The organism is Exiguobacterium sp. SH31, from assembly GCF_001816105.1.
Classification (GTDB): domain Bacteria; phylum Bacillota; class Bacilli; order Exiguobacteriales; family Exiguobacteriaceae; genus Exiguobacterium; species Exiguobacterium aurantiacum_A.
In genome coordinates this window covers 1-57,671 of record NZ_LYTG01000091.1, presented here as the reverse complement: position 1 = coordinate 57,671, position 57,671 = coordinate 1, and the positions used below count along the sequence as shown (strand labels likewise).

The 57,671-nt window shown below is 52.2% G+C and carries 59 protein-coding genes (1 of these 59 running past the window's edge); 16 read left to right on the top strand and 43 right to left on the bottom strand.

The annotated features are described in order from the left end of the window. A protein-coding gene (locus tag A6395_RS12665; protein ID WP_071399298.1) for a hypothetical protein crosses the window boundary here: on the bottom strand, positions 1-630 show its 5' portion. 144 nt of this gene lie to the left of the window's left edge; 630 of the gene's 774 nt are visible here — the first part of the coding sequence; the start codon lies at positions 628-630; the stop codon falls past the left edge of the window. Positions 631-642: 12 nt separating this feature from the next. Further along, positions 643-2,340 carry a ribosomal protection-like ABC-F family protein gene (abc-f, locus tag A6395_RS12660; RefSeq protein ID WP_071399297.1) on the bottom strand — a complete coding sequence of 566 codons (1,698 nt, stop codon included), beginning with the start codon at positions 2,338-2,340 and terminating at the stop codon, positions 643-645. A gap of 365 nt (positions 2,341-2,705) precedes the next feature. On the opposite strand from abc-f, the gene A6395_RS12655 reads away from it, so the two are divergent. The 4 genes from A6395_RS12655 to A6395_RS12640 all read left to right on the top strand — a co-directional run bounded on the left by A6395_RS12655 (position 2,706) and on the right by A6395_RS12640 (position 5,435). Beyond that, positions 2,706-3,617 carry an MBL fold metallo-hydrolase gene (locus tag A6395_RS12655; protein WP_071399296.1) on the top strand — a complete coding sequence of 304 codons (912 nt, stop codon included), beginning with the start codon at positions 2,706-2,708 and terminating at the stop codon, positions 3,615-3,617. Positions 3,618-3,680: 63 nt separating this feature from the next. Then, a complete protein-coding gene (locus A6395_RS12650) occupies positions 3,681-4,514 on the top strand; it encodes an aldo/keto reductase (RefSeq protein ID WP_071399295.1) in 834 nt (277 codons plus the stop codon). A 13-nt stretch (positions 4,515-4,527) separates the two neighbouring features. Then, entirely contained in the window at positions 4,528-5,142 is a 615-nt protein-coding gene (locus A6395_RS12645; protein ID WP_071399294.1) for a PH domain-containing protein, read from the top strand. Positions 5,143-5,156: 14 nt separating this feature from the next. Next, a complete protein-coding gene (locus A6395_RS12640; RefSeq protein ID WP_071399293.1) occupies positions 5,157-5,435 on the top strand; it encodes a hypothetical protein in 279 nt (92 codons plus the stop codon). 42 nt (positions 5,436-5,477) lie between these two features. Here A6395_RS12640 and A6395_RS12635 read toward each other — a convergent pair whose 3' ends face one another. Continuing rightward, entirely contained in the window at positions 5,478-6,002 is a 525-nt protein-coding gene (locus A6395_RS12635; RefSeq protein ID WP_071399292.1) for a DUF1836 domain-containing protein, read from the bottom strand. A 125-nt stretch (positions 6,003-6,127) separates the two neighbouring features. Here A6395_RS12635 and trhA point away from each other — a divergent pair, with 125 nt between their 5' ends. Further along, complete coding sequence (gene trhA, locus A6395_RS12630) at positions 6,128-6,772, top strand: PAQR family membrane homeostasis protein TrhA (protein WP_070327786.1); 645 nt, start codon at positions 6,128-6,130, stop codon at positions 6,770-6,772. An 86-nt stretch (positions 6,773-6,858) separates the two neighbouring features. Then, positions 6,859-7,554 carry a DsbA family oxidoreductase gene (locus A6395_RS12625; protein ID WP_071399291.1) on the top strand — a complete coding sequence of 232 codons (696 nt, stop codon included), beginning with the start codon at positions 6,859-6,861 and terminating at the stop codon, positions 7,552-7,554. A 62-nt stretch (positions 7,555-7,616) separates the two neighbouring features. On the opposite strand, the gene relB is transcribed toward A6395_RS12625, so the two are convergent. Beyond that, positions 7,617-7,838: a type II toxin-antitoxin system RelB family antitoxin gene (gene relB, locus A6395_RS12620; protein ID WP_071399290.1), complete on the bottom strand. Its 222-nt coding sequence runs from the start codon at positions 7,836-7,838 to the stop codon at positions 7,617-7,619. A gap of 172 nt (positions 7,839-8,010) precedes the next feature. Between relB and A6395_RS12615 the strand changes: the two genes are divergently transcribed. Continuing rightward, positions 8,011-9,228 (top strand): MFS transporter, encoded by a 1,218-nt coding sequence (locus tag A6395_RS12615; protein WP_071399289.1) that lies wholly within the window; start codon positions 8,011-8,013, stop codon positions 9,226-9,228. Positions 9,229-9,253: 25 nt separating this feature from the next. Here A6395_RS12615 and A6395_RS12610 read toward each other — a convergent pair whose 3' ends face one another. The 4 genes from A6395_RS12610 to A6395_RS12595 form a co-directional block, all read right to left on the bottom strand. After that, a complete protein-coding gene (locus A6395_RS12610) occupies positions 9,254-10,348 on the bottom strand; it encodes an MBL fold metallo-hydrolase (protein ID WP_233589618.1) in 1,095 nt (364 codons plus the stop codon). Positions 10,349-10,438: 90 nt separating this feature from the next. Next, positions 10,439-11,026 (bottom strand): SCO family protein, encoded by a 588-nt coding sequence (locus A6395_RS12605; RefSeq protein ID WP_071399288.1) that lies wholly within the window; start codon positions 11,024-11,026, stop codon positions 10,439-10,441. 4 nt (positions 11,027-11,030) lie between these two features. After that, the gene (locus A6395_RS12600; protein ID WP_071399287.1) at positions 11,031-11,450 is read right to left on the bottom strand and encodes a disulfide oxidoreductase; all 420 of its coding nucleotides are present in this window, start codon (positions 11,448-11,450) and stop codon (positions 11,031-11,033) included. Continuing rightward, positions 11,447-12,118: a DsbA family protein gene (locus A6395_RS12595; RefSeq protein WP_071399286.1), complete on the bottom strand. Its 672-nt coding sequence runs from the start codon at positions 12,116-12,118 to the stop codon at positions 11,447-11,449. Before A6395_RS12595 ends, A6395_RS12600 begins: the two co-directional genes overlap by 4 nt. Before the next feature lie 153 nt (positions 12,119-12,271). Between A6395_RS12595 and A6395_RS12590 the strand changes: the two genes are divergently transcribed. Beyond that, complete coding sequence (locus tag A6395_RS12590) at positions 12,272-13,867, top strand: sensor domain-containing diguanylate cyclase (protein ID WP_071399285.1); 1,596 nt, start codon at positions 12,272-12,274, stop codon at positions 13,865-13,867. 36 nt (positions 13,868-13,903) lie between these two features. On the opposite strand, the gene odhB is transcribed toward A6395_RS12590, so the two are convergent. Together odhB and A6395_RS12580 are read right to left on the bottom strand one after the other, a co-directional pair. After that, positions 13,904-15,175, bottom strand: a complete 1,272-nt coding sequence (odhB, locus tag A6395_RS12585; protein ID WP_071399284.1) for a 2-oxoglutarate dehydrogenase complex dihydrolipoyllysine-residue succinyltransferase — start codon at positions 15,173-15,175, stop codon at positions 13,904-13,906. A gap of 18 nt (positions 15,176-15,193) precedes the next feature. Beyond that, positions 15,194-18,040 carry a 2-oxoglutarate dehydrogenase E1 component gene (locus A6395_RS12580; protein ID WP_071399283.1) on the bottom strand — a complete coding sequence of 949 codons (2,847 nt, stop codon included), beginning with the start codon at positions 18,038-18,040 and terminating at the stop codon, positions 15,194-15,196. Positions 18,041-18,374: 334 nt separating this feature from the next. Between A6395_RS12580 and A6395_RS12575 the strand changes: the two genes are divergently transcribed. The 4 genes from A6395_RS12575 (at position 18,375) to A6395_RS12560 (ending at position 21,358) form a co-directional block, all read left to right on the top strand. Beyond that, positions 18,375-19,307, top strand: coding sequence for an ABC transporter ATP-binding protein (locus tag A6395_RS12575; RefSeq protein ID WP_071399282.1), 933 nt, complete (start codon positions 18,375-18,377; stop codon positions 19,305-19,307). Continuing rightward, on the top strand, positions 19,285-20,022 hold the full coding sequence (locus A6395_RS12570; RefSeq protein ID WP_070327797.1) for an ABC transporter permease: 738 nt from the start codon (positions 19,285-19,287) through the stop codon (positions 20,020-20,022). Before A6395_RS12575 ends, A6395_RS12570 begins: the two co-directional genes overlap by 23 nt. Positions 20,023-20,153: 131 nt before the next feature. After that, complete coding sequence (locus A6395_RS12565) at positions 20,154-20,351, top strand: hypothetical protein (protein ID WP_071399281.1); 198 nt, start codon at positions 20,154-20,156, stop codon at positions 20,349-20,351. A 104-nt stretch (positions 20,352-20,455) separates the two neighbouring features. Continuing rightward, positions 20,456-21,358 carry an arsenic resistance protein gene (locus A6395_RS12560; RefSeq protein ID WP_084813073.1) on the top strand — a complete coding sequence of 301 codons (903 nt, stop codon included), beginning with the start codon at positions 20,456-20,458 and terminating at the stop codon, positions 21,356-21,358. Here the strand turns inward: A6395_RS12560 and A6395_RS12555 are convergent. The 7 genes from A6395_RS12555 to A6395_RS12525 all read right to left on the bottom strand — a co-directional run bounded on the left by A6395_RS12555 (position 21,355) and on the right by A6395_RS12525 (position 28,951). Further along, positions 21,355-22,605, bottom strand: a complete 1,251-nt coding sequence (locus A6395_RS12555) for an MFS transporter (protein WP_071399279.1) — start codon at positions 22,603-22,605, stop codon at positions 21,355-21,357. The genes A6395_RS12560 and A6395_RS12555 overlap by 4 nt on opposite strands. A gap of 57 nt (positions 22,606-22,662) precedes the next feature. Then, entirely contained in the window at positions 22,663-23,277 is a 615-nt protein-coding gene (locus A6395_RS12550) for a class I SAM-dependent methyltransferase (RefSeq protein ID WP_071399278.1), read from the bottom strand. A gap of 57 nt (positions 23,278-23,334) precedes the next feature. Then, on the bottom strand, positions 23,335-23,748 hold the full coding sequence (locus A6395_RS12545; RefSeq protein WP_070327803.1) for a universal stress protein: 414 nt from the start codon (positions 23,746-23,748) through the stop codon (positions 23,335-23,337). 15 nt (positions 23,749-23,763) lie between these two features. Then, complete coding sequence (locus tag A6395_RS12540) at positions 23,764-25,245, bottom strand: SulP family inorganic anion transporter (RefSeq protein ID WP_149038982.1); 1,482 nt, start codon at positions 25,243-25,245, stop codon at positions 23,764-23,766. A gap of 400 nt (positions 25,246-25,645) precedes the next feature. Further along, on the bottom strand, positions 25,646-27,553 hold the full coding sequence (locus tag A6395_RS12535) for an LTA synthase family protein (protein WP_071399277.1): 1,908 nt from the start codon (positions 27,551-27,553) through the stop codon (positions 25,646-25,648). A 205-nt stretch (positions 27,554-27,758) separates the two neighbouring features. Next, positions 27,759-28,538 (bottom strand): sulfite exporter TauE/SafE family protein, encoded by a 780-nt coding sequence (locus A6395_RS12530; protein WP_071399276.1) that lies wholly within the window; start codon positions 28,536-28,538, stop codon positions 27,759-27,761. Positions 28,539-28,579: 41 nt separating this feature from the next. Next, on the bottom strand, positions 28,580-28,951 hold the full coding sequence (locus tag A6395_RS12525) for a rhodanese-like domain-containing protein (protein ID WP_236637610.1): 372 nt from the start codon (positions 28,949-28,951) through the stop codon (positions 28,580-28,582). Positions 28,952-29,065: 114 nt separating this feature from the next. Here A6395_RS12525 and A6395_RS12520 point away from each other — a divergent pair, with 114 nt between their 5' ends. The 3 genes from A6395_RS12520 (at position 29,066) to A6395_RS12510 (ending at position 32,018) form a co-directional block, all read left to right on the top strand. Next, complete coding sequence (locus tag A6395_RS12520) at positions 29,066-29,362, top strand: rhodanese-like domain-containing protein (protein ID WP_071399275.1); 297 nt, start codon at positions 29,066-29,068, stop codon at positions 29,360-29,362. Positions 29,363-29,429: 67 nt separating this feature from the next. After that, complete coding sequence (locus tag A6395_RS12515; protein ID WP_071399274.1) at positions 29,430-30,830, top strand: MBL fold metallo-hydrolase; 1,401 nt, start codon at positions 29,430-29,432, stop codon at positions 30,828-30,830. 63 nt (positions 30,831-30,893) lie between these two features. Then, positions 30,894-32,018 (top strand): TlpA family protein disulfide reductase, encoded by a 1,125-nt coding sequence (locus A6395_RS12510; protein ID WP_071399273.1) that lies wholly within the window; start codon positions 30,894-30,896, stop codon positions 32,016-32,018. Positions 32,019-32,116: 98 nt separating this feature from the next. On the opposite strand, the gene A6395_RS16260 is transcribed toward A6395_RS12510, so the two are convergent. From A6395_RS16260 to A6395_RS12425, 16 genes are all read right to left on the bottom strand, one after another. Continuing rightward, positions 32,117-32,527, bottom strand: a complete 411-nt coding sequence (locus A6395_RS16260; protein WP_159429461.1) for a YrvL family regulatory protein — start codon at positions 32,525-32,527, stop codon at positions 32,117-32,119. Positions 32,528-32,629: 102 nt separating this feature from the next. After that, positions 32,630-33,379 carry an oxygen-insensitive NADPH nitroreductase gene (gene nfsA / locus A6395_RS12500; protein WP_071399271.1) on the bottom strand — a complete coding sequence of 250 codons (750 nt, stop codon included), beginning with the start codon at positions 33,377-33,379 and terminating at the stop codon, positions 32,630-32,632. 143 nt (positions 33,380-33,522) lie between these two features. Continuing rightward, positions 33,523-34,992 carry a catalase gene (locus A6395_RS12495; protein WP_071399270.1) on the bottom strand — a complete coding sequence of 490 codons (1,470 nt, stop codon included), beginning with the start codon at positions 34,990-34,992 and terminating at the stop codon, positions 33,523-33,525. A gap of 113 nt (positions 34,993-35,105) precedes the next feature. After that, positions 35,106-35,693 carry a DUF2238 domain-containing protein gene (locus A6395_RS12490; protein WP_071399269.1) on the bottom strand — a complete coding sequence of 196 codons (588 nt, stop codon included), beginning with the start codon at positions 35,691-35,693 and terminating at the stop codon, positions 35,106-35,108. Between the two features lie 152 nt (positions 35,694-35,845). Beyond that, positions 35,846-37,416, bottom strand: a protein-coding gene (locus A6395_RS15790; protein ID WP_131466594.1) for an IS3 family transposase whose coding sequence is annotated in 2 segments (ribosomal slippage) — positions 35,846-36,777 and positions 36,777-37,416 — 1,572 coding nt in all. Because the reading frame shifts where the segments join, the coding sequence is not laid out codon by codon here. Positions 37,417-37,505: 89 nt separating this feature from the next. After that, positions 37,506-38,231, bottom strand: coding sequence for a class I SAM-dependent DNA methyltransferase (locus tag A6395_RS12475; protein ID WP_071399268.1), 726 nt, complete (start codon positions 38,229-38,231; stop codon positions 37,506-37,508). Further along, positions 38,231-38,578 (bottom strand): ribosome silencing factor, encoded by a 348-nt coding sequence (gene rsfS / locus A6395_RS12470; RefSeq protein ID WP_070327814.1) that lies wholly within the window; start codon positions 38,576-38,578, stop codon positions 38,231-38,233. Before rsfS ends, A6395_RS12475 begins: the two co-directional genes overlap by 1 nt. 10 nt (positions 38,579-38,588) lie before the next feature. Beyond that, positions 38,589-39,146, bottom strand: coding sequence for a bis(5'-nucleosyl)-tetraphosphatase (symmetrical) YqeK (gene yqeK, locus A6395_RS12465; protein WP_071399267.1), 558 nt, complete (start codon positions 39,144-39,146; stop codon positions 38,589-38,591). Further along, positions 39,136-39,705, bottom strand: a complete 570-nt coding sequence (locus A6395_RS12460; protein ID WP_071399266.1) for a nicotinate-nucleotide adenylyltransferase — start codon at positions 39,703-39,705, stop codon at positions 39,136-39,138. Before A6395_RS12460 ends, yqeK begins: the two co-directional genes overlap by 11 nt. Beyond that, positions 39,702-39,998, bottom strand: a complete 297-nt coding sequence (gene yhbY / locus A6395_RS12455; RefSeq protein ID WP_016508126.1) for a ribosome assembly RNA-binding protein YhbY — start codon at positions 39,996-39,998, stop codon at positions 39,702-39,704. The genes A6395_RS12460 and yhbY overlap by 4 nt, the downstream gene beginning before the upstream one ends. Before the next feature lie 5 nt (positions 39,999-40,003). Beyond that, positions 40,004-40,789 (bottom strand): shikimate dehydrogenase, encoded by a 786-nt coding sequence (gene aroE, locus A6395_RS12450; protein WP_071399265.1) that lies wholly within the window; start codon positions 40,787-40,789, stop codon positions 40,004-40,006. Next, positions 40,786-41,898: a ribosome biogenesis GTPase YqeH gene (gene yqeH / locus A6395_RS12445; RefSeq protein ID WP_016508207.1), complete on the bottom strand. Its 1,113-nt coding sequence runs from the start codon at positions 41,896-41,898 to the stop codon at positions 40,786-40,788. Before yqeH ends, aroE begins: the two co-directional genes overlap by 4 nt. 133 nt (positions 41,899-42,031) lie before the next feature. Further along, positions 42,032-42,658 carry a YqeG family HAD IIIA-type phosphatase gene (locus A6395_RS12440; RefSeq protein ID WP_070327818.1) on the bottom strand — a complete coding sequence of 209 codons (627 nt, stop codon included), beginning with the start codon at positions 42,656-42,658 and terminating at the stop codon, positions 42,032-42,034. 139 nt (positions 42,659-42,797) lie between these two features. After that, entirely contained in the window at positions 42,798-43,583 is a 786-nt protein-coding gene (locus tag A6395_RS12435) for a phosphatidylserine decarboxylase (RefSeq protein WP_083273994.1), read from the bottom strand. Then, positions 43,580-43,999, bottom strand: coding sequence for a thioredoxin family protein (locus A6395_RS12430; RefSeq protein WP_071399264.1), 420 nt, complete (start codon positions 43,997-43,999; stop codon positions 43,580-43,582). The genes A6395_RS12435 and A6395_RS12430 overlap by 4 nt, the downstream gene beginning before the upstream one ends. A gap of 68 nt (positions 44,000-44,067) precedes the next feature. Then, positions 44,068-44,262 carry a YjzD family protein gene (locus A6395_RS12425; RefSeq protein WP_070327820.1) on the bottom strand — a complete coding sequence of 65 codons (195 nt, stop codon included), beginning with the start codon at positions 44,260-44,262 and terminating at the stop codon, positions 44,068-44,070. 164 nt (positions 44,263-44,426) lie between these two features. On the opposite strand from A6395_RS12425, the gene A6395_RS12420 reads away from it, so the two are divergent. Continuing rightward, complete coding sequence (locus tag A6395_RS12420; RefSeq protein WP_070327821.1) at positions 44,427-45,239, top strand: Cof-type HAD-IIB family hydrolase; 813 nt, start codon at positions 44,427-44,429, stop codon at positions 45,237-45,239. Positions 45,240-45,290: 51 nt separating this feature from the next. Here A6395_RS12420 and A6395_RS12415 read toward each other — a convergent pair whose 3' ends face one another. The 10 genes from A6395_RS12415 to A6395_RS12370 form a co-directional block, all read right to left on the bottom strand. After that, a complete protein-coding gene (locus tag A6395_RS12415) occupies positions 45,291-46,139 on the bottom strand; it encodes a YitT family protein (protein WP_071399263.1) in 849 nt (282 codons plus the stop codon). 145 nt (positions 46,140-46,284) lie between these two features. Further along, on the bottom strand, positions 46,285-48,582 hold the full coding sequence (locus A6395_RS12410) for a glycoside hydrolase family 65 protein (protein ID WP_071399262.1): 2,298 nt from the start codon (positions 48,580-48,582) through the stop codon (positions 46,285-46,287). A 225-nt stretch (positions 48,583-48,807) separates the two neighbouring features. Continuing rightward, a complete protein-coding gene (locus A6395_RS12405; protein ID WP_252100540.1) occupies positions 48,808-49,215 on the bottom strand; it encodes a general stress protein in 408 nt (135 codons plus the stop codon). Beyond that, positions 49,215-50,024 (bottom strand): YsnF/AvaK domain-containing protein, encoded by an 810-nt coding sequence (locus tag A6395_RS12400; RefSeq protein WP_071399260.1) that lies wholly within the window; start codon positions 50,022-50,024, stop codon positions 49,215-49,217. Before A6395_RS12400 ends, A6395_RS12405 begins: the two co-directional genes overlap by 1 nt. 89 nt (positions 50,025-50,113) lie before the next feature. Next, positions 50,114-51,091, bottom strand: coding sequence for a YsnF/AvaK domain-containing protein (locus A6395_RS12395; RefSeq protein WP_071399259.1), 978 nt, complete (start codon positions 51,089-51,091; stop codon positions 50,114-50,116). Between the two features lie 234 nt (positions 51,092-51,325). Then, positions 51,326-52,369, bottom strand: coding sequence for a LacI family DNA-binding transcriptional regulator (locus tag A6395_RS12390; RefSeq protein ID WP_071399258.1), 1,044 nt, complete (start codon positions 52,367-52,369; stop codon positions 51,326-51,328). A 49-nt stretch (positions 52,370-52,418) separates the two neighbouring features. After that, complete coding sequence (locus tag A6395_RS12385) at positions 52,419-53,930, bottom strand: alpha-amylase family glycosyl hydrolase (RefSeq protein ID WP_071399257.1); 1,512 nt, start codon at positions 53,928-53,930, stop codon at positions 52,419-52,421. Between the two features lie 22 nt (positions 53,931-53,952). Beyond that, positions 53,953-54,786, bottom strand: a complete 834-nt coding sequence (locus A6395_RS12380) for a sugar ABC transporter permease (protein WP_071399256.1) — start codon at positions 54,784-54,786, stop codon at positions 53,953-53,955. 1 nt (position 54,787) lies between these two features. Then, the gene (locus A6395_RS12375) at positions 54,788-56,140 is read right to left on the bottom strand and encodes a carbohydrate ABC transporter permease (protein ID WP_071399255.1); all 1,353 of its coding nucleotides are present in this window, start codon (positions 56,138-56,140) and stop codon (positions 54,788-54,790) included. Between the two features lie 105 nt (positions 56,141-56,245). Beyond that, complete coding sequence (locus A6395_RS12370; protein ID WP_084813065.1) at positions 56,246-57,511, bottom strand: extracellular solute-binding protein; 1,266 nt, start codon at positions 57,509-57,511, stop codon at positions 56,246-56,248. Positions 57,512-57,671 lie beyond the last annotated feature (160 nt).

Below are 57,671 nucleotides of genomic sequence, written 5' to 3'. Positions count from 1 at the left end.
GATTGCTTTCACTCGTTGGTCACGCACCATTAAAAAGAAACCATTGTAGAAGTGGTACTCGTTCACTTGGTCGCGCTGGACAGACGCCGGTGCCCCGAGTGTCGACCGGACCGTCGCCACGTCCTGACCGAGCCAGTCCAAGGCAGACGCTGAAGCCGTCGGCACGACCGTTTGCCAAGCCTGTTCCACTTCATCGTCCGAGACGCTAGTCGCTTCCTCGGCCACACGCTCTTCCGTCACCCATCCGGTCGTCCGCTCGTTCAACTGAAGTTTGACGAATCCACTGACGGCTTCGAGCCGTTCGAACCGATCTCCAAGATCCGCTTCATATAGAACGGTCACACGATCATCAGCATACACTTTCGTGTACGGCGTCGCGATGTAGACGACGTTCTCACTCGGCTCTTCTTCAGTCGCTTCCTCTTCAGGTTCCGCCTCTGTCCCGCTATCGACTTCTTCTGTCGAGATGTTGTCCGACTCAGGCAGTGCCGTCTGCTTTTGCGAATCGATGTACGCTGCGAACGCGATGACACCGATCAATGAAGCGATCAACAAGACCGCCGTCGCTAACCGTAACAACCGTTTTCGTTTCCTTGACGCGGCCCGTGATGACCGAACTTCTTCCTTCATTATTCTCCACTCCTACTCGTTTCGTCTCATCTGTTCCGATTCGTCAAACGGCTTCACGTTTCCTGCCTCGTCGACAAATTTTTGTTCGTCATTCGTCAGCGCCTCGAGCGTCTGAATCGTCGCTTCGACGTCGATGGGAGGCGTGTCTTGTCCGGCTTCTAAAATCCGCACCGTCTCGCCGAGCTCGATCGTCCGGTCCGTCAGCTGATGGAACGTCCGGTCGTGCGAGATGAGGATGAGACCGCCCCGGTAGATCGATAAGGCCGCCTCGATCTGTTCGCGTGTCGCAACGTCTAAATAGTTCGTCGGTTCATCGAGCGCGAGCATGTCTGCATCCGAGAAGTAAAGGATGAGGAATGCGATCCGACACTTCTCGCCCATGCTCGCCTCATGCATCGGTTTATAGACGTCGTCACGACGGAACAAAAAGTGGGCCAGGAGCGTCCGCGCTTCCGTCTCCGGAATGTCGCTCGCGGATAATAGTGCGTCGAGCAGCGTCCCATCCTCGGGCAACCGTTCGAGCGTCTGTGAGAAGTAGCCGATTTTCAGTTTCGGATGGCGATGCACAGCACCCTCGTTTGGCTCAAGCTGCCCTAAAAGCAGCTTCAACAGCGTCGTCTTGCCGCTCCCGTTCGGTCCGACGATCGACAGACGATCTCCTCGATTGAACGTGAACGAAAGATGCTCGAACAACGGCTCGTCATATCCGAACGCGACATTCTCGACAGTGATCCACGTCTTCGCCTCAAGCGGTTCCGCTTCGAAGCGGACCGAAACGCGCCCCGAGTCTTTCGGTTTGTTGGGACGCCCTTGTTCGAGCTGATCGAGTTTTCGTTCCCTTGCTTTCATCTTGACGGCAAGGTTCGCCGCCCCTTTCTGAGCACCAGGACTGCGGACGCTCGCCGTCGCTTTCGCCTTCAAGTGCCAGCCTTTGTACTGGGCGATCATATCGAGCAGTTCCGACTTGCGCGCCACATAGCGCGCGTGGGCCCGCTCGTCACGCACCCGTTCCTCGGCTTTTTGCTGCTTATAGGCGCTATAGTTGCCCGGATAGCGGACGACCTCGCCGCCACTCAGTTCAAGGATGACCGTTGCGACGTCATCGATGAACTGGCGGTCGTGGGAGATGGCGAGCACCGTGCCCGGAAACTCACGCACCCAGCGCGTCAGCCAGTCGATCGAGTCGACGTCGAGATGATTCGTCGGCTCGTCGAGCAATACGACGTCGACGTGACGCATCATGAGCCGGGCCAATTGTGCCCGCGTCTGTTCGCCGCCGCTCAAGTCAGAAAGCCGTCTTAATCCCATTCCGTCCATGCCGATCCGTTTCAACGCCTGGTTCGCCTCGGCCTCGAGTCCGAAAGCGTCACACGCCATCGCCTCGTCATACACCGCGAGCACGCGCTCAGTGTCGCCCGATGTGACTTCTTCGTACAAACGGAACCGTTCGTCGTCACCTTTCATGACGTACGCGAGCGTCGTCCCCTCCCCAACAAAAACGGTCTGTTCGACGACACCGACTTTCCCTGCTACTTCGATTCGACCGGCCTGAGGGCTCAGTTCACCGACGAGCAATTTGAACAACGTCGTCTTCCCTGACCCGTTTTGGCCGAACAAGACGGCCCGTTCGTCTGTTGCCACATCGAACGAGACGCTGTCGAATAGCGGTTGCTGGTCGAAGTCGAACCGAACTTGATTTACTGATAACATAGTTGTCTCACCTCGCTTGTTTGTCCGATACGCGATGAAACAAAAAACACCATTCGCTACAAAGCGATGGTGTGAAGATCTCCGGTCAAGCGGAAAAAAGGGTCACCCCGCAGCTTGAGATTGGACACACTTCACCCTTGACTGTTCGTGCGAACAGTGATGATTCGTTTCATCAGTTGAGTGAGCGTGACTTTTTCATGGCGCGATGTACCTTCCTTTCCTAATCTACTGCCACCTTACCAAATTGTAAGCGGATTCGCAACCAGCAAACCCACAATCTCCCATCGTTTCTACGCCTATGGGCGGATGCATGTCTTAGTCGTCAGCGTTAAGATGAAACTATTCTATATATCGAGGTGACTCACATGAAATTACGCAACTTACTCGTCCCGAGCGCTGTCTTGGCAAGCGTCGGCACGTTCTTTTATACACGACTGAAACAGCGGTTACCGCGTCCAGACTTTAAAGAGGCGTCGATCAAACCTGACTTGTCCGTCTTCGACGAGACGAGCGTGAGCGCGACATGGATCGGCCACTCGACCGTGCTCATCCATTGGTACGGCCTCAAAATTTTGACCGACCCGGTATTCTCAAAACGGATCGGTGTCCACGTCGGTCCCGTCACGTTCGGCATGAAACGGCATACCGCCCCTGCCCTCACGATCGAAGAAATCGGCCACGTCGACGTCATCTTGCTCAGCCACGCCCATATGGACCACTTCGACCATAAAAGTTTGAAGCGGCTCATCACCCGCGACACGGTCGTCATCTCGGCACCGGGAACGAGCAAACTGTTGCGTCACTATCCGAGCCTACAGACGCTCGAGATGCATCCCCACGACAAGTTGACACTCGCGAACGGGCTCGATGTCCGTGCCATTCCTGTCAAGCATTGGGGCAACCGCTTCCCGTGGGACAAGCACATGGGCTTTAACGGTTACGTCTTGAAATATAAAGGCGTCCGTATGCTGTTCGCCGGCGACACGGCGTACACCGAAGCGTTCAACGGGCTCGCGAACAAAGAACCGATCGACCTCGCCTTCTTCCCGATCGGTGCGTATCAACCGGACTCGTTCCAAGAAGCGCACTGCACCCCGGAACAGGCGTGGACGATGTTCAAACAGAGCGGTGCGAAACGGTTCTTCCCGATGCACTGGGACACGTTCGTCTTATCGTACGAGCCGGTCGAAGAGCCGTATGACCGCCTCGTCGCCGCGGCCAAGCTCGAACGCGACCAAATCGTGATCAAAGCGCACGGAGAAAGCATTCGGCTGTAGGTTTCGCTTTCACTTTGTCGTGATTTTCGGTAACGTTAGAGGTGAGAGGGAGGGAATCAAATTATGGAATGGACAACACTCAATAATGATGTGAAGCTGCCGATGCTCGGGCTCGGTGTGTACAAAGTTGAAGACGGGACGGTCACGGTCGACACGGTCAAGGCGGCACTCGACGCCGGCTACCGGTTGATCGACACGGCCGCTATCTATCAGAACGAAGAGAGCGTCGGACAGGCGATCCGTGAGTCGAGCGTCCCGCGCGAAGATATCTTCGTGACGACGAAACTGTGGAACGAATTTCACGGCTACGACGAGGCGCTCCAGGCGTTTCAAGACAGCCTCGACCGACTTGGCCTCGACTATGTCGACTTGTTCTTGATCCATTGGCCGATGCCGCGCTTCGGTAAGTTCGTCGAGACGTACAAAGCGCTCGAGCAGTTGTATGAGGAAGGCAAAGTACGGGCCATCGGTGTCTCGAACTTCGAGATTCAACACCTCGAACAGATCATCCAATCGTGCGCGATCGTACCCGCGGTGAATCAAGTTGAGATCCACCCATACTTGTCCCAAAAAGAATTGATCGCGTTCTGCAAGCGTTATGACATCCAGATCCAAGCGTGGAGTCCGCTCATGAAAGGTCGTGAGGCGCTCGAGGATGCGACGATCGTCGACATCGCGAGCAAGTACGGCAAGTCCCCGGCCCAAGTCATCTTGCGCTGGCATCTTCAAAACGGTGTCGCCGTCATCCCGAAATCGGTCACACCGAGTCGGATTCGTGAAAATATACAGGTATTTGACTTCACGTTGACGAAAGAAGACATGGCAGCGATCGACGGACTCAACCGGAACGAACGGACCGGGTCCGACCCGGTCGAGATGCACAAAATCCACTACTGAGGAGAGACTGTACATGTTCAAAAAACTAGCTTCTGATTTGACAGGCTTTAGCGATATCGGTGAAGTCATCGACCCGAAAGACTTCGACAAGGCCGATGCCGACGATTACGTCTTACATGAGGACAACGAGAAGATTTACTTCTTGATCAAGTCGAAATCGGACGAGTACTGCTTCACGAACCTCGCGATGATCCATCTCGACGGCGCGAGCGCCATCAGTTCGAAGCGCGTCTTGTATCGTTATCCGTACGCGCAGCATCCGCTTCAACACGTCATGTTCGAGACGGCTGGCACGGTCGACTTAGACGTCGAGATCAAGTTCACGATCGGTGACAAGCCATACTCGATCGACGTGAACAAGAAGCAAATCGAGCACGTCAAAGACTTGTACAAATCACTCCTCGCCATCGCCGAGAAACAACGCGAAGGCCGGAAGATGCTTGAATTTGCCAACACGTCGCTCACGCATTCCGTGTCGGTAATGAGCGGCCTCCGTCAAGGCGACATGAACGTCGCGACGACGTTTAAAGACTTGTCGCAACAATCGTTCGACTGGCTCCAAGGCCACTATCACGAATGGAACCGGAAAGATTTCGGTGACGTGTTCGAGAAGTACATCAATAATTAACTTGGTGGTGACGTATGGACTATATGTGGTTGTTGATTGCGTTTTTCTTGTTCATGCTCGTGATTTTGACTGTATTCATCAGTAGTGTGCTCAACGCCTTGCTCAGGAACCTCCACCCGTTAGTTCATATCACCGTCATTTTGTTTTTGTCGTTCACGTATGAGCGTCTAATGTTAGATTATAATCTCTTATGGACGCTTTTCATTCTTGTGACCATCAGTTATTTAGCACCACTTCTCGTCGTTAAAATATACAACAAAGGTGAGCGCTTCGAACGCGAACATCTAAAATGACACAATGTCCCCTAGACTACAAACGGAGTCTAGGGGACATTTTTATTTACCTTCGTCGATCAACCTTTCGGCGAGCCGTTGGTACAAGTGGCTCATATGCACCGCGGAGGCGATTGCGAGTGACTGTTGGATTTCACTCGCTTCAGTCGCTTTCACGTTCTCGAGCAACGTCTCGGCTTGCGTCTCGAACGCCTGCAAGTTCTGTTCTTTCTGAGCTTGATAGGCGTCATAAAAGTCTTCGAGCGAGAACGCCTCGTCCGATTCGTTCAACGGACGGAGTGTCTCCTTGATGTCGTTGATCGACAACAGCCCCTTCATCTCATAGATCAACCCGAGGAGCATCAAATGCTCGTTCGTGTACTTCTTGTTTTTGACGGGATGGAACAACTTCCCTTTGGCGTAGTTGTTGATCATCGTCTTCGTCAAGATCGTCTCGTCTTCATTACGCTTCATCTTGCCGTAATGTTGCTCGAACAGTTGGATGACTTGGTCCATATATAAGTCGATCGTCGGCAATACCGCTTTCGGGAGCGTGCCTTCCGTCCGTACAATCTCGTTCGGTTTCATCGAATCACCTCACTTTCAGTATACGGACAATCGTCGTTTGTCGAAACAAAAACCTTGTTCTTCTTGCCCATACCGCTTATCATGTAGTTATGGATACTACATGACGTCATAAGGAGTGTTTTTGCATGAATTCGATTTTTCGGGAACCAATTAACGCGCTGACCCATCTCGCCGGGGCGGTACTCGCCTTCATCGCCTTGATCGCGATGACGGTGAAAGCGTCACTGCTCGGCTCACCGCTCGCCATCATGGCGGCGATCTTGTTCGGGATCAGTCTCGTCTTTCTTTACTTATCGTCTGGTCTCTACCACAGCATCATCGCCTCGCCGAAAGTCATCGCGTTCTTCCGACGAATCGATCATGCGATGATTTACGCCTTGATCGCCGGGACATACGCCCCGCTCACACTGCTCGCGCTCGAAAGTCCGATGCGTTGGGTGCTGTTCGGTATCGTCCACGTCCTTGCCTTGTTCGGCATCATCTTCAAACTTGTCTGGTTCCACGCCCCACGCTTCTTGTCGACGGCACTCTATATCGGCATGGGCTGGCTGTCGGTGTTCTTCATCGGACCGCTCCATAGCGTGATCGGCAACGGCGGCATCTTCTGGCTCCTACTCGGGGGCTTCATGTACACGGTCGGCGGTCTCATCTACGGCTTTAAGCCGAAGTTCGTCAACTGGCGCGGTTGGGGCTTTCATGAGGTGTTCCACTTGTTCATCTTGTTTGGAAGCTTCGCCCACTTCGTCTGCGTGTTCTGGTACGTCTTTTAAGTCCTCATCGTGAGGGCTTTTTTTGTGAGCACATTCATTTACTTCAAATTCAAGACATTCTACACTGACTGTAGGAGGGATTCACTATGAAAATTGAAGTTTGGTCAGATTACGTCTGTCCGTTCTGTTATATCGGTAAGCGCCGTCTAGAAGAAGCACTCGAACAGTTCCAACACGCGGACAAGGTCGAAGTGGAGTTCAAGAGCTTCGAACTCGACCCGAACGCGCCGACGAACGACTCACGTTCGATTTATGAAGTGCTCGCGAAAAAATACAGCATGCCGCTCGAGCAGGCGAAAACGACGACGGCCCAAGTCGCCGCTCAAGCTCAATCAGTCGGACTCGACTATGACTTTGACAACATGGTCGTCACCGGCACGCTCGACTCGCACCGGTTGACGCACTATGCGAAGACGGTCGGGAAAGAGAAAGAACTGTCGGAAGCGCTCCTCAAAGCGTACTTCGTCGAGGCGAAACATATCGGTGACCACGACGTCCTCGTTGAGATCGCGACAAGTGTCGGGCTCGATGCTGACGCCGTGAAAAACGTACTCGCTTCAGACGTATACACGGAAGACGTCCGCGCTGAAGAAAGACGCGCGAGCGATCTCGGCATCACCGGCGTCCCGTTCTTCGTCTTCGACGGCAAGTATGGCGTCTCAGGCGCCCAACCGACCGAGGCGTTCACACAAGTACTCGAGAAGACGTGGGCCGAATCGGCACCGACACTTCAAGTGCTCTCGGGCGGTGCGACGTGCACGGACGATAACTGCGATATTTGACTTCAAAAGAACGACAGAGAAGCATTCGTCTGAATACGGACGAATGCTTTTTTAGGTTTAATCTAAGTTTGCAAATCCTTTAGCATGGCCTCGAATGAAATTGCTTCAGAATGTTCTTGATGTGCACTCATTGCTTCATGATAAAGCACTATGTCTAATTCATCTTCTATTCGTTCTAGGACAGCTTCCCGAACAAGCATAGAGAGGGTAAGATTTTTTGTTTTCGCATACTCTCTAATGAGAAGTTCGTCTTCCTCATTGAGTCGCACAGATATCGTTCCCATACAATCACCTTCCTTCATACACATTGTATTACGAAATCAGAGTGTTTATATAATCAGTTCGCATGAATTAATGAATGGGAGAAGAAGTCGAATCTCGGCTTCTTTTTTGTGGCTTAATGAATCATTCTCGAGCATAATTATTATTAACTGATAAGAATCGAGGACTTAACATATGTGGAAAAATCGGAACGTCTGGATCATCTTGACCGGGGAGTTCGTCGCCGGTCTCGGGCTTTGGCTCGGTATCATCGGCAATTTGGAGTTCATGCAGGAGAAAGTGCCGTCCGACTTCATCAAGGCGCTCATCCTCGCCGGGGGGCTGCTCGCAGGCGTCGCCATCGGACCGCTCGCCGGTCGTCTCACCGATCAGGGCTCCAAAAAGAAAATCATGCTCATCTCGAGCATCGTCCGGGCGCTGAGCGTTCTCTTCATGTTCGTCGCCATCGAGACGGGAAGCGTGCTTTGGATGGTCGTCTTCCTCGTCTTCTTGCAAGGGTCGGCCGCGTTTTACTTCCCGGCGCTCCAAGCAGCCATCCCGCTCATCGTCAAAGAACGCGAGCTGCTCGCCTTGAACGGGGTCCATATGAACGTGTCGACATTATCACGCGTCATCGGAACGGCGATCGCCGGGATTCTGCTCACGCTCATCTCACTTCGGGACGTCTATGCGCTCTCGCTCGTCGCCTATTTGTTGCTCGCCGTCGCGACGTGGTTCTTGAACATCGACGAGACGACGACACCGTCCGCCCGAAAAGTCGATACGAAGTCGTCAGGCGGATTCAAGGACGTCTTCCCGATCATCAAGTCGATCCCGGTCATCTTCATGACGCTCGTCATGACGCTCATCCCGCTCCTCTTCATCGGCGGGTTCAACTTGCTCGTCATCAACATTAGCGAGCTGCAAGATTCGACCGCGATCAAAGGCTGGATTTATACGGCGGAAGGGATCGCCTTCATGGTCGGCGCGTTCGTCATCAAACGGATCGGTGAGAAGTTCTCCGTATTCTCAATCTTGTTCACGTTCTCGTTTTTGATCGGGATCGCTCAGCTCATGCTGTACTTCGCCGACATCCCAGTCGTCTCGATCGCGGCGTTCGTCTTGTTCGGCTTCTCGGTCGGTTGTTTCTTCCCGACCGCGGTGACGATTTTCCAGACGCGGATGCCGAAAGACTATCACGGGCGCTTCTTCTCATTCCGGAACATGCTCGACCGCATCGTCTTCCAAGTCGTGTTGCTCGTCACCGGCTTCTTCCTCGACTTGATCGGTCTGCAGCTCATGGTCGTCTTGTTCGGGGTAAGTTCGATCGCGATGACCGCTTCCTTCCTCGTCTATACGCGGAAACACAAGCTTTATATCGAAACGGACGAGACCGAACGGATCTCGTCCTAACAAAACAAGCGCTGACCGAATTCGGTCAGCGCTTGTTCATGTCCTCGATGTCACGCCACCACGTGTTTGTATCGTTGCGTCCGTCGAGCGTGATCCGTTCCCCGATCATCGGAGTAAGTACGTGTTCTTGCGGCAACAACTGCGTCATCTGTTCGGCCGGGTCGTACCAGGCGTGGAACGATAGCGTGAACGCGCCCCAATGGATCGGCAACATCTTATCGGCCCGCACGTCGCGGAACGCCTGAGCCGTCTCTCGTGGCTGCATGTGCACATCCGGCCAACGCTCATCGTATTGCCCGCATTCGAGTGCCGCGAAATCGAACGGTCCGTACTCGTCCCCGATGTCTTTAAAGTGAGGACCGTAACCGCCGTCGCCGCTAAAGAACAAGCGGTCCGTCTCACCGATGACGACCCATGACGCCCAAAGCGTCGCATTGCGGTCGGTGAGCGATCGACCGGAGAAGTGACGGGCCGGTGTACAGACGAACGTCCACGTCCCGAACTGATACGTATCGCCCCAATCGCGTTCGATAATGCGTTCGGACCCGACGCCCCAACGTTTCAAATGGCTGCCGACGCCGAGCGGGACGATGAACATGGCGACTTTGCCTTTGATCGCTTGAATCGTCGCATAGTCCAAATGGTCGTAATGGTCATGCGTCAGCAAGACGACGTCGATTGACGGCAAATCGTCGAGCTCGAACGGCAAGTCCTCGCTGAACCGTTCATTCTTCGCGAACGGGAGCGGTGACGGGCTTCGGCCGAACATCGGGTCGACGAGCATCGTCTTGCCGTCCATTTGGACGAGCATCGCTGAATGGCCGAGCCAATAGATGCGGGTGAAGCTCGAGCCAAGTGTCTCGGTTAAGTCGATCGGGACGACCGGCAACCGAACGCTCGGCTTCCGGAGCGAGTCCGGATGCAAAAATTCTTTCGACATCGAGATCATATCATCGCTTGAAAACCGCATCGGTGTCTCAAGCTGATTGCGGAACTTGCCGTTGACAAGATTCGGCGACTGGAGCGCTTTTGGCTTGCGTCCGAGCGGTTTATATTGTGTGAGTGCTGTACCCGTCACAGCAGCCAAACCCATCAATGAAACGAGTAATGATTTTTTCAAAAGTATCCTCTCCTCTACTGCTTATTATACGGCAACATGCCGGATTCCCCTGTTTTTGAATACGCAAAAAAGGACGACAACGCGTCGCCCTCAAGATTTTTGCAAAATTTTAATGTCGTTGACGATTTCCTCGATCGGTACGTCTTGGAACCCTTGGTACGCCTTGATGATTTTCCCGTCTTGGTCGACGAGATAGAACCATGTCGCGTGATCGACTTGCGTGCCTTCGTCGGGCTTGCGGACGAGCGCCTTGAAGTTCTGTTGAGCGAACGCCTCGATCTCGTCTTGCGAATAGCCGGTCAAGAACTGCCAGTCGGCTTCTGCCAAATCGTATCCGGACATGAACTGTTTGATCTTATCCGGTGTGTCGACGGTCGGGTCGACACTGAACGACACGAACTGGACGTCCTCGACACCTTCTTCAACGAGCGCTTCATTTAGCTTCGTCATGTTGTATGTCATCGGCGGACAGACGGTCTCACAGTTCGTGAACACGAAGTCGGCCATCCATACTTTCCCTTTCAAGTCGTCGAGACTGACCATCTCTTCATCCTGATTCATATAATCGAACGATTCGATCTCCCAGTTGAGCGGGTCTTCAATCTCATTGCCGCAAGCGGTGAGCACAATGAGTAAACTGACTAGCCCGATCAGCATCCATTTTTTCAAACGTTCCATCCCCTTACTTGTCCGTTTTTATGTTGAGCATTAATAGCGTGATGAATGTGAACGCCGTGAGCGCGAGGAACGGGATCGTCACGAAGCCGAACCAGTTGATGTACTGCACGTTACACGGCACACCTTCGACACACGGTTTGATGTCGGCAAAACCGGGTACTTTTTGCACTAGATAATGGTAAAGTGAAATCATACCGCCGACGATTGCTAGCGACAATACATATTTCTTCACTTGACGATCGTTCGTGAATACAGCTATACCGAGCACAAGGACGAGTGGGTACATGAAGATACGTTGGATCCAGCACAGTTCGCACGGGACGAATTCGCGGATCTCACTGAAATATAAACTGCCGAGCGTCGCCGTGAGCGCGACGAGCCAAGCGAGATACAAGCCGTAGCGGCTCAGGAACGACTGCTTCATGGTGCCCCTTGTTCAATCAACCGTTCGATCGCCTCATAGTCGAACGGATCTTCTAGCATGACGCCGTTGATCATGATCGACGGCGTGAACTGGACCTCGTATTCTTTGACGAGTCCGTCATCTAGACTCACCTGTTCGAGCACGCTCGAGTTTTCATTCAAGTCGTCTTCGAACTTCGCCATGTCGACCGACGTCGTCTCGCCTGCGATCTGCTTCAACCGCTCGACAGTGACCCACGCCTCGTCGTGCTGCTGGCTCGCCGGTTGCGCGTCATAGAGTGCCTTATGGAAGTCCCAGAACGCATCCGGGTCTTGCTTATAGACCGATTCTGAAGCGAGTGACGCCAAAATCGACTCTTGTCCGTGGAACAAGACGTTGATATAGCTGAAGCTCGCGTCGCCCGTATCGATATAGTCCGCCTTTAGTTGCGGATAGATCGTCTCGCCCCATTGTTTACAAGACGGACATTTGTAGTCCCCGAACTCGACAATCGAGACCGGTGCGTCCGCTTCCCCGAGCGTCGGTTGCCCGTCCGTCGGCACGTGCTCGTTCGTAGCCGGCGCCGCCGTCTCTGCCTGCTCGGCCGGTCGGTTCAAGAGAACGACCACGACCGCGATGAGTGCGACCGCGATGAGCGTCCCGACGACCAATGTTTGATTTTGTTTCATTCGTCTCACCTCTATTTTTATCGATTCGTCTTTCATTATAGCGAAAGCGCTATCCGATTCCACGAAATCGACTTGTTTAATACTGACTTTGCTTTAAGTCGTCCACATTTTGACGATGAATAAAGTGGATGTCTATTGTAGGAGGAATACTTCATGAAATCGTTTTCGATGCGCCTCGGGTTAATCTTGGGGCTCAGCATTGCCAGTCTCGTCTTTATTCTAACACTCGCTTTAACGTATACGATCAGCGAGCGGTCGGCCGCGTCGCTTGAACGAGAAATCGGGGAACGTCTATCGACGACATCGCATCAGCTCGTCGATAAACTCGACTTTTATATGTGGTCGCGCTATCAGGAAGTCCAATTGCTTCAAGGACTCGACGCCTTGACCGAACCGCGCGAAAGAAGGGTCCTTCTCGATGAAGTCCAAACGAACATCCCTGCTTTCTCGTGGATAGGTGTGACCGATGCGTCTGGGACTGTCACCGCCTCGACGGACGGGATTTTAGAAGGGATGTCGATCGCCGAACGTCCCGTCTTCTCGGAAGCGCAACAACAACCGTTCATCGGGGACGTCCACGAGGCCGTTCTCCTCGCTGAAAAGCTCCCAAATCCGAGTGGAGAACCTCTCCAATTCGTCGACATCAGCGTCCCGATCATGCGCGACGGTGAGTTTAAAGGCGTCTTGGCGACCCACCTGAGCTGGGAATGGGGAGATGAGATGCTCCAACACTTTAACCGCACGTTGCATCATCACTCGGACTATACCGACATGTTCGTCGTCAGCGGACGTGACAACACCGTGTTGCTCGGTCCCGATCATCTCGTCGGGACACCGCTGCCGACGACGTTCAATGACGGTTGGCACGTCGAGACGTGGGAAGATGGAAAGTCATACTTGACCGGTGTCGCTATCGGGGAAGGTTACGACGACTACGCTGGCCTCGGCTGGAGTGTCGTCGTCCGGCAACCGGTCGACGTGGCGTTCGCCCCCGTCACGTCGCTGCAAAACAACATCTTATGGATCGGTCTCGTCGCTTCGATCGTGACCGCCCTGCTCGGTTGGCTGCTCGCCTTGTTTGTGACGCGGCCATTGCAAAAAATCACCGAGACAGCGACGCTCATGAAGCAAGGGAAAGTGAAAACGTTCCCTCATCAGTCCGGTATCCGTGAGATCGAATCGCTCGCGTTCGCCCTTGAGTCACTCGTCACGTCGCTGACCAATTCAGAGACAGAACGGATCCGCTTCGAATCACTCGCCAACCACGATGTATTGACCGGTCTCGCCAACCGGACGGCGCTCCGTCAGTACTTGAATGACGCACAACTGACAACGAACGACTACGTCTGTTTCTATATCGACCTTGACGGCTTTAAAGCAGTCAACGATACGTACGGGCACGCGTCGGGCGACGAAGTGTTGGTCGAGATTGCCGACCGGCTGAAGCAACTGCCTCTCGAAGGGCTGTACCCGGTCCGATTGAGCGGAGATGAGTTCTTCCTTCTGTTCGAACGAAACAACCGAAGTGACCGCGACGTCCAGCAGATCGGGGAAGATGTCATCGCCGCGTTGTCCGCGCCCGTATCGTTTGACGGCGGGACGGCTGCTGTCGGTGTGAGTATCGGCGCTGCGCTCTGGCGTTCGAACACGCCGCCTCATCTTGCCATCGAACGGGCCGACCAAGCGCTCTACCGCTCGAAAGCGAGCGGCAAGAACCAGATCACGCTCGATGAATCGCTGATCGCATAAGAAAGGTCCATGTCACTTGCGACATGGACCTGTTTTTTACGCTTCGAACAACAACTGTTCTGGGTCTTCGATCATATCTTTGATGTGTTTGAGGAACGTCACGGCCTCACGGCCATCGACGATGCGGTGGTCGTATGAGAGCGCCACGTACATCATCGGACGGTTCTCAATCGTCTCAGCATCGATCGCGATCGGACGAAGTTGGATCGTGTGCATCCCGAGGATGGCGACTTGCGGTCCGTTCAAGATCGGTGTCGATAAGAGTGAACCGAACACGCCGCCGTTCGTGATCGTGAACGTGCCGCCAGTCAGGTCGCTAAGCCCGAGCTTATTGTTGCGGGCCTTGTCGGCAAGATGGATGATATCCTTCTCGATCTCGCCAAAGTTTTTACGGTCCGCTTCCCGGACGACCGGGACGACGAGTCCGTCCGGTGCCGATACGGCGATGCCGATGTCGTAATATTTTTTCAAGACGATCTCGTTGCCTTGAATTTCAGCGTTCAAATATGGCATCCGTTTCAGAGCCGCGACGGCCGCTTTCGTGAAGAACGACATGAAGCCCAGTTTGACATCGTTATCTTTAATGAATTTCTCTTGGCGACGTTTCCGGAGCGCCATGACCGCCGTCATATCGATCTCGTTGAACGTCGTGAGCATCGCCGCCGTCTGTTGGACTTCGACGAGACGGCTTGCGATCGTTTGACGACGACGCGTCATCTTGATGCGCTCTTCGTCTTTGCCGCTCGCGACCGATTGTGGTGCCGCAGCCGGTGCTTTCGGTGCTTCTGGCTTTGGAGCCGGTGTTGCGTTGTGGTTCGACACGTCATGGACGTTGATGCGGCCGATCGGGTCGTTCGTCTGAACGGCCGAGAGGTCGATGCCTTTCTCTCGAGCGAGCTTGCGTGCCGCCGGTGTAGCGATCGGGCCTTTACCTGGGCTTGCCACGTGCTCTTCACGCCGCTCGACTTTTTTCGCTTCGCCGACTTCTTCTGTTTTCGTCTCGGCTGGAGCCGGAGCAGCTTCTGTCGCCGCTTCTGTCTTCGTCTTCGTCGCGACGGCCGTGCCGCCGGCTGAACCTGAACTTAAGCGGGCGATGACTTGACCGACTTGGACCGTATCGCCTTCCCCGGCGAGTTGTTCTTCCAACGTTCCTGACTCATCGGCCGGTACTTCGATATTGACTTTGTCTGTCTCGAGCTCGACGATGGCCTCCCCTTTTTCAACGTGGTCGCCTGGCTGCTTGAGCCAAGACGCGACCGTTCCTTCCGTAATGGACTCTGCTAATTCCGGTACTTTAATTTCGATCACAATGAGTTCCCCCTTAACTTATTTACGATCTTTTTGGTATATGCTCGCTCCAGCCGCACTTGAGACGGCGTCACGGGATAAGGCTTCACGAATGATGCGTGCTTGTTCTTGTTTGTGTGCTGTCGGATTTCCTTCAGCCGGGCTTGACCGGCGACGGCGACCGATGTAACGGACGTTCAGACGGTTCGATGTCACCGCTTCAAGACGCGGCTCGATGTATGTCCAAGCTCCCATGTTTTTCGGTTCTTCTTGTACCCAGACGATTTCTTTGGCGTTCGGGTAGCGACTGATGACGTCGCGAATCTCACGGACCGGGAACGGATAGATTTCTTCGACGCGGATGATGTGGAGGAAGTCGAGTGACTCCTCTGACTTCATCGTCGCTTCTTGCAGATCGATCGCCATCTTCCCTGAACAGAAGACGAGCCGTTCGACTTTGTCCGGCTGTTCGCCAAGACCTGTTTGTTCGACGATCGGACAGAAACTTCCATCTGACAACTCTTCGACCGTTGAGGCTGCGAGCGGATGACGAAGCAGGCTCTTCGGTGTCATGATGATCATCGGACGGATTTTTTCAGTACCGAGCATCTTCGCCTGACGACGCAAGATGTGGAAGTATTGGGCAGCCGTCGACAAATTAGCGACCGTCCAGTTCTTTTCACCGGCGAGCGTCAAATAACGTTCCATCCGCGCGCTCGAGTGCTCCGGACCTTGTCCTTCATAACCGTGCGGCAACAACATGACGAGACCCGACTTTTGACCCCATTTCGCACGACCGGCCGAGATGAACTGGTCGAACATGACTTGGGCCGAGTTGGCGAAGTCACCGTACTGCGCTTCCCACAACACGAGCGTATCTTGTGCGAACACGTTATAGCCGTATTCAAAACCGAGGACCGAGCCTTCCGAGAGCGGGCTGTTATGCACCGTAAACGAGGCTTTCGCCGTCGACAACTCGTGGAGCGGCGAGAATTTCTTGCCGGTCTCGACATCGTTCAACATGATGTTACGCTGCGCGAACGTCCCGCGCTCTGAATCTTGACCGCTCAACCGGATCGGTGTCCCGTCCGAGATGATCGAGGCGTAGGCGAGCGTCTCGGCATGGCCCCAGTCGATCTTCCCGTTGTCCCCGAACGCGTCACGACGACGGTCGAGTACTTTTTGAAGCTTATGGAACACGCCGAACCCCTCAGGCCATACGAGAAGCTCATCGTTCAACTGCTGTAACAAGTCGCGTTCGACTGCCGTATCGACGTACGGGAATCCTTTATGGACCGCTTCCGGCAAGACGATGTCGGCATCTTCTTCCTCAGCCGGGACGAGGTCGCGCGCTGACTTCAAGCGATCTTCAATCGATTGCTCGATCTTCGCTTTGTCTTCTTTCGTCATGACACCTTCAGCTTCGAGAAGATCAGCATAGACGTGACGGACCGATTGATGTTCTTTGATCGCTTTATACAGAACCGGGTTCGTGTTCATCGGCTCATCCATCTCGTTGTGCCCATAGCGGCGGTAGCCGACCAAGTCGACAAGGATATCTTTATGGAACTTGGCACGATATTCGCTACACAATTTCGCGACGGCGACACACGCTTCCGGGTCGTCGGCGTTGACGTGGAAGACCGGGATTTCGTAGCCTTTGGCGATATCACTCGCATAACGTGTCGAGCGCGAGTCGCTCGGGTCCGTCGTGAAACCAATCGTATTGTTGGCGATGACGTGGACGGTCCCGGCTGTGCGGTAGCCCGTCAAGTTCGTCATGTTGAGCGTCTCGGCGACGATGCCTTGGCCTGGGAACGCTGCGTCCCCGTGGATCAAGATCGAAGCAGCCTTGTCATCGTGTTGGACCGCCATCCCTTTTGCAGAGCGGTCGTCTTGGGCGGCACGCGTGTAACCTTCGACGATCGAGCCGACGAATTCAAGGTGGCTCGGGTTGTTGGCGAGGTTCAAGCGGACTTCTTTCTTCTCATCTAATACGCGGCGGTCGAGTCCAAGATGGTATTTCACGTCGCCCGACCAGCCGAAGTTGATGCCGATCGAACCTTCTGACGGAATGAGTTCTTTGTTTGGTGCGTGCTGGAACTCGGCAAAGATCATTTCGTACGGTTTACCGAGCACATGGGCGAGGACGTTCAAACGTCCACGGTGTGCCATCCCGATGTTGATATGTTCCGAACCGCTCGAGATGAGCCGTCCGACCATCGCGTCAAGGAGTGGGACCATGCTGTCGAGTCCTTCGATCGAGAAACGTTTTTGTCCGACGTACGTCTTATGAAGGAACGATTCAAACAGTTCCGTCTCGGCTAAACGCTCGAACAATTCGAGTCTCTCTTCTTTTGAATACGCGGCTTTCAATGCACCTTGCTCGATGCGGCGGCGAATCCAGCGCTTCTCTTCCATATCATCCAAGTGGCGCAACTCGATGGCGACCGTCCCTGTATAGACGTCAAGTAAATGACGGACGAGTTCAAGTGCGTTCGCGCCGGGCTTCGGCACGTCTTCTGACAGCAAGTGTGCCGGGATCTGCTCGAGGTCTGACTCGTTCAACCCGTAACGGTCGAACGAAAACAACCCGTGCTCACGCGGATGGTCTTTGAGCGGATAAATATCAGCCGCTTTATGACCGAGCGCCCGGATGTCGTTGACGAGCCGTGTCGCTGCCACGACTTTTTCCAAATCAAATGAAGCGACCGGTGCGACCGGTACCGCTTGATCGGGTGAACCGTTCTCATCAAAGTAACGACGCGTCTCCGCATCGACCGATTCTCTGTCTTCCAAATATTGCTCGTACAATTCAACGATGTAGCCTAAGTTTGGACCATAAAATGTTTGCGATTGCTCGCGACCGTTCGACGACTCTCCCATTGAATAAATCCCCCTGTCCGTTCCTATGCGCCCAATGTGTGAACGCTTTCATTTTTTAAGGCCGCGCGAATCAGTTCATCCAGCTGATTCAGGCCGTGAAAAGAGCCAAATCTTGCCTCTTACTCTCTTCTTCATACTACACCTTTCCAGGTCGAAAGACCCTTTCAAATTCACAATTCGTCCATACTAATTCAATAAGTTTTACTTATCGACTAATTGTGAAACTTGTCGTTTGATTCAATTGTTTCAAAAAAAGGTGAAACCTTCTTTCAGTCTTGTCGTATACAATGTTAGCAAGATTGGAAATAAATCTCAACGAAAGCAAGGTGACAACATGTTATCCGTCCAAAATGTCCACAAAAAACTGGGCCAGACGAACGTTCTGACCAACGTCAGCTTCGAAGTCACACCCGGCGAAATCTTTGGCTTCCTCGGTCCGAACGGTGCCGGAAAGACGACGACAATCCGTATCATCACCGGTCTAATGCCGGCAACGCACGGCTCCGTTACCGTCGACGGGTTCGACGTATCGACCGACCGCCAAGAGGCGCTCAGTCGCATCGGCGCCATCGTCGAAAACCCTGCGTTCTACCCTTACTTGACCGGTCGAGAAAATTTGATCCACGCCAAGAACTTGATCCCCAATTTGAAAAAAGTCGACTTGAACGCCCTCGGGGCACTCGTCGGGCTCGAATCGAAGCTCGACATGAAAGTCAAACAGTACTCGCTCGGGATGAAGCAGCGGCTCGGGATCGCCCGTGCGCTCCTCCACAATCCGAAAGTGCTCATTCTCGATGAGCCGACGAACGGGCTCGACCCGGCCGGCATCGCCGACCTGCGCAACTACTTACGGCACCTCGCCGAGCACCGCGGCATCGCCATCTTGATCTCGAGCCACTTACTTAGTGAGATGGAACTGATCACGGACCGGTTCGCGATCATCGACCACGGTCAAATCAAGTCGGTCCAAGACGGGACGACGCGTGAAGAAGGCGTCATTCTTTGTAAAGTGTCACGCGAGCAGATGAACGAGGCGCTCGACGTGGCCGCCATGCTGTTTGACGATGTGAAAATCGTTCAGCAATCGGCTGAGACGTTCCTCGTCCCCCGCCCTGAGACGGATATCCCGGTTCTGTTGAAACGACTCATCAATCAAGACATCAACGTCTTCCAAATTGGGATGAAGTACGAGACGCTCGAGGATCAATTCCTCAAAGTGACGAAGAAAGAAGGAGGAACGAACAATGCGTTCATTACTAGCCAATGAGTTTATGAAATGGCGGCGCACGATCAAGCCGCTGATCGCCCTCGGCATGTATACCGGGATTATCATTTTAACGTACGTCATCGTCACGAGTGGAAACGAGTCGGGAGATGCGACAACGTTCGTCAACTATGCCACGATGGCCGCGATGACATTCCTCGGTATCTTCACGATCGTGTTCACCGCTGAGATGATCGGGAATGAACTGAAGTTCGACACGTTGAAACACTTGCTTATGAGTCCGTACTCCCGTGACCGGATCTTGCTGTCGAAACTCGTTGCCGCAATCCTGATCATGCTCGCTCAGTTCGTGTTCATCCTCGCCGTGACGTACGGCTTCGCTTTGACGCTTGACGGGAACTTGACGTTCGAGCAGTTCCGTAACGTCCTACTCAGCGTATCGAGCGGCGTGTTCGTCATCTTCTTGACGCTCATGTTCTCGGTCGTCTTCAAATCGGTCGGTGTCGTCATTGGGTTCACCGTGCTCGCGAACTTCGTCTCGACGATGATCGGCGGCCTCCTCATCGCATGGAAGCCGGCCATTGCTAAATGGATCGTCTTTTTGCACACGGACTTGTCTATCTATTACCAAAGCCCTGGCTTCATGGAGACGATGGACGTGACAATTTGGTTCTCAGCGTTTTACGTATTGATCCATATTATCGCCTTCTATATCATCACGGCGTTCATGTTCCGCAGCAAGACGTTTGCGGAATAAATCCGCACCTACCCCTCTAGAAATGTGATAAAAGCCTCTGATTGTTGGACACACAATCCCAACATTTCAGAGGCTTTTTGTATCGGATTTCGGCTATGCTAAAGATATGAAGAAATGATGAAGGAAGTGACATGATGTATCTCACAATCGGATTATCACTAGTCGTCTGTTTGATCGCCCTCGTCTTCACGATCATGGTCGGTCTCGGAAAAGACAAATCAGATTATAGCCAAAAGAAAAGCTGGTCGCTGGTGTCTTGGACGTATATCGTCCTATTCCCGGTCGCATTCGTGGCGCTCGGACTGCTATACTATTTCATCACTCGATGACTCGTTCATCGAGTTTTTTTGTGGTACGTTTTTATTAATGGAAAAGAGGTGGCCCTTTGAGTCGATTCGAGAAATTATACCCCGTATTCATACTTCTATCTGTTGTGACTGGTCTCGCGTTCGGGACGATCGAGGCGCTGCGTCGAGTCGCGGACAGTGCGATCGTTCCATTGCTCATGGCGATGCTATTCTTTACGTTCATTCAAATCCCGTTCGCCCAAATCCGGCATTCGTTTTCAAACCGGACGTTCACGATCACGAGTCTCGTCCTCAACTTCGTCTGGACACCCGTATTTGCGTTTGCACTCGCGAGCGTCTTCTTATCCGACCATCCGGCGCTTTGGATCGGATTCATCATGCTCATGGTCACGCCATGCACCGATTGGTATATCGTCTTCACCGGTCTCGCGAAAGGCGATGTCGTCGCTTCACTCAGCATCTTGCCGCTCAACCTTATACTTCAACTCGCGCTGTTACCGGTCTATCTTTATGTTTTGACAGGGACGTCGAGCGTGATCTCAGTTTCGGTGTTCCTACATAGTCTATCCATTTTAGCGATCCCGCTCGGCTCAGCGATTGGACTGAGGTACTTTCTCGCCAAGTCGAACCAGTTGCGGCTGCTCGAACGGGTCAGTTTATGGCCAATTTTCCTGTTAAGTCTCGCCGTCATGTCGATCTTTGCCTCACAAGGGCGGCTCTTGATCGAGCACGTCTCGATTCTCGGATTGTTAATTGTACCGTTGCTGTTATTTTTCATCGTCAATTTTGCCATAAGCCGCCGTGTCGGCAAGAAACTGTTGCGTGAAGACGCGGCCGTGACGAGTCTACAAATGACGACGCTCGCGCGGAATTCACCGATCGCGCTCGCCATTGCGACGACCGCATTCCCGAACGAGCCGCTCATCGCCCTCGTCTTGGTCATCGGGCCGTTGATCGAATTGCCGGTGCTCGTCGCCGCTTCCTTCATGATCCGGCGACTAAATCGAGCCGAACGTCGACTCGGTTAGCGCACGAGCGTCGGTTTGACGGCGAACGAGGCGGCGAGGATGCCGATGACCGGGAAGACGAGCGAATACCATATGATCGACTCGTAGTTGCCGAATAGATCGTAGGCGATCCCGAACGGCAACGGTCCGACCGCCGAGCCAAGTACCATGACCGACGTCGCCAGGCCGCTGATGCTGCCGAGCGCAGCCCGACCGAAGTAGTACGGCCAAACATAGTTTAAGGCGATACGCTCAAAGCCGTTACTGATGCCCCAGATCACCCCGAACAGCATCGCGATTGAGAACGTTGACGTATATTGCAGGATGATCATAAAGATGATCTCGGTCACGAAGATGCCAATCAATACATAATTGATTTTCACGACATCGATGATCCGTCCCGCGATGAACGTCACCGGGAAGCCGAGGATCGCCATCAAGCTCAAAACGATCGCGGCCGTCACCGGTGGTAGGCTCTGCTCTTCAAAAATTGAGATCAAGTGGAACGTGATCGCTGTGTTGACGAGCGCCGGGATGCCGATGCACGACAAGATCAGCCAAAAAGCACGTGTCTTGAGCGCTTCTTGGAACGTGAAATCGACATCGATATGAATCGGTGTCGTCGTCGATTTATTGCTCGGATGAGGATTCGTCCCTCCGTCCGGCAACAGTCCGATGTCTTCTGGGCGGTTGCGGACGAAACGATAAGCGAGCGGTGTGAACAAGACGAGCACGAGCAGTCCCCATACTTGCCACGTCATTTGCCAACCGATCAAACCAACGAGCCAGACGTTGAGCGGCGGAAAGACGGCCGAGCTCAAGAACCCTCCGATTGCCATATAGCTGAGCGCCTGGCCACGTTTCGTGATGAACCACTGCGGGACGAGCGTGTTCGGGATGAGCGTCATCGACCCTTGCCCGAACAGGCGGAGCATCCAGATCCCGAAGAAGAGCATCGTCAAGTTCGTGACGTAACTGTTGAACAGACAAGCGACCGCCAGCAATATCGAGGCGATGACCATCATCGCCCGTTGCCCGAAGCGGTCGATCAATCGACCGACGAAAAATAAACAGGCGGCCGAGGCGAGCGTCGCGGCCGAATAAACGCTTGATACTTCAGAGCGCGACCAGCCAAAGTCGGTTATGTATTGGTCGATAAAAACTGAGATAAAGTACGTCTGACCGGGACCCGAGAAAAATACACCGAGGCCCGCGATCATGACCATATACCATCCGTAGTAGGATGGTTTTCGAAGTCTTCGCATCATCTTGCTCCTTTCCCTCTGTTATGTAAGACGATTTTATTTCCATCGCCTTTTCAATTATTATTTTGTAGCGACAGCGATCCCAATCGGATAATGACGCTCAGGTCGTTTCGGTTCGACGAGCACGCCCCGTTGGTAATAGAACTCGGTCGAGGCGAACCGATCGAACAACGCTGTAAACTCTTGTTCTGTAAATTGATGGACGTGAAACGGCTCGTTCGTCGGTTTACCGACTCCTTGACCGAACGGCGTCGACAAGACGAGCGTACCACCCGGTTTAAGCAACTCCCAAACGTTCGCCATGAACGTTTCAAAATCGTCCACATGCTCGATTGTCTCAAAACTGACGATACAGTCGAACGTGCCAAGTTGTTCGGGTAAGGTTCGATCGAGCACATCCCCGACGACATAGATCACGTTCGGATGATAATATCGGCCTCGTGCATAACGTGTCGTCTCTTCTGATAAATCGAGGGCGACGACCTCATCGACTTGCCCTTTCAAATTTTTCGCAATCAACTGACTGCCATATCCGACACCGCTCGCAAAGTCGAGCACGCGTCCGTCCATGTACAACAATGAAAAATGATAACGGGCAATATGTTCAAGTAACATACCGTTCAGCGGGTCCATTTGATCTGGGATGACCCGTTCTCCCGTATAATTCAATGTCATAAGCTCCTCCTTTTTCTATACAGCAAAAGCGCCACGAAAGTTTCGTGGCGCTGTCTGTTAACGAACGATGATCACAGGTGACAACGATCGTTTAGCAAGCTTGTGGCTGACACTGCCCAATACGAACTCTTGGAACGTATTGAGGCCGCGCGAGCCGACGACCACGAATTCATACGGTTCATGGTTGGCGTAGTTGACGAGTTCAACGTCAGGTTCGCCGCGGAGTTCGATATACTCGTACGAAACGCCCGCTTCGGTGATTGCATCGAAAAACACTTGAAGACGTTGTTTCCGTCTCACTTCAAGATCGATTTTACCCGTCGATTGAAGGGCGCTTTCTTTTGATTCTTTCGGTGACACGACATGGACGACATCGATTGAAGATGATGTCACTTTGGCGAGTTCGACCGCTTTTTGGGTGGCACGCATCGAATGATCTGAACCATCAATCGCTAGAAAGATTTTACTCATTGTAAGTTCCCCCTCTTAGTGGCCGACGTTCGCATCTTGTTGACGAAGATGGAGCGCCAGCGTGTTCAACAGCTTCTCTGAATCTTTGTTTAAGTTTAACAGTTTTGGTTCGATTCCAACCGTCCGATATTTGAAGACGACCTTATCAATGGCCCCGATGGCCGAATCGTCCCAAAGATGGGTGTTGGCGAAGTCGATACTGACTTGTTTCACGTCTGCTTCGACATCCTCTTCGACATCGAACTGGTTGACAAAGTCAGACGTAGACGCGAAGAACAGCTGTCCGTTCACTTCATAGTGTGCACGTTGTCCGTCTTGGCGGCGCTTCAGCTCGACACGCGAAATTTTTGCGGCGAAGATGACGGCGGCCGTCACGATTCCGGTGATGACACCGATCGACAAGTCGTGTGTGAGCACGGTCGCGAGTACCGTCGTGACCATGACGAGTGAATCGGTCTTTTGACCTGTCTTGAGCGTTTTGAGTGAGCCCCAGTCGAACGTCGCATAGGCGACGAAGAACATGACACCGACGAGTGCCCCGACTGGAATCAGCATTAAAATGTTACTCATCGTCATGATCATGATGAGGAGCGCAAGTCCTGCCGAGAACGTCGACAAGCGACCCCGTGCTCCAGACGAGACGTTGATGACCGATTGTCCGATCATCGCACATCCTGGCATCGCACCGAAGAAACCAGCGATGATGTTGGCGATCCCTTGACCTTTTGATTCACGGTTCTTATTCGAATCTGTACCCGTCATGTCATCGACGATTTGAGCCGTCAATAGCGACTCAATCAAACCGACAAAGGCGAGCGAGAACGAATAAGGCAAGATGATCATAAGTGTCTCGAGTGTGAGCGGGAGGTCCGGCAAGAGGAACATCGGCAGCGTTGCCGTGATCGTCCCCATATCTCCAATCGTTTTCGTCTCAAGTCCCATAAAGAACACGAGCAACGTCATCGCCACGATGGCGACAAGCGGCGCCGGGATTGCTGACGTAATGCGCGGGAACAGAAGGATGATTGCAAGCGATGCTGCAACGATGGCCCACATGATCCACGTCTCGCCTCCAAATTGCGGAAGCTGGGCTTGGAAGATCAAAATGGCAAGGGCGTTAACGAAGCCGACCATAACCGCACGCGGGATGAACTTCATTAAACGAGCTATACCAAGAAAACCAAGCACGATTTGGATCACACCAGCTAGTATCCCTGCAGCGAGCAAGTACTGAAGTCCATAATCTTTTACGAGATCGACGACAAGGAGTACCATCGCGCCCGTCGCGGCCGAAATCATCGCGGGGCGTCCTCCTGTAATCGAAATGACCATCGCGATGATAAAGGACGCATATAGTCCTACCATCGGATTTAATCCAGCGATCAGTGAGAAGGCGATTGCCTCCGGAATGAGTGCAAGGGCCACGACGATCCCTGCCATCACTTCAGCACGGGGATTCCCGAGCCATTCTTGTTTTACCGTATTCAATTTTTCCAAATGAACACACCTCTCTATAAAAATTTTTAAATTGATTTCTGACTCTCACAGAAATCAACTTAATTAAATTATAGAAGTCGTATTCACAGTTCGTTCATAACTTCACAACAACTCAGATGTTACCCGAGATTGAGCACGATGACAACCGATGCGCATCAACTTTTTCTGAGCTATCTGCGCACAGATTCATTCATTTTTATAAGGATATAACGACACACCGCGTTATCTATCTTCACTTCCTCTCGCTGTTTCGGCCTCATATCCCCCTTCACACCAACCACGTAACCGCTTACCTAATGTACCCTAATTTCCGATATAGTTGATTCAGTTTCGCCGTCGATTTATTTTTCAGACAACAAAAAAGAGAGAAAAGATTTTCAAAATCTTTTCTCTCGCGTGTTTAGTTATTGTCTTTAAAGCGGAGCAAGTCCGAATAGATGATCTTATCGTTCATCTCCAGTACTTTGTTCGCCTCGTCTTCAAGTGGCGTACATACTTTCGCGTCATCGACGACTTCTCCTGTCTCGGCGTCATAGCACGTTGACTGGGTGAACAAATAGTCGCTTGTCACGATTGTACCGTCACGGAAGATGGCGCGATCGTTGCGCTCGGGCGCGAACAAGTCGTTCCCGAACCCGATTTGATCAGACGTATCGAACCCGAGCAAATGCTGAATCGTCGGGTTCATATCGACGTGGCTTCCGACCGTCTCGTGGACTTCACCTTTGTCTTGACCAGGCAAGTGAATCGCGAACGGGACTGACTGAAGTTTTGCCACGTCATATGGCGTCAACTCGTCTTTTCCGAGCAAATCGGCCATGGCAGCGTTATGGTTCGTCGAGATGCCGTTATGGTCACCGTAAACGACGAAGATCGTATCGTCCCATGTCCCGTTCTTTTTCAACTCATCAATGAACAACCCGAGGGCGTAGTCTTGATACGCGAGCGCTTGCGGGAAGTTATTGAGCGTCGTCGAGTTCGTCTCGAATTTCGGGACGAGTTCATGGTCCGCACTCGGCATCGTGAACGGAAAATGGTTCGTCAGCGTGATGAACTTCGCGAAGTAAGGTTCTGGCAGTTCTTCAAGCATCGGTACCGACTGTAAGAAGAACTCATCGTCGAGGAGACCCCATTCCGTCATGTTGGCCGGGTCGCCTAAATCGTAGCTCTTCTCATCAAAGAACTCATCGACTCCGATGTTTTGATACATCTGGTCGCGGTTCCAGAACGATTTGTTGTTGGCGTGGAACACCGCCGAATAGTAGTTGTCTTCTTTGATGACACTAGGAAGCGCATCATATTCATTGTCGGCGTTCGTGAAGTAGACGCCGCCACGCGACAATCCGTACAGCGAGTTGTCGAGCGCGAACTCAGAGTCCGACGTCTTCCCTTGACCGGTCGTATGGTAATAGTTCGGCCAGAAGTGAGACTCGTCGATCAACTTGTTCAAGTTCGGCGTGATGTACTCGCCGTTCGAAGCTTTCATATTGTGCGTAAAACTCTGTGTCGATTCGAGCGAGATGGCGATGACGTTCTTGCCTTTATACTTCCCGAACATGTCCGGGTCCGGCGCCGCATAGTTCTGACGCGTATAATTCTCGACTTCATCGAGTTCAGAACCGTCCGCGAGCGCTTTTTGCGCCGATGTCTTCGTTTGAAGCATCGCGTCATAGACGTGGAAGTTGAACGTCCCTAAGTTTTTAACAAGCAGTTCACGGTCGAACGAACGCGTCAACAGTTCTGGGCGCTCTGTCTCTGCGAGGACAAGGTTGAAGCCGAACACGGCGGCAGCTGCACCGAACGTGAGCAACACGCGTCGTTGTGACGCTTTGCCTGTCTCTTTTATTTTCCAGAGCAAGAACGGAAGCACGACGATATCTCCTAACAGGAGCAAGTCTTTCCATTCAAGCAACGACAGGAACGACGACGATAACGTCTCTAGGTTCGACGATTGGAACAATAACGGCACAGTCAAGAAGTCAGTGAACTCACGGTAGTAGGTCGTATCCGCAAACAAGATGAGCGAGGACACCGTGTAAAGACCGTATAATGCCCACTTCCGTTTATTGCCTCCGAAGAAGAAACTAAAGGCAAACAAGAACAACGTGAAACTTAACGGGTTGATGAACAGAATGAACGCTTGGACCGCGTTCTCAGGTGGCATGTTGAAGAAGAACTGATACGCAATCAGTGACTTCGTCCATAACAGGATCGTAAACATCCAAAACAGGCGATGCGTCCGGAACGAGTCGCTTGCCGCGTGGCGGAACCGCTCTAATTTCCCTTTCGATTGATTCGTGTGATTCATTCAAACACTCCTTAGGTCATTTTCATATGGTAAGTTAGTGCGTCGACTAACAAACGTACAGACGTATAAAGAGTATTTTAACGTTCTTTTGAACTTAATTCAACTTTTTGACGTTTACAATGCTACATAAACTTAACAATTTTATTGCAATCTTCATCCAAAAAGGCTATCGAGTGAACTCGATAGCCTTTGAAACACGATTCATTTAGCCGATGATGTCCATCCAGATTTTGACCGTACTCGCTAAAATGAGCAACGCCAAAATCATCTGGAGCGACTTCGTCTTCATGTTTTTTCCGATGTTCGCCCCGATCGGTGCCGCAATCAAACTCGCGACGATCATGACGAAAGCCGGCTCCCAGACGATTTGGTCGGTGATGATCTTACCTGCCGTTGACCCGATCGATGAGATGAACGTGATCGCAAGCGAGCTCGCGATCGCCATCTTCGTCGGGATACGGAGCACGACGAGCATGATCGGCATCAAGATGAACGCTCCTGCCGCCCCGACGATCCCGGCTGCGATCCCGACGATAAACGCCGAACTGGCCGCGATCAGTTTATTGAACGTGACTTGGTCGAGCGGCATATCTTCGACGTTCGCTTTCGGCAAGAACATCATGATCGTCGCAATCGTCGCGAGGACCGCATAGACGACGTTGATCAAGTTCTCCGACAACAGCGTCGAGCCGTAGCCCCCGATGAAACTTCCGATCAAGACGGCGACACCCATATAAAGGATGAGTTGTTTATTCAAATAGCCGCCTTTACGATACGCATAAATCCCACCGATCGTCGCAAAGAACACTTGAATCGCGCTGATTCCAGATACTTCGTGGGCGCTGAACGCCGCGAAGCCAAGAAGCGGCGGAATGTACAACAACATCGGATATTTGATGATTGATCCGCCGATCCCGACCATCCCTGAGATGAATGATCCGATAAAGCCAATCAAAAAGATTGTGATGATAAACTCTAACTCCATACTAGCTCCTCCAGTTTCCTACCCTATTAGATAAGTAAGTTTTATTTTTGTTCCCAAGCGATCATACCGCCTGAGACGTCATAAATTTCCGTATAACCTCGATCCTGCAACAACTCGGCCGCCTGGGCGCTTCGATTGCCACTGCGGCAAATGATATAGATCGGTTCATCTTTCGCATAAGGTAATTTGGTTTCATTTAATGAAGAAAGTGGTGCGTTCACCGCTCCTTCAATATGCCCCCCCTCGTATTCATCTAATTCACGGACGTCCAACAAGGTTATTTCTTCGTTTTCCAATCTGTTTTGTAGTGTTTCGACGTCAATTTGGGTGATTCCATCCTCTTTCGAAGTGAAAACTACGATTCCGACAGTCACAATCACTAAAATCGTTAAGATGATCGTTAATTTACGCAATTTTTGACCTCCAATTCTTTTCCTTGCATTGAGTATACCTTAGGGGGTATATTAAAAACAACGAAAGAACCTCACTTTAAAAATAACTTGATTAGAAAAGGGGATTAATACCACATGAAGACGATTACGACGACTGAATTAGAAACATTGCTAAGCACGGATGAAATGCTCAACTTGATCGACGTTCGTGAAACGGATGAATTTGCAGGCGGACACATCAAACAAGCGAAAAACGTACCGTTGTCTGAATTCAGTGCGAAAGTCGATGAACTCGACCGCACGAAACCGATTCATGTCATCTGTGCGGCAGGCGGACGCAGCATGAACGCGTCAGCTTATCTCGACTCACTCGGCTTTGACGTCATCAACGTCGACGGCGGCATGATGAGCTGGACAGGCGAAACGGTTTAATCACTTCTTAATATAAAGCAGCACAACAACTAACGTTTACAGTCAACTATTCTAGGGGGTATATCATATGTTATTACGTTATTTCTATGATCAAAAATTAGCACAGGCATCTTACATGGTCGGTTGCCAAATGACCGGTGAAGCGGTCATCATCGACCCAGCACGCAACATCACACCGTACTTGCAAGAAGCTGAAAAAGAAGGCATGACGATCGTCGCGACGGCTGAGACACACATCCACGCTGACTTCGTCTCAGGTTCGCTCGAACTTGCGAAACGCACCGGCTCGACAGCCTACTTGTCAGATGAAGGTGACGCGTCATGGAAATATGCGTTCGCGAAAGACATCGACTCGAAACTCGTCAAAGACGGCGACACGTTCAAAGTCGGTAACGTCACGCTCGAAGTCATGCACACACCAGGCCACACACCGGAACACATTTCGTTCTTGCTCTATGACCGCAACCAAACGCAACCGATGGGTATTTTCACAGGCGACTTCGTCTTCGTCGGCGATATCGGACGCCCTGACCTGCTCGAAGAAGCGGCCGGCGTGAAAGGAACGACGGCCATCGGTGCCGAGCAAATGTTCCACTCGCTCAACAAATTCAAGGCGCTCCCTGACTTCGTTCAAGTCTGGCCTGGCCACGGTGCCGGCAGCGCTTGCGGGAAAGCACTCGGCGCGATCCCAACGTCAACGGTCGGATATGAGAAAGCGACGAACTGGGCGCTCCAGATGACAGACAAAGACGCATTCATCAAAGAGTTGACGACGGACCAACCAGAACCGCCGAACTACTTCGCAATGATGAAAAAAGTGAACAAAGAAGGCATCCAAGTGACGAACGAGATCGCTCGTCCGGAAGTCGTCGGCACGGACCGGCTCGACACACTCGTCGAAGCGACACAAGTCGTCGACACACGTAGAGGCGAAGACTTCGCGCAAGGTCACGTCCCTGGGACGATCAACATCCCTTACAACACGAAATTCGTCTCATGGGCCGGCTGGCTCGTGAACTTCGACAAAGACATCACGCTCATCGCGAGCGCGGAAAACGTCGAAGAAGTGCAGACAGACCTTCAATCGATCGGTCTTGACCGTCTCCGCTTCATCGTCCCTGTCGAAGAGCTCGGTCAAGAACTATTGACAGAAACGTACACGGACGTGACGGCTGAACAAGCGATCGAATCAGCTGAGAAGAACGACGTGTTCGTCCTTGACGTCCGCAACGCGACAGAATGGAACGCGAGTCACTATGAGAAAGCAGAGCGCATCTTGCTCGGTAAACTCATGCGTGACCACGACGGTCTACCGACAGACAAGACGATCGCCGTCCACTGTGCGTCAGGCGTCCGTTCACGTATGGCCGCGAGCGTCCTTCAATCGCTCGGCTACAAGGATATTCAAAACATCCTCGGTGGCTACGCCGCGATGAAGACCGTCCTCAACGCAGAACAAATCGGCTAATGCTATACTAAAAACAAAGAAAGCGCCCACTCGTTTGGGCGCTTTTTCTCTAGGAGGGATATCGTGATTGCAATCGGTCCACTGAACGTCCGACTCGACCTGCTCGTCTTCATGGTCAGTCTGCTCGGTCTCTACATCGGCTTCAAAAAAATCGGCTTAACGGAAAAAGACCGCGACGCCGTCCTCGGGACGTGGTTCGCCGGGTTTCTTGCCTGGAAACTGAGCGCCATCATCATCGGCCTCGCTTCGACCGGCAGTTTGGCGCTATCGCTGTACGCGACGGGCGGCATCTGGTCGATCCTCGTCGCCATTGCAACGATCGGATTTTTTGTCTTCCGGCTTGCTCCCGGACTTCGGGGTTATTGGCTATTTTCAGCCCTACTTTTATGGTTCGGTGTGACGATCGTCGTGCCGAAGTACGGAACGCTCCCATTGCTTTCATCGCCGCAGCCGCTCCATTTATACCTGGCTTTCCTCATCGCCTTATTACTCGTCGCAACGTGGCGCTGGATGCGGACACCCACGCTCGGGGCACAACTCTGGACCTTAGTCGGGGCGTTGGCGATTTGGTCGATCGGAACTTATGTGACCGGCACGTTCGAATGGTGGGGGCTAATCCTGCTCTTCGTGCTCGTCGCCATCGCCATATACGTGGCGCGACCGTCTCAAAAAGCGATCCAATATGGGCTCGGGCTCGTCGTCCTGCTCGCCGTCATCAACGCGAGCTTACCGGACGAGACACCAACGCTCGTTGCCGACTCGGCTCAAGCAGCCGGGCTGAACATCGGCCAAGTTCCGCCGAATTTCGAATTGAAACGAACGGACGGGACGACGTTCAACTTGAAAGACTTACGCGGGCAGCGTGTCGTCGTCAACTTTTGGGCGTCATGGTGCCCACCGTGCCGGGCCGAAATGCCCGATATGGCCAAGTTTGCCCGCGAGCAAGATGACGTGACGATTGTCGCCGTCAACACGACGACGAGTGAACGTGACGTCGACGAGGCGCGGTCGTTCGTCGCGCCTTATGAAGACGCGTTCCAAGTCGTCTACGATGAGGACGGTGCCGTCGGGAACGCCTACCGGATCCAAGCGATGCCGACGACGTATGTGCTCGATGAAAATGGTGTCATCACAGCCAAACAGTTCGGGGCGATTGACCACGCTTGGCTCAATGCCCATACAAATTGAAAACGAAGGAGCGGCTTTCTCTCGATTGAGATTAGTCGCTCCTTTGTTCGTCTCGAATTGTTTCCTATGACGGGCACTATGCTTCTCTCGTCTGAAACTCAATTGATTCTTTTTTTGTAGTCTTCAAATTCTTTCGATCCTCTCTTTGGAGGTCCAGGATCATTTTGAATGGATAGCCAACCTACTAGACCGATAACAAGGGAAAAAACAAGAATCCCGAGTTGAGAAATCGACACCGACGCCATCAATCGGTCGATGATGTGCAGTATGATATATGTACTCGCGATGTGCAGAAACAGGGCTAACACCCCTGTATGGGATGGGATGATATCGAGAGTAGTCAACGCCTGCAAGCATGCAGATAGAAACAAGTTGGTCGGGATTTCAGAAATTCCATATACGATGAAGAAGAGTAGCAGACTCCACAACGACTCATACTGTAGACCAAGTATCTTCAAAATTAGAAATTCCAAAGATGTAAAGACAACCAGTATGGTTGAAACGATCAATATACAGATTAATAGAGATTTAGTTCCTTTAATTGTGATTGTCTCCCTTCGTTTTTAAGACGACGTATCCCCCAAACTGAAAACCGCCTCCCGGCGGTTTTCTTATTGCTTCAAATAGCCTTGTGTCTTCAAGAAGTCTTTCACATCGAGCCGAGTCGGCTTCGACAACATCCGTCCCATCTGGCCCGTCCATGTGTCACTCCGTTGGTTCGATCCGCGTGCCGCATAGTAGTCGTGAATCGTCTGATCGTACGCTGTGAGTTCTTGCTTCAGTTGAATCGGATCAGCGTCGTACGTGTTCTCATGATAGATATGCTCGAGCGGGAGCCGCGGTTTTTGATCCTCGACGTGCGCCGGGACACCGACCGCGAGCCCGAACAGCGGCAACACCCGCTCCGGCAAACCGAGCAACTCTTTGACCGCCGACATATCGTTGCGGACCCCGCCTATGTAACAAATGCCCAACCCCATCGATTCGGCGGCGACGACGGCGTTCTGTGACGCGAGCGTGGCGTCGATGACGGCGACGAGCAGTTTCTCATCGGTCTCGAGCGTCGGGTTGACGGCGGCTTCTTGCAGTTGCCCGATCAGTTCGTGCCGGTAAAGGTCAGCACAAAAGACGAAGAAATGACCGTTGTCGACGACGTACTGCTGATTGCCGGCAATCTCGGCGAGGCGCGCCTTCTTCTCCGGGTCGGTCACGCCGATAATCGAATACGCCTGGATGAAGCTCGACGTCGAAGCGCGCTGAGCACTCTCAACGATGAGACGGATCTGTTCGTCGGTCAGCGTCTCGTCCGTGAACGAGCGGACGGAGCGGTGGTTCAGTAATGTTTCGATGATTTGATTCATGCAGCTTCCCCCTTTTTTCTTATCTTGGCATACGGGAAGACTCCCGACAATTTTGGAGGCTTTCACTCACGTTTGCACTTCGTAGAGTATCCACGGTAAACAAAAAAACAGAGATACGGTTAGGTATCTCTGTTGCTGATGATTTATTCCGTCACTTGACTCAAGAACGGCGTGATATCGACGTTCAATTCTTTCGAGAGGCGTTCCCCGAGGTCACGGTCAGCACGATAGAAGTTGCAGATCAAGAGAAGGACTGTCTTCTCATGACGGACTTCTTTAATGTGGGCGACCAAGTTACGTACGAGACCATCTTTCTCGTCTTGCGAGTAGCGGCGGTACACTTCACCCGCTTGCCCGAAGTCGTTCGTCTTCTCGATTTTCTGACGACCCGTTACTCCTGAAATCGGTTGCTCGGTTTCGATATAAGCCGCATCCGGTTTCGGTGTGTCCTCGTAACGGTTCGGCTCGTAGTTGACCGGACTCGTCTGTTGTTTGAACGGCATTGCGCCGTCACGTTGGTTGTTCGACACTTGTGCGAACGGGCAGTTGATCGGGAGTTGGAGATAGTTCGCCCCGATACGGTAGCGTTGCGTATCCGAGTACGAGAACAAGCGACCTTGTAGCATCTTGTCTTCAGATGGTTGAATACCAGGGACGAGCACACCCGGGTTGAAACCGACCGATTCCGTCTCCGCAAAGTAGTTGTCGACGTTTTTATTGAGCGTCATCGTACCGACGAGTTGGTACGGGATGACGTCTTCGAACCAGTCTTTCGTCGCATCAAGCGGGTCGAAGTCGAAGTTGTCCATGTCGGCCGGGTCGAGGATTTGGACGTAAAGGTCCCACTCCGGGAAGTCGCCTTCTTCGATTGAGTTGAACAAGTCGCGCGTCGCATGGTTGAAGTCTTCCGCTTGCACTTTGGCCGCTTCGTCCATCGATAAGTTTTTGATGCCTTGCTTCGGAACCCAACGGAGCTTTATGTACACCGTGTTCCCAAATTCGTTTACCCATTTGAACGAATGGACCGATGAACCGCGCATGTGACGGTACGACGCCGGGATGCCTTCATCACTGAACAAGTGAACGAGCATGCTCGTCGATTCCGGTGTGAGCGACATGAAGTCGAAGAAACGGTCCGGGTCTTGAAGGTTCGTCCGTGGGTCCGGTTTGAGCGAGTGGATCACGTCTGGGAACTTGATCGCATCACGGATGAAGAAGACCGGCAAGTTGTTTCCGACGAAGTCGTAGTTCCCTTCTTCGGTGTAGAACTTGACTGAGAATCCACGCGGGTCACGAAGCGTCTCCGGTGAACCGAGACCGTGGATGACCGTCGAGAAGCGGGCAAAAATTGGTGTTTCTTGGCCAACTTCTTGCAAGAACTTGGCTTTCGTATATCGTTTCATGCTATTTTTAACTTTGAAGACACCGTGTGCTCCGGCACCACGGGCATGAACGACCCGCTCCGGCACGCGCTCACGGTCAAAGTGGGCGAGTTTCTCAATTAGCTGATAATCTTCGAGAAGCGTTGGGCCGCGGCGGCCGGCTGTGATGGAGTTGGCGTTGTCCCCGATTGGAACGCCTTGGTTAGTAGTTAGATGACGATGTTGATCCATATTGTTGCCTCCTCTTAATAATCATTATTACTAAATTAATAATATTAAAAGATAATAATTATTACAAATAAAACGCTCGAGACGTCTCGAACGTTTTGTAAGCGCTATTATTTTTAGGTGGTTCCATTCTTCTTTTTAATCTGCTCTTTCCGATGGATTTCTGTCACCAATAAGGCAGCGATGACCCCACCGAGCGATCCGGCAATTATATCGACCATCGTGTCATCGTTCCCGTTCCCTTGCATCGTCGTACGTAACACAATGTCGGACGTGAACTCATACATCTCCCATAGCGCCGCGCCCGCCATCGAGAAGACGACTATGTAGACGAAGAGGAAGCGCTTCGGCATCTCGAGCCGGATGTCTTCATCGAGACGACTAAAGAAATCAAAGCCAAGAAACGCCAAAAACACCCCGCTCAACACGTGCAAAAACGTGTCCCACCATCCGTTGCTGTATAACCCGACGATCGAACCCAAATATTGCGAGGCGAACAAGAAAATAATATAGGCGATTTTCATCTTGGCATCGAACTCGGTTTTAAATATTTTCTCCAACATGAACGGAATCAGTCCCGAGACGATTCCCGCCCCGGCGACACTCGCGTTAAACCACTCCCCTTGAATGATTGACGTGATGAGAATAATCCCCATGAACAAGACGAATCCGAATTCTAACAGTCGTCCTCGTGTCAGCTTCATGATACGTGCCTTCTTTCTGTAAAATGTCTCTACGGACTTATTCCCATTTCCGCGTCTCATCGAACAAATACATACATTTTTCCATATGACAAAGACCCCATCGCTTTGAACTGCTCCCCGTCAAGTAGACAGGGTAAATAATGAAAACCAGCCTAGGCGGCTTGAGCCCTGTATTCGACAGGGCTCAAGCCGTTTAGTCGTTTCTGGAGACGATCATGGTTGTAGAACGATATGTAGGCCTCGATGGCCGACGTGAGTTCGCTATAGGCCTGGAACTCACGCAGGTAGTACATCTCGACTTTCAGGGTACCCCAAAAACCCTCGATCGGGGCGTTGTCGAGACAACGTCCGACGCGAGACATGCTGTGGGTCAGTTTTGCGTCTTCCACCATGCGTTTGAACCCTCTCGATGTATATTGAAACCCTCGGTCGCTATGGATCATCGGACCCGCTCCTGTACGGAGCCCCGCGATCGCTGGGATCATCGTCTGGAAGACGAGCCCATTGTTGTTGGATTTCCCGATGCGATAGGCGACGATCGAGCCGTCATAGAGGTCGATGATCGCGCTCAGATACGCCCTCCTCCCGGCGCCATATTTGAACTCGGTGACGTCAGTGCACCATTTCTCGTCCGGTCGGGACGCGCTGAATTCTCGGTTCATCAGGTTCTCGGCCACATGCTGCGGTGAAGACTTTTTGTACCGTTTTCGCTTCTGGCGGATGACCGAACGGATCTCGTGGATGCGCATGAGACGATAGACCCGCTTCTCGTTGTATGCCGGCAGGCCATGCTGGCGTCGTCTCCGATTGACCGTCATGGTGATCCGTCGATACCCGTAGGTCCCGTTCACCTGGTCGTAGAGGAGACGGATGTCCTCCAGTAGACTCAAGTTCTCTTCCTCGCGTACCGAGACGGTACGTTTTAACCATTTATAATAGGCGGCCCGTGAGACCTGCGCGATCTCGCATAAGAGCACGACCGGGAACGTGTCGCTTATCGACATTTCCTTGATGGCCGTGTAACGCAATTGTAGCCGGATCTGGCTGATCAACCTCTCCTCTCGATCTCCTCTAACTTTTTTAGGAACAGGTTCTCGGCCCGAAGGCGCTCGTTCTCCCGCTCGATCTGTTGGATGCGACGTTCAAGCTTCTCCTCGTTGGTCAGTTCCTCTTCTTGCTTTGTCCGTCCGCGCCGGTCCTCGAGCCCGTGCACGCCGTCGGCGTCATATTTTTTCGTCCAGCCATAGACCTGCTGGTACGACACGGCGAATATCTCGGCCGTCCGTTGATAGTTCCGTCCGTTGTCCAGGCAATACCTGACGATCTCCATGCGTTCCTCGAATGTTGTCTTTCTCCCTTTGGCCATAGCTCGATCCATCCCTTTTCTCGAATCTGTTAACTCGCTATGACCAGTATACTTCTTGATCCAGCGATATAGAACCGACCAACTACTAATATGATATTTGGAGAGAACCTCCATTTTGGTGAACCCATCGAGATAGTCACGTACGGCCGCGATCTTCTGTTCCTTGGTGTAATGTTTCCATGTCTTCGACTCCTTCAACGCATCGATCCCACCGGTATCGAATTTCACTTTCCACAACTGAAGGGTATCCATAGAGACGTCATGAGCCTCCTCGATTTCCTTCCAGGTGCATGTTCCTTCTTCCAGCATACGTAGTGCACTCAGTTTTTGTTCAATCGAATGCCGACTTCTCGCCATAAAAAAACACTCCCCAATTGATAAACAGATTTGTTATTTCATCTGTCTACCTATTGGGGAGCATATCACTTCTCGCGATGGGGTCTCGTTTATTTCTGGGCGACGAAGAAAATTCGTTCGGCGTTTTGGCCCGGAGCTTGATCCGTGAAGTCGGCCGTGACCGATTTCACGTGGAAGCCGGCACCGATGAGCCATTGCATATACTGCCCTGGCTCATACGTCCGCTGTTCGTGCGTCTCTTCGACGCGTTCGTACGCGCCATCCTCGAGCGCGACGAAAAACGTCAAATCGTGGATGACCGAGAGCGGCTTCTCGCCCGGGTCAGCGAACCAGATGTAAGAACAGTCTTCCCCGTTCGACGCGTACGTCTTCTGGTTGAAAAGCGTCTCCATCTTGTTCGGTGAATGGACGTCAAAGATGAACGTCCCGCCCGGCTTCAGTTGCTCATATACCGCCTCGAACGTGTCGACGACGTCGGCCTCGTCTGCAAGGTAGCAGAGCGAGTCACAAAGGATCGTCACGGCATCGACCGGAGCCGGCAGTTCGAGCTCACGCATGTCTTGTTGCCAGAGCGGCAGCGTGACGCCCGCTTCGAGCGCTTTCTCTTGGGCGACTTCGAGCATCGACTCGGATAAGTCGAGACCGATCGTGTCGTAATGCTCGGCCAGCCGGATCGTCGCTGAGCCCGTCCCGCATCCGACGTCGGCAAGCGATGCACCGTCCGCGACGTGGCGCCGCACGAACGCGACCCAATCCGCGTACGGGGCATCTTTCATCAACTCATCGTATACGTAGGCGAACCCTTCGTACGTCATTAGCCGACTTCCACGTCGACGTGCGGCGCGTCAGCCCATAATTTTTCGAGGTTGTAGTAGTCACGGTCGTCACGGTGGAAGATGTGGACGACGACGTTTTCAAGGTCAGCGAGCACCCAACGTGCCGAGTCCATGCCTTCGAATTTTTTAAGCGGCAAATCGTTCTCGCCCGCCACGTCTTTGATTTCACGTGCGATCGCTTCGACTTGCTTCTCTGAGTTACCGTGGCAGATGACGAAATAATCGGCGATCGGTGAGATACCTTCCATGTCGAGGACGACGATGTCTTCCCCACGTTTATCGTCAACAGCTTTTACAATCAATTCAAGTTCTTCTTTTACAGTCATATAGACCCTCCTAAGGTGTGTTCAAATAATAGTTATATGTCGTAATCGTCTGCGGGAAAATCCGCACCGACTTCTTCAATAAATAGTTAATCGTATGGCGCAGTGTCGCGACGACGGCCGCTTCAAGTGAAACGTCTGCCAAATCGCGCAACACGTCGACACCGGGATACCGACGATTCGGTTCAATCGCATCCGCGACAAATAAAATTTGATCGAGGCGCGCCATGCCAGGTTCGCCGGTCGTGTGGTTTTTGATGGCCGATATGACTTCAGCGTCGAGGTCGTAGGCGCGGTCTAACAAGACCGCTCCGACCGGCGCATGAAGCAGTTCGTCATCAAACTCGAGCAACAACGGGTCGAGATGCTCGTCTAAGACGATTTGACGCATCTCGTCACGGTCATGGTACTTCGCATAATCGTGCAACATTGCCGCGAGCCGGGCCTGGTCCACGTCCTCTCCATACGTTCGGGCGAGACGTTCTGCCGTCTCGACGACACCGAGCGTATGGATGTACCGTTTCTCAGGCAACGTTCGTTCAATCAATGCCTGTGCCTGTTCATACGTCATACAAATCGTGCTCCTTGATATAAGTTTCGACTTCAGACGGGACGAGATACGTGATCGACTTGTTCCGCTTCGTGCGTTCCCGAATGTCGGTCGACGAGATCTCAAGCTGCGGCATGTCGATCGTACGGACGTCAGCTCGGCTCGGGATCCGGTAACGACTTCCGGGCCGTGCGACCGCACCGAACGTCACGAGCGTAGTCAGCGTCTCATAATCGTGCCACTTCTCGAGCGCATCGAGCGAGTCTGCTCCGATCAAGAAGAAGAACGTGTCAGCCGGATACTGCTCCCGCAACCGTTTCATCGTCTCGACCGTGTATGACGGTTCAGCTCGTTCGAACTCGATCAAGTTGAGCTTGAAATCCGGGTGACCGGAGATGGCCCGCCGCGTCATCTCGATCCGGTCGTCCGCCCGGCTGAACCCGGCCTTATGGGGCGGGATCGCTGCCGGTAAGAACCAGACCTCGTCGAGCTCGAGTTGTTCTCTCGCCTGCTCGGCGATCAACAGATGACCGAGATGAGGCGGGTCGAACGTGCCCCCCATCAGCCCGATGCGACTCATGGAAGCTTGATTTGGCGATTCTCTTTCTCTTTCGCCTGTTTGTACAAGACGATGACTTTTCCAATGACTTGAACGACTTCTGCCTTCGTTCCTTCAGCCAACTCTCCAGCCACGTCTTTCGGCGTGTCGAGACAGTTTTGAAGAACTTGGACTTTTAACAGTTCACGCTTTTCGAGCGCATCGCCGATGTCTTTGCACATCGCTTCACTGACGCCGTTTTTTCCGACTTGGTAGATGGCCGAGAGGTTGTGTGCCTCGGCGCGTAAAAATCGCTTCTGTTTACCTGATAACATTATTTTTATTCCTCCAATAAGCTTTCAATTAACTTCATTCCGACAATTTGATCCGGTTTCACACCTGTCCAGCGTTCGAACGCCAACGCTCCCTGCCCGACGAACATGGCAGTCCCGTTCACGGTTTTACCGCCTCGGATTGTGGCGTCGCTTAAAAACGGTGTGACGAGTGGACGATATATGATATCACAAATGACGGTGTTTTGTCGTAATCCATTTAACGGAAGCGGGGATTGTACTCCATCCATGCCGACCGATGTCGTTTGGATGATGACGTCGTAGCGGGCGACGTCGACATCACCGAGCGGTTGTGACTCGATGCCGAACGTCTTCGCGAGACGCTCGGCCCGGTCGATCGTCCGGTTCGTGACCGTGACGTTTCGGGTCGGCAACGCGCTGATGATCCCGCGGGCCGCTCCACCCGCCCCGATGACGAGCACACGACCAGACCAGTCGGTGTACGGGTCGAGTGCGGTCACAAGACCGACGCCGTCCGTGTTCGCGCCGATCAAACGTCCGTCCCGCTTATAGACGGTGTTGACGGCACCGGCCGACTTGGCTGAGTCCTCCAAGTCGTCTAACAACGGGATGACCGCTTCCTTGTACGGGATCGTGACGTTGAACCCGTCATAGTCCCCATCCCGCATCGCCTGAAACAACGGGGCGAGCTCGTCCGCTGTAACGTCGAGCGCGTCATACCGCCCGAAAAGCCCAGACGCTCTCAGCCACTGCTCGTGCAGGGAGGGAGAGAGCGAATGAGCGATTGGGTGACCGATGACGGCCAGTCTCATACGAGCGCCTCGCGTAATGTGACGACGACTCCTTTTGGTGCCCAAGCGGCAATCCGTCCACCTTTTCCGTGGATGGCGACCCAACCGAGTCCGCTAAAGACGATATCCGTCTTGACGCCGTCACGGAGACTAAATTCATGACGCACGAGCGGCGGCAACAATTGCAACGTCTTCTCGTTCGGCGGGTTAAGCATTTTGCCGATATGGTTTTCATAAAGCTCATCTGCTTTGTCGAGCTTCGTCCGGTGTGTCTTCAACTCGTTCGACATGTAGACGACGAATGAACGTTTATTGCCTTCCAGATAATCGAGACGAGCCAGACCACCAAAGAAGAGTGTTTGCTGCGGGTTCAATTGGAACACGTGCGGCTTGATCTCTTTTTTAGGTGTGATCGTCTTCAAATCGCGCGCGTCGACGTAATGCGCCATTTGATGGCGGTTGATGATCCCTGGCGTATCGTACAGGTTCGCATCATCGTCGAGCGGGACGTCGATCAAGTCGAGCGTCGTTCCCGGGAAATGACTGACGGTGATGATTGCTTCATCTTCAGCACCGAAGCGCTTGATGATTTGGTTGATGAGTGTCGATTTCCCGACATTCGTACAACCGACGACGTAGACGTCTTTCCCTTTGCGATAGTACTCGATCTTCTCTGCTAGTTCGTCGATGCCGTGACCTTTTTTAGCGCTGATCAAATGGACATCGACCGGCGTCAAACCAAGTTCTTTCGCCTCGGTCTTCATCCAGTTCGCCATTCGGTTCGGGTTGACCGACTTCGGCAGTAGATCGACTTTGTTCCCGACTAACAAGACATCGTTCGATCCGACCGAACGTTGAAGTCCCGGGAGCCAGCTTCCGTTGAAATCAAAAATATCGACGATTTTGATGACGAGCGCTTCTTTGGCGCTGATTCCGTTCAAGATGCGCAAGAAGTCATCGTCCGTCAATTCGACGTCTTGGATCTGGTTGTAATGCTTCAATTTGAAGCAGCGTTGGCATATGACGATCTCACGATCCAGTGCCGATTTTGGTGCATAACCGACTGCTGTCGGGTCTTCTGTTTGAATGAGAACGCCGCAACCGGCGCAATAACGTTTCGTTTCTTCCATATTCGTATGTGCTGTCCTTTAAGTTTCCTCTTCTTCATTCTTCGTAGCGCCTCGCCGCTACTCCTGAAGCGTTAATTCCGACGTCTTACGCGCCGTACAAGACAGCCTCCTTCTTCCTATGCGTTCGAGGCCCTTATTTATCTTTTTTATGTGAATCTTCTGAACGTGAGTGCATCGCCTCGCCGATCTTTTCAGCGACGGCCACTTTGGCCCGCTTCGCATCGACTGCGATTTCCTCCACTTTTTTCGTGATCAACACGTACTTCCCGCGACGCTTCATATGCGCGAATACGACTTTCTCCAGCATGCGATTGAACTTCGTGACGAGACCGTCCGTCTTGACGACAGGCTGCACGTGAACGACGTGAATGCCTGCCATATTGGCGCCGAGCACGTCGGTGAAGATTTGATCGCCTAAGAAAATCGCTTCTTTGGTTGAATAGCCGTACTTGGCAAGTGCTTGCTTGAACCCAGACGGCAACGGTTTTTTCGCACGCGCCACATAATGAAGACCGAGCGGTTCCGTAAACGTGCGCACGCGGTTCTCGTTATTATTCGAGACGACGATGACATCGAGTCCATGTGATTTCACTTTCTCGAGCCATAGCAAAAGAAGCTCAGGTGCGTGCGGGACGTCCCAGGCCACGAGTGTATTATCAAGGTCCGTCAAAATGACGCGGACACCACGGTCTTTCAAGTCTTCAAGGTCGATGTCAAATACTGACGCGACGAACTGTTTCGGATAAAGTCGATTAAACACGTTTGTATTCCTCCAATTAGCTAAAGCGATTCAACAGCTTATACAAGTATTGATATCCCTTCTATGTTATACGAAAACCGGCCAAACGACTAGTGTCTCGTTTGACCGGCCAGAAAATTGTTGTCTATTCACTTACCAGTCACGCGTTCGATTGAATCGAACCGATGACTTCACCGAGCCGGACCGGACCAATTTTCGCCGGGTCGATGACGACACGATCTTTCTCAAAACAGAGGATGACGGTCGAGCCGAACGAGAAGTAACCGACCTCGGCCCCTTTATCGACACGTTCGCCGTCATGGGTCCATTCGATTGTATTGACGTTCAAAGCGCCGACCATGATGTGCTCGTAACGTCCGGCCACGCTCTCAAAGCGCGTGACACGGCGATAGTTACGTGACAACGGGCGGACCGTCTCCGTCAAACCGAGTTCATTCACCGGCGCCGAACGGTCGCCGAGCTCGTAATGGCTGAGCACTCGGCCCGCGAGCGGGACATGGACACGGTGGTAGTCACGCGGGCTCAAGTAGAGCACGCAAACCGTCCCGCCGGCATACCGTCTCGCCTCTGACTGTGAACCGAGCATCTCGGCGAGCGTATACGACTGCCCCTTCACTTCAAACCGACTCTCGTCTGTTATGGCGGACACGATCGACAGCTGTCCGTCGCACGGTGATACGACCGTGTCCGTGTTTGCATCGATCGGGCGCGCCCCGTCTTTCAAGTGGCGCGTGAAAAAGGCGTGCAGACTCGGATAGGCGTCGATCGGCTCTGCCGCTTCAGCGATATCGATTTGATACGTTTTCGCGAACGACGGGATGAACGCGCGGCTCGCTTTCGACTCGGCGAACTGACGGAGCCGCTTGGCGATGAACGGTGTCGCATTCAATTCAAACAACGTCTGATACAAGCGGCTTTTGATCACTGTGCGGCCTCCTCGTTTTTAAAGAACGTTTCGTATTGTTGTTCCGAGACGGCCCCTTCGACACGACCCGTTTCTTGACCGTCTTTAAAACGAATCATCGTTGGTGTTCCGTTAATGCCATAGGTCGTCCAGACGTCATGATCGGCCAAGTTGATCGAGACCGCGTCATACTCCTCGATGAGTGGTTCGACATACGGTTTGACTTGCTCACAATATTCGCAACCCGTCTGCCAGAAATAGACGACGACCTCTTCTTCTTCGTCAATTTTCTGTTCGAGCTCGTTCGCTGACACGGCGTTGACGCCGGTCTCTTCATTCGCATTATTCAAGAAGAATAAGAGCGCGATCCCGATCACGATGATGGCACCGATGATGGCGAACGTAATGAAGTTGGCGCGTTTGGCACTGTTTTTCATGGTCGATCCCTCCTAAATGTGTATAAAAAGAACTGACTCGGATATGAGCCAGTTTGGTTGTGGACGTCTTACTTTTCTTGGGCGACGTCGTTGATTCCCATGTCTTGGTTAAGTGTATCCAAGAGCGCGATAAAGATTGTGATGACCACGCCAAAGGCTGTTGCGAGCACCGCATTGAACGTCACGCCATCGACAGCTGAAATGATAAAGACTGCTGTATTCGAAAGCAAGATCGCCCAGAACAATGTGACTAAGTAACGCATCGAAAGTCCCCTCCATCTCACAGATGATTCATAAAATTCCATACGGCAATAGTATATCATTGTTGCTGCACAATATGCGACCTCGATTGTATATTCTTTCCGTCGAAACGTGAAATATGGTACGGTCAGAGAAATAGTACACAATGTAGAAAAGAGGATGACTTATGTCACGTTATTTAATCGCAGTCGATTTAGACGGTACGTTGTTACGAGATGACAAGACGATCAGCGAACGGAACATCCGCGCTCTTCAAGCGGCTCGTGATGCCGGCCATGAAGTCATGATCGCAACAGGACGGCCCCATCGCCACTCGATCATGTATTATGAACAACTCGGCTTGACGACGCCTTTGATCAATTTCAACGGAGCGCTCGTCCATCACCCGAAAGATACGTCCTACGCGGTCACACACCGTCCGATCCCACTTAAAACAGCACACGACATCATCGAAGAAGTATCGGAGACGAAAGCACACAACATCGTCGTCGAAGTGACCGACCACGTCTATTTCCATAAAGACCCGCAAGAATTTTACGGTCCCTACGCCGAACGGGCACTCAGCGTCACATCGGGTGACTTGCTCAAGCACTTGCAAGACGAGCCGACGTCGCTTTTGATTCACGCGACGAAAGAACACGTCGACAACGTCCGGGCCAGCTTGAACAAAGTGCACGCCGAAGCCGTCTTGAACCGTCAATGGCGTATGCCCGAGCATATGATCGAAGTCATGAGCCAAAATACATCGAAGGCGCTCGGCCTTCGCGAAGTATCGAAGCACTTGAACATTAGCCGTGAGAACATCATCGCGTTCGGCGATGAAGAGAACGACCTCGAAATGCTCGACTACGTCGGCACGGGCGTCGCGATGGGCAACGCCATCAGCCAGCTCAAAGTCGTCGCCAACGAAGTGACCGCTTCGAACATGGATGACGGCATCGCCATCTACCTCGAAGAGAAATTTGGCATCAAATCATAACAAAAACCCGCTGAAAACCGTTCAGCGGGTTTTTTGACGTTTCTAAATTGTTTAGCGTCGGAACGCCCCTTCAACGTCTTCAGTCGGAACGACGTTAATAAAGACGTGTGAATCGGCATCTTTGCAGATACGTGTGATCTCACGGACTTCGTGGCGTTGGGCGACCATCATGAGCGTCGCTTTCTCGACTTTCGAATACGTACCGATCGCCGGCATGAGCGTGATGCCGCGGAACACGTGTTGGTGCAACTCTTGCGTCACTTCGTCCGGATGATTCGTGACGATGAAGAGCGTCTGCCGCTGCGTGTTCGTATAAATCTCATCGATGACTTTCGACGTCACATACAAGAAGACGATCGTATACAGCGCCGTAGGCCATCCGAACAAAGCACCGGCCCAAAGCGCGATCATCATGTTCATGAGGAACAAGTAGACGCCGACCGAGTTGTTCGTGAACTTCGCTAGGATGAGGGCGACGATATCAAACCCTCCGGTCGAGGCACCGAACCGAATCGTGATGCCTGACCCGATGGCGAGCAAGACCCCGCCGAAGACGGCGTTCAACAGCGGATCGTCCGAGAGGAGAGGTGTTTGCGGAAGCACGCGAATGAACAAGGTGACCGAGGCGACGCTGATCAACGTATGGATCATCATGTTCTTTCCGAGCATAAAATAACTGACAATCAAGAGCGGTACGTTCAAGATGAAGAACCAAATGCCTTCACCGAGCTCAAACGGCGTACCGGCAAATAAGGTCGTGAAAATTTGGGCCAAGCCCGTAAACCCAGTCGAGTAAACCCCCGCCGGGATTAAGAATAATGTCATGGATAATGCAACGAACACTCCCCCGATGATCGAAACAATCCCGATGCGCGCGTGTTCTTTAACGGATTCCGTCAAGTTCTGTCTCCCCTTTCAAAATTAGCTAAGCATCAAGATAACATACATTCAAAGCCATGCCTACAACAAAAATAGAGTGATGTGCTAGCACCCATGGCAAAAAAACAAGCCGGCCGAAGCCGACTTGTTGACCTGATACGTTTGGTCACGCTTTCACTGTCTCGATCGTCAATGAATCATTCGCTGGAACCGTTACCGTGTTTCCGTACACACGAATCGTAACGTCCGTTCCATTTGTCTGTTTGATCGTCACTTGCTCACGTGTCGATGTGACCGTCAAGTGATGGCCGCGCCAGAGCACGTTGAACGAATAGCCGGCCCAATCTTTCGGGATCATCGGGCTGAACGTGAGCTCGGTCTCGAGGGCGCGCATCCCTGCGAAGCCGTGGACGATCGCCATCCACGAACCGACCATCGATGTGATGTGAAGACCGTCTTCTGTATCGTTGTTGTAGTTATCAAGGTCGAGTCGGGCTGAGCGTTGGTACAGCTCGACCGCTTTGTCTTCATAACCGACTTCAGCTGCCACGATCGAGTAGACACAAGGCGACAAGCTCGACTCATGCACCGTACGCGGCTCATAGAAGTCGAAGTTCGCACGTTTTTGCTCGAGCGTGAAGCGGTCGCTGAACGTGTACAGGCCTTGGAGCACGTCCGCCTGCTTGATAAAGTTCGAACGGAGGATGCGGTCCCACGACCAATTTTGGTTAAGTGGCAAGTGTTTCGGATCAAGGTCTTTCACTAAGATTTGCTCTTTATCCATGAACCCGTCTTGCTGCATGAACACGTCCGGGACGAGGTCGTCTTTCGGATAGTACATCTTCGTTTGGATATCAGCCCACTTCGCGAGTTCCGCATCCGTCAAGTTGAGCGTTGCTGTCAACTCGTCGAGTCGTGCCGGTTCTGCTTCTTTCAAGTAGTTGTACACTTCTTGCGTGTACTCGAGCGTCCAAGCGGCGATCAAGTTCGTGTACCAGTTGTTGTTGACGTTGTTGTCGTATTCGTTCGGACCTGTGACGCCTAGGATCATGTACACGTCTTTGTGTGGTACAAAGTTAACGCGGCTGGCCCAGTAACGCGAGATCTCGACCAACACTTCAAGTCCGTATTGTCCAAGGTACGACTTATCGCCCGTGAAGTTCGTGTAGTTGAAGATCGCGTGGGCGATCGCACCGTTCCGGTGAATCTCTTCATGGGTGATCTCCCACTCGTTATGGCACTCTTCCCCGTTCATCGTCACCATCGGATACAAGGCGCCCTTCATCCCGACGTTTTTGACCGAGTTCTCTTTCGCCTGCGGCAATTGATTGTGACGATATTTGAGCAAGTTCCACGACACTTCCGGCTTCGTCGTCGCCAAGTAAAAGTGGAGACAATACGCTTCCGTGTCCCAATACGTGGCGCCGCCATACTTCTCGCCCGTGAACCCTTTCGGTCCGATGTTGAGACGTGAGTCTTCGCCCGTATACGTTTGATACATGTTGAAGATGTTGAAACGGATGCCTTGTTGCGCTTCCGCGTCGCCGTCGATGCGGACGTCCGCGTTTTCCCAACGAGCGAGCCAAGCTTCCGTCTGCTCTGCCAAGAGCGTCTCGAACCCTTTTTCGAACGCGGCTTCGACGCGCTGCATACCGACTCCTTGCAAATTGTCAATTTCGTGGTCACGGTTCGTGACGACCGAGACGTACTTGTACGCCGTTGCCGTCTCACCCGCTGCCGCTTTGACCGTGAAACGGTTAGCGACGTAGAGGTCGGTAGCATCGAGAACTTCACAGCGTGCACCTTCGACGTCAGCGATCATCGACGCCGTGACATGCCAATCAAGTTTCTTCGTTTTTGTCGTGACGAAACCGAACCGTTCTTCGACGCCATGTTCGACCGGCAACCAGAATTTCTCATCGTAGTTCGAGTCTTCGTTGACGACGTCCCCGTCTAGATAAGGAGTGAATTCGATTTTCGCTTCATAGTTCACCGGCGTGACGTTGTAGCGAATCGCCAAAATTTCTTTGTCGACGATCGAGAAGAAGCGGACGACTTCGACGTTCGTCTCCTCGGCTCCGTTCACGAGCGTGAACGTCCGTGTGAGAACACCACGCTGCATATCGAGTTCGCGTGTGAAGCCTTTGACTTCCCACTTCGCCAAGTCAACAGGCGTCCCGTTGATCGCGACACGCAGGCCGGCCACGTTCGTCGCGTTCAATACTTTGGCGAAGTATTCTGGATATCCGTTCTTCCACCAACCGACACGCGTCTTATCGGGATAATAGACGCCCGCCACGTAAAATCCTTGGTGCGTATCATTTGAATAATCTTCTTCAAAATTCCCGCGCATCCCCATGTGCCCGTTACCGAGCGAGGTGATCGATTCTGCGAGACGGTTCTCGTTCGGGTGAAGTCCTTCTTCCGTTACTTTCCATTCGTCGACTGCAAACAATCGTTTCATCTGTCTGCCACTCCTTTTTCTCTACAAGGCTACTTGTCAGTAGACAACCGAATCGTGCAACCGCTTGTCTATGAAAGCGCTGTATTTTAATCTCACCTCTCATTTTACACGACTATACAGAGAATGCAATCGTTTGCATAAAAGTTTTTCTTTCTTTTTTTCGTCACTTTTGAAACGACAAAAAAACCTACCCTGGCACATTGGGCCAAAGTAGGTATGTCTGTATCACACGTCTGAATCGCGACCGAATGCGGCGTTCGCTTCATGACCTTCAAAGGCCGGGTTGTCACCATCGTTGAACCCGGTATCAGGCTCATCAAGAATGAGGGCATACCCACCGTCCAAAATGTCCCCGTACGCTTTGTTGACGTCGTCATCGGCCAAACCGAGATCGAGGAGCGCCCGTTTCACTTCCTGCTCTCCTTCGGCGACGCCCGCGAACTTCTGCATCCAAGAAGCGTTCGCTTCCTCGATTTTCGCATCAGTGTTCCGTTTGACGAGCGACACGTTGTCCTTGTCTCTCGTGACGACGTAAAGGTCTTTCTCGTCGTACCCGTCTTGGCTCAGTTGATCAATCTTTGAGACGAGTGCCGCCTCGTCTTTGTACGTATCAACAAATCGTTTGTTACTCATCATTTATCATCCTTTCTAGATGTTGGATTGTCCTCGATCGTGATCTTGCCTTGTCCTACTTGCCTAATATCAATCTCTTCTTTACGGAGCGTCTCGGTGACCGTCTTCGTATCTTCATTCACTTGCTTGCGGACGATGATCTCTTCGACTACGACCGGACGCTTGACGATGAAGGCGCGCTCTTCGATGACTTGGATACGTAGCTGGTCCCCTTCGTCAATCGTCCGGATGCCGGGTTTGTCGAAGTCGTAGTCTTCAATCACATCTTCAGAACCAGCATGGCGCTCTACATGTAAGTGTTCCCTCCGAACGGGTACTTCAATCGTCTGTTCAGTCTCGGTTACATGCTTGTCGATGACGAGTTCCCCCGTCTGCACCGTTTCTTTTTCAACCGCGAGTCGCTCTTCGTGCAGTTCAAGCGTCTGTTCTTCGTGCTCCTTGGAAGTGGCGCGCGGCGATCGTTTAATGTCCGCCATCTCCTCGTTTTGATCCGCGTCGACATAAAGGAACAACCGCCCTCGCTCGACTTCACCCACGAATCGTTCCCGCTGCTCGCGCGTCAACCGCATACTGCTGAGCCAGCGCTCGATCGGCCGTTCGCTTGACGTGACGAGAGACGCCACCGTATCCGGCTCATCCGCGACGAGTACGTATAGTTTTGAATGGCGTCGGATGGCGTCAGCCGTCTCAGTTCGTTTGACGAAGACATACATGTCTTCTTCTTTATATCCTTCTTGCTTCAAATCGACCGTCCGCTTGAGCAACACCTCGGGCTGGTCAAATACTTCAGAGATGATGGCATGTTTCATAACATTCGTTCCTCCTGTAAGATGAATTGGCGAAAAAAAGGATGGTCCCTCAGAGAGAGCCATCCTTGTCGAGGTGCTTGGTCATCCAATTAGATCCGGTCGCGCTCATCACGGCGCGTATGGTCAGCGTCATGTTTCCGATGGCTGTTTTCGCCTTCGATATGGGCTTCTTCTTTACGAAGCGTCTCGCGTACCGTCTCTGTATCTTTCACTTTGTCTGTGCCGACGACGATTTCTTCGGCCACGACGTCTTTCTTCGTGACGTCGACGCGCTCTTCTGTGACTGGTACACGAATCTCGTCGCGGTCTGTTGTCGCATCGAACGAATGTCCCGTCGCTTCACGGTCTCCGTCGACTTGACGTCGTTCGACGTACACTTCGTCACGCTCGACTTCGACGTCGACCCGTTCTTCGTGCTCAACGACTTCTTTTTCGACTCGGACTTCACCGGTCTGAACGCGTTCTTTATTGATTTGGAGACGCTCTTCGTGTAGTTGAAGTTTTTGCTCGTCCGTCAAATCGGTGCGGTTGCGAATGTCCTCGTCCATGTCATGGTGACGCGTCGAATCATGATTCGTTCCCGTCGCGTCAAGCCCAGTGCCGGCTGCTCCGACACCTGTTCCTGCCGCTGTTAGCGGGTCACGTGCCGTCATGTTTCCAGCCTCGTTCCCTTCAGAACCATAGCCCGCTGACGTGCGACCGCCTTCGAACGTGTCGTTGCGACCGTTGTCCAAGACGCCGTCGTCTGTATCTAATAACAAGACGAAGCCGCCGTTTTCGATATCTTGATGATGGCGTGCCGTCTCTTCTTCTGAGAAGCCGAGTTTATCAAACGTATGGCGCACTTCATCGCCGCCGTCTGCGACTCCAAAGAAGCGATCGAGCCACGATGCTTTCGTTTCTTTTACTTCTGCATCCGTTTCGCCGCGAACCATCGAAAGGTTCGATTTATCTTTTACAACAACGTACAGGTCGTCCTCGCGGTGTCCCGCCGCGCGAAGTTCATCAATTTTCGAAACAAGCTCTGATTCTTGATAGTAAGTCCCTACGTAACGTTTGTTATCCATGATTGTATCTCCCTTTCAAATTCTATATTTTTTGGTTATTGGCCGGGCTGCTCTATCGTGATTTGCTATTCTGCCGGTAATATAAGTGTTCCCTCGCGCTTTGTTTTCAACCGCTTCTCGCACAACTGTAATCTGTTTGTAACGCCATGACTTTTGCCGGATTGAACGTTCTTCCTTTATATGCATCAGAATCCGCACAAAAAAACCTTCCGCACGAAAACGGAAGGTTTCAACTCATTCAGCCGCATGGCTATTCTTTTTTTGACCACACGACTGGCGGACGACTAGATAGTGCGGGACGATGACACGTTTCCCGTACGGTGGTGCACTATCGCCGATCTGTTCGATCAGGCAGTTCGTCGCCTCGAAACCGAGACCGAAGATGTTGATCTCGACTGACGTGAGCGGCGGATTCGAATGTTCGGCGATATAGACGTTGTTGAAACTGACGACAGCGACGTCTTCAGGGATTCTCAAACCCATCTCACTGAGCGTGCTGATAACACCGAGCGCCATCATGTCATCACTGACGACGACAGCCGTCGGTGGCTCATCGACGTGAAGCAACTCCCGGACCGCTTTAGCGCCGCCTTTCGTCATGAACTCGGCACGGGCGATGTAGTCTTCCCGCACCGGGATCCCGGCTTCCATAAGCGCCGTCGCGTACCCGTTGCGACGGTCTTGGGTGACGGCCAATTTATCCGATCCGCCAATGAAGGCGATGCGGCGGTGACCGAGGTTGTACAAGTGCTTCGTCACTTCACGGCCAGCCAAGTAGTTGTCCGTATCGACGTACGTGATCGACGAGGCGTCCCCGAACGGCTTCCCGACGACGACGAACGGGAACTTCGTCTGGCGCAAATATTGGACGACTTTATCGTCTTCACGTGAATACAGGACGATGACACCGTCGACCCGGCGACCTTGGACCATCTCGATGACACCCGACAGCACTTCTTCTTCGGTCACGCCGGTCGTCATGTACAGCGAATAACCGTTTTGATGGGCTTTCGTACTGATTCCGCGCAACACTTCCGGGAAGAACGGATTTTGAAGGATTTTCGTCGCCGCGCTCGGCATAACAAGACCAATCGATTGTGTCGAGCGGTTGGCGAGACTTCTTGCATGGATGTTCGGATGGTACCCGAGTTCTTCCATCGAACTACGAACACGTTCTTTCGTTTTCTGGCTAATTCGCGGACTGTTGGCGATGACGCGGGACACTGTCGACGGTGCGACGTTGGCGTGTTTTGCGACATCTTTGATCGTGATTTGCATGGTGCTCCCCCTTGCTTCCGTTAATTCATTGTTCCCTGCGACAGGGTATTTAGCTCACGCTCTTGCGGCGCTTCCACATGACCAGACCCGTCAAGAACAGCGGAATCGCGACGACGAGCAGACCAATCGTCCACATGTTCACTTCCGATTCTTCGACGACATAGGCGTTGGCGCTTTCGCCAGCGAGCTTGATAGTGAACGTGCCACGTTTTTCCGTGACAAGTTGTGAGAACAAGAGACCGCGGAGCCGTTGATCTTCACCGACTTCGCTTACCTCGAATTCAATCTCTGTATCCTCATCGTTCATATTGATGGCGTACAAGGCGACCTCATCGCCGTCACGACGCTCGAACACGGCCATGCCGTCTTTCGAGGCAATCATCCGTTGCTCTCCAGTGGCGAAGACGGGATAGTCTTCCCGCATCCGGTTCATCGTCGCGACGTATTCATGTAACTCTTCATTCCCTGGGAAATCCGTCATCACCCGGTTGGCCGGATCGGCCCCACCGGTTTGTGCGTTTTCTGTCCCTTGAAATAAAATCGGCATACCAGGCGACGCATAGAGCGTGAACAGTGCCAGGCGAAGTCGCCGTTCTGCCGACTCGGCTCCACCAAGTCCAGCGACGTGCATGAACCGCTCGACATCATGGTTGTCTAGGAACGTCGCCATTTGGTTCGGATCGTTGAAAAATGTCTGGGCATAGCTTGCCGCCACATCGATTTCGTCGACGTTGGCGTGCTTTTGCGTCATCGTCTTCGAGACGCGATCATAGAATGTGAAGTTCGTGATGCTATTGAATCCTAAATCGTCGTATTCGGCGACGTATTGCGGATTCGGATCGAACACTTCGGCCAACAAGTAAAAGTCAGGGTCGACTGCTCGCACCGCTTCTACAAAATCTTTCCAAAACGGTTTGTCGACGTGGCGGACCGTATCGAGTCGATAGCCATCGATGCCGGTCTCTTCAATCCAATAAGTAGCGGCGTCGATCAAATAATCTTTCACTTCAGGGTCTTCCGTTTTAAAGTCCGGCAAGTCGAACAACCAGTGCGTCTCGACTTGCTCTTGGTCTTGCCAGAGCACGATCGGCAACTCGTCATGGAACCAATCCGGTCGTTCCTCGACCCATGGATGTTTCGGACCGACATGGTTGACGACGAAGTCAAGAATGACTTTCATATCGCGCTTATGCGCCTCATCGACGAGTTCTTGCAAATCTTCTTTCGTCCCGAACTGGGGATCGATGTCATAAAAATCTTTGATCCAGTAGCCGTGGTAACCGTCCGGCATGTTCTGAAACACCGGCGTCAACCAAATCGACGTAAATCCGAGCGATTCGATGTAGTCGAGCTTCTCGATCACACCTTGAATGTCGCCTCCGTGAAACGCTTTTGGATCATTCTTGTCGACTTGGTCGTTGTTGTCAGGATTCCCGTCAACGAACCGGTCGACCATAATAAAGTACATGCGTTCTTGTTCCCATGTTGCTGCTTCTTTCGCTCCGACGATTGTAGGAAACAAAAGAAGCGACAGGAGAACGAGCACGACGCCTCGCCTCATATCGCTTCCCCCTTTTTGAGTATTAACCTTTCGTACCACCCGCAGTGAGACCGGAGACGAAGTAACGTTGGAATATGAAGAACAAGAGGACGATCGGGAGGGCCGAAAGGACGGCTCCTGCCGCGAACAACGTAAAGTTGTTGTCGAATTGTCGCGAGATCATATTGTAAAGTCCAACCGCTAGCGTCTGCTTCTCAGGAGTACGAAGGACGAGCGATGCCAAGATGAAGTCGTTGAACGGGCCCATGAAGTTGAACAAGGCGATCGTTGCGACAATTGGCTTCGCGAGCGGCAAAATGATTTGCCAGAAGATACGGAGGTGACCGGCACCATCCATCCGAGCAGCCTCATCGAGCTCCTTCGGAATCGTATCGAAGTAACCTTTCGCCAGGTACGTGTTCATCGGAATCGCCCCACCGGCGTACAGCAAGATTAGCGCTGTATGCGTATCAAGAAGGCCGAGCATGTTGAGTAACACAAAAATCGCGATGATGGCAACGAATTGCGGGACCATCTGCAAGACGAGGAACAAGATGAGCGAGTTCTTCCGTCCGACGAAACGGTAACGCGAGAACACATAACCAGTAATCGTAACTAAAATTACAGCGAGCGCCATCGTGATGAAAGCAATCTTCAATGTGTTCACATACCATAAACTATAATCCGAAATTGTTAGATCAAACAAGTTTTTATAGTGAATGAGCGTTGGGTTTGATGGGATGATCGTTGACGTGATCGTACGACCCGGGTTAAATGACGTTCCTACTACCCAAAGCATCGGATAGAGAATAATGATCGACGCAAGCGTCAAGATGACATAAGAGAACGCCAAATTGATTCGTTTTTGTTTTTTCATATCAGACCATATCCTCGTCTTTGAAAGATTTTGTCCGACGGAACTGGATGACGGCTAGTGTCATGATGAAGAATGACAAGATGAGCGTGATCGCAGCCGCAAGTCCGTATTGCGGGTTAGCCCCGAGCGACAATTTGTAAATCCATGAAATCAAGATGTCGGTACCACCGGCAGTTTGTCCTGGGACAGCCGGCCCACCACCATTGAAGAGATAGATGATGTTAAAGTTGTTAAAGTTGAACGTGAACTGCGTGATGAGAATCGGTGCTGTTGCGAACAAGAGCATCGGCAATGTGATCAGACGGAACTTATCAAAGATGTTCGCGCCGTCAATCGTCGCAGCTTCATACAAGTCGCCCGGGATCGACTGCAAGACACCGGTCATGAGCGTCATGATGAACGGGAAACCGAGCCACCATTGAATCAAGATGAGCGCACTACGTGTCGCTGTCGGGTCGGTCATCCAGCTAATCGGATCGAGACCAAAGGCCGGCAAGATTGTCGTATTGAACACACCGAACGACTCGTTGAACATCGAGCGGAAAATTAAGATCGTGATGAACGCTGGTACGGCCCATGACAAGATCAAGATTGAACGGAACAAGCGACGGAACCGAAGTCCTTCTTGGTTCAACAGAACGGCAAGGAAAATCCCGATCGCGATGACACCGACCGTTGAAGCGACCGTCCAGACGAGCGTCCAACCGAGAACGCCGACGAACGTGTCGCGCCAAATGTCGATTTCAAAGATGCGTGTAAAGTTTTCGAACCCGATCCACTCGACGAGTTTTGCCGGTGGCGCGTTGTTGTAACGATAGTTCGTGAACGCGATCAAGAACGTAAAGATCAGCGGCAACACGACTGTGAAGACGAGCAAGATGAGCGACGGGATCAACATCAAGTATGGGAATCCATGGTCGCGCAAGTTGCGAAGTTGCACTTGGAACGTTGGCACGTTTAGGTGCTGATCACGAATGCGACCGACTCGGTAAGCGTCACGAATGTTCCAAATGTAGAACGCGATACCGAAGAACAGTAAAATTATTGCGACAATACCTTCTACCATCAAGAAGATGGAGTGGTCGTTACGAGGTCCTGCTACTTCGCCAAGCGTGATCAATCCCCAAAGGCCACCACGGTCACCAGGTCCTGCGCCCGCCCCTTTGAAAAATAGATCGTAGTTTACTGCAAAATAAGACATGATGACGATAAAGAACGCAATCGCCTTCGCACGTTGGTTGTTATAGAACTGCCCCGCTCCCGGAATGATCGAGAGTAATGCGGCGTTCCGAGCATGATTGGTCGGTTTGTCCGGTCGTTGTTCCGGTGTTTTTGGGTTCGGAATTGAAGCCATCCTCAATTTCTCCTTTCAATTTGAGCAAATCAATCGAGCAAGCGTTTGCTCAATTTCAGAAAATGATGGGGAACGCCATGTGGCGTACCCCGTCATTTCACAGCCTTATTGGTTGTTTGCTTGGATTTGTTGCTCGATGACTTTAACAGCATCGTCAGCTGATTTTTGTGCATCTTGCTTGCCAGTCGCTACGAGCTGAAGCGCTTGTGCCATTGGCTCCCAAACTTGTCCCATTTCAGGAATGTTAGGCATTGGGATTGCATTTGTCGCTTGATCGAATACCGCTTTCGCAACTTCGTTCGCCGTGATTGTCTCATTCGTCTCGAGTGCTGCTACCGGTGGGATCTCGTTGTATGCTTCAAACATTTTCAATGCGTTCTCTTCATTTGTAAGTTCTGCGAGGAACATTTCAGCCCACTCTTGGTTCTCAGTGTAAGCAGAGAGTGCATATGTTTTCACACCCATGAACGTCTTGATTGGCTCACCGTTCGGAAGTGTTGGCATTGCCGCCGCTCCGAGGTTGACGCCAGCATCTTCGTAACCAGCAACAGCCCAAGGTCCGTTCATAACTGTGTGTGCTTTCTTCTCAGTGAAGAGTTGGTCCATCGCTTGGCCGCCAGACTCGCCGATCAATCCTTTAGGGAAGAGGCCTTCTTGGTACCATTTGCCGATGTAGTCGAATCCTTCAACTGCGCCTTCGTTGTTCAAGCCGATGTCGGTTGGGTCGAGCGCGCCGCCGTCTTCTTTGAAGACGTAACCGCCGAAGCCAGCAACTACACCGTGAGCGAAGTAGAAGTTATCCCAAAGACCGAGGAAGCCGTACTCGCCTTTGTCTTTAAGATCTGTAGACAACTTGTAAAGGTCGTCCATTGAAGCAGGAGCTTCTGAAACCAAATCCTTGTTGTACATGAGGACTGGTGTTTCAACTGATTTAGGATAGCCGTAAGCTTGTCCGTCGAACATGACAGCCGATTTCGAAGCATCTGTGAACGCTTCGAGCGCACCTTCGTCAGCGAGCGGTGCCAAGTGACCTTGGTCAGCGATCGTGCCGATTTGGTCATGCGGTACGAGAACGATATCCGGACCTTTACCAGCTGGGCCGTCAAGCGCCAACTTGTCTTTTTGGTCCGTCATTTGAACTTCGACGACTTCTACTGCGACGCCGTGTTCTTCTTCAAACGCTTTCGCAACTTCTTTCGTCGTTTCCGACTTTTCAATATCTTCCCAAATTACGATTTTTTCTGGCTTGTTCTCGCTAGTAGAACCGCCTTCGTTAGTAGAACCGTTATCCGTACCACCACCACATGCAGCAAGTGCACCGAATGCTAATACTGCTGTTGAAAGTCCTGCTACCATTTTTTTCATCTTCATGATGAAAAACCTCCCCAAGGAAATTAGTATGGTCAGATTTGCGCACACGTACTAAACGACTGATTTTAATCAACTCCGCTACGAAATCAGTCATTTAGTGAAAACGTTTGCATCCTCACCTCAATTTTTATTATACAGTTGTGTAAGCGTTTTACAAGAC

Excerpts from the sequence above, each read along its gene's own strand:
- abc-f (WP_071399297.1), bottom strand. The coding sequence starts at position 2,340 with ATGTTATCAGTAAATCAAGTTCGGTTCGACTTCGACCAGCAACCGCTA.
- A6395_RS12655 (WP_071399296.1), top strand. The coding sequence starts at position 2,706 with ATGAAATTACGCAACTTACTCGTCCCGAGCGCTGTCTTGGCAAGCGTC.
- A6395_RS12650 (WP_071399295.1), top strand. The coding sequence starts at position 3,681 with ATGGAATGGACAACACTCAATAATGATGTGAAGCTGCCGATGCTCGGG.
- A6395_RS12645 (WP_071399294.1), top strand. The coding sequence starts at position 4,528 with ATGTTCAAAAAACTAGCTTCTGATTTGACAGGCTTTAGCGATATCGGT.
- A6395_RS12640 (WP_071399293.1), top strand. The coding sequence starts at position 5,157 with ATGGACTATATGTGGTTGTTGATTGCGTTTTTCTTGTTCATGCTCGTG.
- A6395_RS12635 (WP_071399292.1), bottom strand. The coding sequence starts at position 6,002 with ATGAAACCGAACGAGATTGTACGGACGGAAGGCACGCTCCCGAAAGCG.
- trhA (WP_070327786.1), top strand. The coding sequence starts at position 6,128 with ATGAATTCGATTTTTCGGGAACCAATTAACGCGCTGACCCATCTCGCC.
- A6395_RS12625 (WP_071399291.1), top strand. The coding sequence starts at position 6,859 with ATGAAAATTGAAGTTTGGTCAGATTACGTCTGTCCGTTCTGTTATATC.
- relB (WP_071399290.1), bottom strand. The coding sequence starts at position 7,838 with ATGGGAACGATATCTGTGCGACTCAATGAGGAAGACGAACTTCTCATT.
- A6395_RS12615 (WP_071399289.1), top strand. The coding sequence starts at position 8,011 with ATGTGGAAAAATCGGAACGTCTGGATCATCTTGACCGGGGAGTTCGTC.
- A6395_RS12605 (WP_071399288.1), bottom strand. The coding sequence starts at position 11,026 with ATGGAACGTTTGAAAAAATGGATGCTGATCGGGCTAGTCAGTTTACTC.
- A6395_RS12600 (WP_071399287.1), bottom strand. The coding sequence starts at position 11,450 with ATGAAGCAGTCGTTCCTGAGCCGCTACGGCTTGTATCTCGCTTGGCTC.
- A6395_RS12595 (WP_071399286.1), bottom strand. The coding sequence starts at position 12,118 with ATGAAACAAAATCAAACATTGGTCGTCGGGACGCTCATCGCGGTCGCA.
- A6395_RS12590 (WP_071399285.1), top strand. The coding sequence starts at position 12,272 with ATGAAATCGTTTTCGATGCGCCTCGGGTTAATCTTGGGGCTCAGCATT.
- A6395_RS12580 (WP_071399283.1), bottom strand. The coding sequence starts at position 18,040 with ATGGGAGAGTCGTCGAACGGTCGCGAGCAATCGCAAACATTTTATGGT.
- A6395_RS12575 (WP_071399282.1), top strand. The coding sequence starts at position 18,375 with ATGTTATCCGTCCAAAATGTCCACAAAAAACTGGGCCAGACGAACGTT.
- A6395_RS12570 (WP_070327797.1), top strand. The coding sequence starts at position 19,285 with ATGCGTTCATTACTAGCCAATGAGTTTATGAAATGGCGGCGCACGATC.
- A6395_RS12565 (WP_071399281.1), top strand. The coding sequence starts at position 20,154 with ATGATGTATCTCACAATCGGATTATCACTAGTCGTCTGTTTGATCGCC.
- A6395_RS12555 (WP_071399279.1), bottom strand. The coding sequence starts at position 22,605 with ATGATGCGAAGACTTCGAAAACCATCCTACTACGGATGGTATATGGTC.
- A6395_RS12550 (WP_071399278.1), bottom strand. The coding sequence starts at position 23,277 with ATGACATTGAATTATACGGGAGAACGGGTCATCCCAGATCAAATGGAC.
- A6395_RS12545 (WP_070327803.1), bottom strand. The coding sequence starts at position 23,748 with ATGAGTAAAATCTTTCTAGCGATTGATGGTTCAGATCATTCGATGCGT.
- A6395_RS12535 (WP_071399277.1), bottom strand. The coding sequence starts at position 27,553 with ATGAATCACACGAATCAATCGAAAGGGAAATTAGAGCGGTTCCGCCAC.
- A6395_RS12530 (WP_071399276.1), bottom strand. The coding sequence starts at position 28,538 with ATGGAGTTAGAGTTTATCATCACAATCTTTTTGATTGGCTTTATCGGA.
- A6395_RS12520 (WP_071399275.1), top strand. The coding sequence starts at position 29,066 with ATGAAGACGATTACGACGACTGAATTAGAAACATTGCTAAGCACGGAT.
- A6395_RS12515 (WP_071399274.1), top strand. The coding sequence starts at position 29,430 with ATGTTATTACGTTATTTCTATGATCAAAAATTAGCACAGGCATCTTAC.
- nfsA (WP_071399271.1), bottom strand. The coding sequence starts at position 33,379 with ATGAATCAAATCATCGAAACATTACTGAACCACCGCTCCGTCCGCTCG.
- A6395_RS12495 (WP_071399270.1), bottom strand. The coding sequence starts at position 34,992 with ATGGATCAACATCGTCATCTAACTACTAACCAAGGCGTTCCAATCGGG.
- A6395_RS12490 (WP_071399269.1), bottom strand. The coding sequence starts at position 35,693 with ATGAAGCTGACACGAGGACGACTGTTAGAATTCGGATTCGTCTTGTTC.
- A6395_RS12475 (WP_071399268.1), bottom strand. The coding sequence starts at position 38,231 with ATGACGTACGAAGGGTTCGCCTACGTATACGATGAGTTGATGAAAGAT.
- rsfS (WP_070327814.1), bottom strand. The coding sequence starts at position 38,578 with ATGACTGTAAAAGAAGAACTTGAATTGATTGTAAAAGCTGTTGACGAT.
- yqeK (WP_071399267.1), bottom strand. The coding sequence starts at position 39,146 with ATGACGTATGAACAGGCACAGGCATTGATTGAACGAACGTTGCCTGAG.
- A6395_RS12460 (WP_071399266.1), bottom strand. The coding sequence starts at position 39,705 with ATGAGTCGCATCGGGCTGATGGGGGGCACGTTCGACCCGCCTCATCTC.
- yhbY (WP_016508126.1), bottom strand. The coding sequence starts at position 39,998 with ATGTTATCAGGTAAACAGAAGCGATTTTTACGCGCCGAGGCACACAAC.
- aroE (WP_071399265.1), bottom strand. The coding sequence starts at position 40,789 with ATGAGACTGGCCGTCATCGGTCACCCAATCGCTCATTCGCTCTCTCCC.
- yqeH (WP_016508207.1), bottom strand. The coding sequence starts at position 41,898 with ATGGAAGAAACGAAACGTTATTGCGCCGGTTGCGGCGTTCTCATTCAA.
- A6395_RS12430 (WP_071399264.1), bottom strand. The coding sequence starts at position 43,999 with ATGAAAAACAGTGCCAAACGCGCCAACTTCATTACGTTCGCCATCATC.
- A6395_RS12425 (WP_070327820.1), bottom strand. The coding sequence starts at position 44,262 with ATGCGTTACTTAGTCACATTGTTCTGGGCGATCTTGCTTTCGAATACA.
- A6395_RS12420 (WP_070327821.1), top strand. The coding sequence starts at position 44,427 with ATGTCACGTTATTTAATCGCAGTCGATTTAGACGGTACGTTGTTACGA.
- A6395_RS12410 (WP_071399262.1), bottom strand. The coding sequence starts at position 48,582 with ATGAAACGATTGTTTGCAGTCGACGAATGGAAAGTAACGGAAGAAGGA.
- A6395_RS12405 (WP_252100540.1), bottom strand. The coding sequence starts at position 49,215 with ATGAGTAACAAACGATTTGTTGATACGTACAAAGACGAGGCGGCACTC.
- A6395_RS12400 (WP_071399260.1), bottom strand. The coding sequence starts at position 50,024 with ATGAAACATGCCATCATCTCTGAAGTATTTGACCAGCCCGAGGTGTTG.
- A6395_RS12395 (WP_071399259.1), bottom strand. The coding sequence starts at position 51,091 with ATGGATAACAAACGTTACGTAGGGACTTACTATCAAGAATCAGAGCTT.
- A6395_RS12390 (WP_071399258.1), bottom strand. The coding sequence starts at position 52,369 with ATGCAAATCACGATCAAAGATGTCGCAAAACACGCCAACGTCGCACCG.
- A6395_RS12385 (WP_071399257.1), bottom strand. The coding sequence starts at position 53,930 with ATGAGGCGAGGCGTCGTGCTCGTTCTCCTGTCGCTTCTTTTGTTTCCT.
- A6395_RS12380 (WP_071399256.1), bottom strand. The coding sequence starts at position 54,786 with ATGAAAAAACAAAAACGAATCAATTTGGCGTTCTCTTATGTCATCTTG.
- A6395_RS12375 (WP_071399255.1), bottom strand. The coding sequence starts at position 56,140 with ATGGCTTCAATTCCGAACCCAAAAACACCGGAACAACGACCGGACAAA.
- A6395_RS12370 (WP_084813065.1), bottom strand. The coding sequence starts at position 57,511 with ATGAAGATGAAAAAAATGGTAGCAGGACTTTCAACAGCAGTATTAGCA.